The sequence below is a fragment of the Vibrio sp. THAF190c genome (genome assembly GCF_009363355.1).
GTDB classification, from domain to species: domain Bacteria; phylum Pseudomonadota; class Gammaproteobacteria; order Enterobacterales; family Vibrionaceae; genus Vibrio; species Vibrio fortis_A.
Genome location: NZ_CP045339.1, coordinates 1,441,291 through 1,498,961 on the forward strand (window position 1 = coordinate 1,441,291; position 57,671 = coordinate 1,498,961).

Here is a 57,671-nt window from a genome sequence, read left to right on the forward strand (position 1 = left end):
CATCCCGCTGTTTGTCGGCACACTTATGATCTCCGCTATCGCTATGTGTATAGCCGCGCCTGTTGGTTTGATGAGTGCAATCTATCTTGCGGAATATGCTTCACCAAAAGTACGAAGCGTTGCTAAGCCTATTCTTGAAGTCCTAGCGGGCATTCCAACCGTTGTTTATGGCTTCTTCGCTGCTTTAGTCGTCGCACCAATGATACGCGACACAGCCCACGCTATGGGTTTGACTTCAGCGTCGTCTGAAAGTGCATTAGCCGCAGGCTTAATTATGGGCATTATGATCATTCCGTTTGTATCTTCTCTTTCTGATGACGTGATCACTGCCGTACCGCAATCGCTACGTGATGGTTCTTTAAGCCTTGGGGCAACAGAATCTGAAACCATTAGAAATGTCGTTCTTCCAGCTGCGCTTCCGGGCATTGTAGGTGGCTTGTTGTTGGCCGTATCACGCGCCATTGGTGAAACCATGATTGTAGTGATGGCTGCGGGCTTGTCTGCAAACCTCACGGCAAATCCACTCGAATCTGTAACCACCATAACCGTTCAGATTGTCACCTTACTGGTTGGTGACCAGGAGTTTGACAGCCCGAAAACTCTAGCTGCATTTGCACTGGGACTGTCTCTGTTTGTGGTGACGCTGGTGCTGAACTTTGTTGCGTTACGCATCGTTAAGAAATATCGAGAACAATATGACTAGTGTCTTAAATGAAATATCAAAGACTAAGAAAGCCAAAGTAAAGGCAAGCTTAGCGAAAAGGAAATCGAAAGAAGGGCGCTTTCGTTGGTATGGTATTGTTTCTATCATCAGCGCGATCATGTTCCTTGTAGTCTTAATTTCGTCTATCACCTCTCAGGGTTACACCGCTTTCTACACCACGGAGATCAAGCTGCAGGTCAGTTTAGATCATGACACTCTGGGGCTTATCAATGAATCACCAGACGAAACGGAGCTGTTCAGCGCTAACTACATGAAAGCTCTGCGTAACGCGCTCAGAGAGGAAATTGAAGTCAACGGTCGAAAAGAGCGTAAAGCTCTGTATTCCTTCATTTCTAGAGGGGCAGAGTATGATCTGCGTGATCGGGTTGTAGAAAATCCCTCTTTGGTAGGTAGTGAAATTACCTACTGGGCATTGGCAGGCGATCTGTCGAATCAGTACAACAAAGGCAATGTCGATTCCTCCATCCCAGAAGATTCGCGAAAGTTTAAAGACAACCAGATTGCTTGGTTTGAGCAACTTGAAAGCCAAGGCAAAGTTAGAACGGTTTTTAACAAGAACTTCTTCACTAACGGTGACAGTCGAGATGCCGAACTGGCGGGGATTTGGGGAGCCATGGTTGGGTCGTTTTATACCTTACTTGTTTGTTTTTGTATCAGTTTCCCAATTGGGGTTGCAGCCGCTACTTACTTAGAAGAGTTCGCACCTAAGAACAAAATCACTGACATGATCGAGATTAACATCAACAACCTAGCGGCTGTTCCATCGATCGTGTTCGGTTTACTTGGTTTGGCGATTTTCTTAAATGTCGCGGAACTGCCTCGCTCGGCGCCAATTGTTGGTGGCTTAGTTTTGTCGTTGATGACACTGCCCACTATCATCATCTCTAGTCGCGCTGCCATTAAAGCGGTGCCTCCATCGATTAAGGACGCTGCGCTAGGAGTAGGGGCGTCGAAGATGCAATCGGTAACACATCATGTTTTGCCATTGGCGATGCCTGGGATGCTGACGGGGACAATTATCGGTATGGCACAAGCTCTGGGTGAGACGGCGCCTCTAATTATGATTGGAATGGTCGCTTTTATTGTCGATGTGCCACAAGGGCCGTTCGATGCCGCCAGTGCTTTGCCTGTACAAATCTATCTGTGGGCTGAAAACCCAGAAAAAGGCTTCGCGGAGAACACCTCTGGCGCAATCATGGTTTTACTTTTCTTCTTAGCCTTTATGAATTCATGCGCGGTACTACTGCGTAAACGTTTAGAACGCCGTTGGTAGGAGTGCTTCTCAAATGACTGAAAATATTCAAACTTTATCTGGCCAACTGCAAGTTGAAGTCCAAGCAGCAAATTCGGTTCATCATCGTGTAGATGAATCGAGAGAGACTGTCGGTTTGCCTTTTATTGACCAAGCGCGTATGTCAGCGCGCAATGTTGATGTGTTTTACGACCATGGACAAAAGCAAGCGATCAAAAATGTCAGCTTAGACATTGGCGAACGCGAAGTCTTATCTATGATTGGCCCGTCGGGCTGTGGCAAGTCGACCTTTCTTCGCTGTCTCAATCGCATGAATGATACCGTAGAAGGTTGCGTGATTAACGGCAGTATCACTTTAGATAACCAAGATATCTACGGTAAAGAGCAAGAGATTGTAGAACTTCGTTCTCAAGTGGGTATGGTGTTTCAAAGACCAAATCCATTCCCTAAATCCATCTACGACAACATTATCTACGGTCCTCGTTTACATGGTTTGGTAGAGAAGAAATCTGATATGGACTTAGTGGTTGAAGAATCGCTAACCAAAGCGGGTTTATGGGATGAAGTGAAAGACCGTCTTGACCACCCAGCGACGGGGCTTTCTGGCGGACAGCAACAACGCTTGTGTATTGCTCGTACGATAGCGATTAGTCCTGAAGTCATCTTAATGGATGAGCCGTGTTCGGCGCTTGACCCGATTGCGACAGAAGTCATTGAAGAGCTGATACATGATCTCAAAAAACAGTTCAGTATCGTGATTGTTACGCACTCTATGCAGCAGGCTTTGCGCGTTTCTGACCGCACCGCTTACTTCCACTTGGGTGACTTAATTGAAGTGAATGAGACCAAGGAAGTGTTTCATAATCCACAACACCGTTTGACTAGGGACTATATCAGTGGCCGCTTTGGGTAATACGATTGGACGAAGTAACAAACTGGATGGCAGAGTAAAACGCTCTGCCTTATCGGGCCGAACAACGGCACCTCTGAAACGTAAAAGAATTTTTGTGTTGGGGGATACCAGTAATGACCTTGCTCTTTTTGCAGCTCAGCAGCTGGATATCAAGTGCTATGGGCATTTTGATATTGTCTGCTATTCGATTCCAACCTCTGCCGTTGGAGAAAGGGCAAGCGTGCAGACTTTTGGGGGCCTTGAAAAAGTAGAGGGTGATTTTAGCGCTGGTCACTACGACCTATTAATCACAGTGAGCTTGAATGCCATCCAAATGGTTTCGCCGATGCCAACGTACGACAAATTGCTGTTTTGGGATGTGGAGAAAACAGAAGATGAGTATGATGCTGTTATTGAGAATGTAAACTTCTTTATGTCGCGCTACATGTACGGATAAGCTAAGGTTTTCTGTGACTTAGCGCTGTTATCTTGTCACGCTGTGACTTTCCACTTGTAACAAATTGTAGAGCCGGATCATGTATATACATCGAATATACGATTCGCATTGGCTCTCTGCTCTTGTGTGTCTTAGAATCGAACTAATCAAATCGAGTATCTAGGGTGCGCAGTGATGGCCACTAAGAAGAACAAAGCGAACGCTAAAGATAGCCAGTTGATCATCAGAATTAACAGTGAGTTAAAAGATAACTTTATTTCACTGTGTGATGACATGGATACCTCTGCTGCACGCGAGATTAGGCAGTTCATCAAACGTTTTGTAGCGGAGCATGAATCAGAAAATGAAAAGCCACAGTAGTTTTCGCCGCTTACTCAGGTCAAGCGTGATGCTCAACCGCGGTTTATCTCAATCCCACTATCTAGGCGTTCCTCCTGATAAGTCAGAATCTAGATATTGACTCGCAACCTCTAAAACAAGCTTCCATAAACATTCTTTTCCCTTTAGGTACTCAGAGCTTGGTTATGCCATGGTGAAAAGCGTGGCGACGATCACTAGTGCAACGATACTGATACGCTCTAACAGACCAAATACGGGTTGTTCATGGTTTTTAGTCAACAGTTTTAATTGTTTCATACCTACCTCTTCACTATGTATTATTGATGTATATACATTGTAGTACATACGTATATCTGTGCGTTAAATTTAAGCGATAATTAGTGGCTTTTTCCTTTCATGGTTCGTAGTGCGGCTTTTACGTTCTACCCTTTATGTGTCTGTTTGAGTTTACATCTCAAACGTTAAACTGAATTTCGTTTTATATGTTGAAATCTTCTCTATATTTCAATAGCTTAGTTGATGGCTATTGAATAAAAAGAATAAGGAAATCGAAATGTTGCTACCAAAACCTTTAAAGCGAGGCGACAAGATCGCGTTTTTCTCTCCGTCATCTCCAGCAACGGTGTTTGCACCGAAACGTTTTGAAAGAGCCAAACAGTTTCTTGAAAGCAAGGGATTTGAATTAGTGGCAGGTCAGCTCACGGGCAAGTCTGATGGGTATCGCTCTGGGTTAATTCAGGAGCGTGTAGAGGAGTTAAACGCGCTGATTCGAGATCCAAGTGTTCGCTGCATTATGTCTACCATTGGCGGCAACAACAGTAATGCATTGCTTCCTTATATTGATTATGAAGCGTTGAAAAATGATCCTAAGGTGATCATCGGTTACTCCGATGTCACTGCGCTACTACTCGGGATTCACGCCAAAACAGGCATACCGACCTTTTACGGTCCAGCTTTGGTGGCTTCGTTTGGAGAATTTGCGCCATTGGTTGAGGAAACCTTCGCATCGTTCCTCGAAATTCTATGCCAAGACCTTGATCAGCATACTTATAAAATGCCGGCGGTTTGGACAGATTTTAGAGCAGAATGGGAAACCCAAGATAAAGCAAAACCTGTCTATCAGAACGAATGGCAATTTTTAGGCTCGGGCGTTGTTGAAGGGCGCATTATCGGTGGCAACCTCAATACCATGGGGGCCATTTGGGGCAGTGAATACATGCCAGAGATTAAGCAGGGCGATATTTTGCTAGTTGAAGATTGCATGCTTGGAATTGAAACGGTAGAGCGCTCTTTCTCGCTACTTAAGGCATGTGGCATTTTCGACCGTGTGTCTGCAATTGTGCTCGGCAAGCATGAGCTGTTTAATGACAGAGGAACAGGCCGCACACCACTAGACGTATTGTTAGAGGTGCTAAATGGTCAAGCAGTGCCGATCTTATCGGGCTTCGATTGCTGTCATACCCATCCAATGTTCACTCTGCCATTAGGAGCGAATTGTACGATAGATTTCGAACAGCACTCTATTTCGATTTCAGGCGATTGGTTGAATCGCGATTAAGCCACTAGTTTTAACCCATCAACCCTTCCAATAAGCAAACCGTTATTGATTGATCTTCAAATACTGCACGCACAAGTCATGAAAGGCTTGTGCTTGCGGAGAAATCGTCCTATCTGACAGTCTGAAAATACCAATTTGGCGTTTTAACGGCGGATCGATCAACGGAATCCAAGTTAGACGAGTCTCGTTCGTTGGGAAAGCGAGTTTTGGCAGCGTTGTGACCCCAATCCCAAGCTCAAGTACCGAAAATAAGGATGTGATGTTCTCTACCGAGTAGAGTGCTTGTTCACTGAGCGTTCGCGCTGGAGTCGGGTCGAGTAGGGTACATGTACCATTTCTGATAAAGGGTTGTTGAAGCAACGTCTGCCACTCTATCCCTTCTGGCTGATTAGCGATTGGATTGTCTTTCAAACAAACGACACCGATCGGGTCTGAGATCAATGGAGTAAAATCGATAGTGTCTTCATCGAGGCTTGAGCTGTTGCCTAGCGCGACATCAACCTCCCCAGACAATAGTCTTGCTTCTACGCCAGCCGCATTATCGTCAATTAAACTCACTTCTACATTCGGGTATTGCTCACAGAAGGCGCCTAGAACACTCGGGATTAATTTTGCGGCTACAGAGGGAACGCTTGCAATCCTTACTCTTCCTTGTTGACCTGCCGCCGCGGCGCGTAAGTCATTATCTAGTGCTTTATAAACATTCAAAAACTGAATAATTTTAGGTAGACATATTTCGCCAAATGGCGTCAGAGTTGACTTGTTGCCTGTTTCAAACAGGGGTTGTCCGAGTATCTTCTCTAACTCTTTAATCGATGTTGATAGTGCTGCTTGAGAGCGGTTGGCACGGTTCGCTGCGGCTCTAAAACCCCCTTCCTCGACCACAAAAACGAAATGTTTTAACTGCTGCAGTTTGATACTCATCCGTTTGAATCCTCCTCAATCCCTTGTTTCACCTTACTTAGCGCATGGTGATAAGTTTTATTTATCAAATGCACGAAATTTACCGTTAGATTTATCAGGCGTCAAGGTGCAATATTTAACCATCTTGAAACAAAGTTGTTACAAAGTTGGATTGAAAAGTGAACGCACAAACTAAAAAGCAGCCAGTAAAAACGGAACTATTTGCCTCTAAAGCGCCTCTAGAGTGGGCAATTGTTAACAACGGTACTCTTTATACCGCTCAAATCCCAATTGATGATACGGGTGCGGTCGTTGAAGGTGGTATTGAAGCTCAAACGCGACAAACTTTTAACAATCTAAAACACACACTGGAGTGCGCAGGAGAATCATTGGACTCAGTGCTTCAGGTGCTGATCTACGTGACCGACCGTGAATACCTAAAAACAGTTAACGCAATCTATGCGGAGCATTTTGAAGCGCCATACCCAAACCGAGCAGCGATGGTTGTGGCAGGTCTCGCAAGAGAAGAGATGCTAGTGGAATTTGTCGTGTATGTGTCTGCTTCGCCACAGGCATAAGGAATAGCCCTGGGTAAATGAAACGAACACAACTTAATTATCGAATCAATACAGAGCGACCAGACTCAACAGTCGCAAAGACGTAACAAGGATAGAATGATGACTCAACTAAACAATGTTCAAGCAGAAAATGCACTCTATATTGGTGGTGAATGGCAAGCAGGCGTGAGTACTGTTTCGAACATCAACCCTTCCGATATTTCAGAAAACCTTGGAAATTTCGCGCAAGCAAGCTCTGAACAAGTACAACAGGCTATCTCAGCAGCAAAACACGCTCAACCTGAGTGGGAAAAAACACCAATTGAGCGTAAGCAAGCTGTTCTACAGGCGATCGGTGATGAGCTGATTGCGCGCTGTGATGAACTTGGAACGCTACTTTCTCGTGAAGAGGGTAAGCCGTTCGCTGAAGGTCGTGGCGAAATCTATCGTGCAGGTCAGTTCTTCCAGTACTTCGCTGCTGAAGTACTTCGTCAAATTGGTGATAACGCAGCTTCCGTCCGTCCAGGGGTCTCCGTTGAAGTGACTCGTGAAGCAGTAGGCGTTATCGCCATTATCTCTCCTTGGAATTTCCCGACTGCGACCGCAGCTTGGAAAATTGCCCCAGCACTGGCTTTTGGTAACAGCGTTATTTGGAAGCCAGCGAATTTAACGCCAGCGAGTGCGGTTGCATTAACTGAGATCATCCACCGCCAAGGCATTCCAGCGGGTACGTTCAACCTTGTATTGGGCAGCGGTTCAACAGTAGGCGACGCACTGATTCATTCGAAAGATGTAAACGGTGTGAGCTTCACCGGTTCAGTGGATACAGGCCGTAAAGTTGCTGCCGCGACAGCGCCAAACTTCGTCCGTTGCCAATTGGAAATGGGCTCAAAGAATGCGCTGGTTATCGCAGACGATGCCGATATCCAGACGGCGGTTGAAGCAACCATTGCTGGTTCATTCTCAGGTGCAGGTCAGAAATGTACGGCTTCTTCTCGTCTTGTGGTGATGGATAGCATCCACGATCAATACGTCGAAGCACTAATTAAACGCATGAGCGAACTCAAAGTAGGCCACGCACTTAAAGATGGCATTTTCATGGGCCCAGTGGTTGATGGAAAACAGCTGGAAGCGAACTTCGAGTGGATTGAAAAGGCATGTCAAAGTGGCGCGGAGTTGGCCTTCGGTGGAGAGCGCTTAAACCTAGAGCACGAAGGTTACTACATGTCGCCAACGCTTTTCTTGAACACGCAAAACAGCTGGGAGGTAAACCAGGAAGAGGTGTTTGCTCCGATGGCTAGCGTTATTCGCGTAGCAGATTTAGAAGAAGCGATCGCTACGACCAACGACACGCGCTTTGGCCTAACTGGCGGCATCATTACTCAAAGTCTACGCACAAGTGCGATGTTCAAAGAGCAAGCACAAACCGGGTGTGTGATGGTGAACCTACCAACAGCCGGCACGGATTACCACGTGCCATTTGGCGGACGCAAAGAGTCTAGCTTTGGTCCTCGTGAGCAGGGGCAGTATGCGAAAGAGTTTTACACCGTGGTTAAAACTGCGTATCAGCGCCCTTACTAACGCCTTTGTCACTGAACAAGGACGAAGCCCGAGTGTGGCTCGGGCTGAGTCAAACGTTCGATTTTGAGTTATTCAACAGGAGTGGTTATGTACCAGCAACGAATAGTTATCGATGGATTACAGTACTGCAATTGGGATCGAGAATATTTTCAAACATTGAAAGCCAGCGGCATTACTGCAGTACACGCAACGATTGTCTATCACGAGAACGCGCGTGAAACTCTGACTCGCTTTGCTGAATGGAACCTAAGGTTTGAACAAAACGCTGACCTTATTATGCCAATCCACTCAATGGCGGATGTTGAAAAAGCCAAACAGCTAGGCAAGGTTGGCATCTTCATGGGCGCACAGAACTGTTCACCAATCGATGATGAGATCGGTTTGATTGAAGTGATGCGCCAGCAAGGACTTTTAATCATGCAGCTCACTTACAACAACCAGAGTCTATTAGCGACCGGTTGTTATGAGCAGCACGATACAGGGGTTACTCGTTTCGGTAAGCAAGCGATCGAAGAGATGAACCGTGTCGGCATGATCATCGACATGTCACACAGCGCTGAACGCTCAACGCTTGAAGCGATCGACCTCTCTTCGCGTCCAATCTGTATTAGCCATGCTAATCCAACGTTTGCTCACGATGCATTGCGAAACAAATCCAATGAAGTGATCAAAGCGCTAACCGCACGCGGTGGCTTGATTGGCTTTAGCTTATACCCATTCCACTTACCAAACGGCAGCCAATGTTCGCTTGAAGATTTTTGTCAAATGATCGCGAAAACAGCAGACATGGTAGGCGTTGAGCACTTAGGTATCGGTAGCGACCTGTGTTTGAACCAGCCTCAATCGGTGCTGGAGTGGATGCGTAATGGTCGCTGGTCAAAGGCGATGGATTACGGAGAGGGCTCTGCTAGTAATTCTGGCTGGCCAGACGCACTGCCATGGTTCTGTGGAAGCACTGGCATGGAAAACATTTATAACGGTTTGATGAGTCACGGCTTTAGTGAAGCCGAGGCTGGAAAAATACTAGGTGAAAACTGGTTTAACTTCTTAAGTGACGGCTTAGAGCCGCTTGCTAAAGAGTAGGACGAAACAAAAGGAAACCTTATACCAGATAGGCCTAAACATGGACTAGCCTGCCCAAGACAACAATAACAGGGCAGGTGTTAAATACACCGCTTGCAGCCATCATTGTTATGAGAGCTGCAAAGAAACCTCTGGAGTCAGAGTATGTCTGATTTAACCAATAGCGTGAAACCGAATGGTCTGGAAGCTGCGAGCATAAACGCCTCGTCGAAGAAAGACAAACAGAAGTCAGATTCGAATACAGCGAACAATACGAAGGACGTAAACAACGACAAGTTGGGATTGAGCAATCCCGCTCTATGGTACAGCGGCGGGTTCATCGCATTGTTTGTTGCCCTAGCACTTTATGATGGAGAACTCTTATCTAGCCTCGTAAACAGCGGCTTTGCATGGTCAGTGAAAGTCTTTGGCCCATATTGGCAGCTGCTCCTTCTGCTTACTTTTCTTATTGGTCTTGGCTTGGCGGCAGGGCGAACAGGCAAGGTAGTTCTTGGTGGAACAGATAAGCCTGAGATGGACGGCTTCCGCTGGATGGCAATCATCTTTTGTACACTGCTTGCTGGTGGTGGCGTGTTCTGGGCAGCAGCAGAGCCTATCGCGCACTATGTAAGTCCACCGCCTTTGTATGGCGCGCAAGAGTCTGCACAGCAAGGCGCGGTTAATGCACTATCGCAATCCTTTATGCACTGGGGCTTCTTGGCATGGGCGATTGTCGGCAGTCTAACCTCGATTGTGGTGATGCATCTTCATTATGACAAAGGTTTGCCACTGAAACCACGCATCCTACTTTACCCGGTGCTGGGTGAGCGAGCACTAAAAGGGCATACAGGGGCACTGATTGACGCTTGTTGTATTGTTGCGGTTGCGGCGGGAACCATCGGTCCAATTGGCTTCTTAGGGCTACAAGTTAGCTACGCGTTGAATGCCTTGTTCGAGATACCTGACGGCTTTACAACCCAACTTATTATCATCCTGTTTGCTATTGCTTTGTATACGCTGTCTGCACTGAGTGGCCTAAACCGTGGTATGCAATTGCTGAGTCGTTACAACGTGATTCTTGCGATGGCACTGATGGTCTACATCCTACTGTTTGGTCCAACTAACTTTATCTTCAATGGCTACATCCAAGGCGTTGGTAGCATGCTGGACAACTTCATTCCAATGGCGACCTACCGTGGTGATGAAGGCTGGTTGAGCTGGTGGACGGTGTTCTTCTGGGGCTGGTTCTTAGGCTATGGTCCAATGATGGCAATCTTTATTGCCCGTATTTCACGCGGTAGAAACATCCGCCAAATTGTGACGACGATTAGTGTTGTAGCGCCATTGGTAACTTGCTTCTGGTTCACCATTGTAGGTGGCTCTGGTCTAGCGTTTGAGATTGCTGACCCAGGTAGCGTGAGTAAGGCATTCGAAGGATTTAACTTACCGGGAGCACTGCTGGCTGTAACGCAACAGCTACCAATGCCAATGTTGGTGTCAATCTTATTCCTAATTCTAACCACGATCTTCATCGTGACGACGGGTGACTCTATGACGTACACCATCAGTGTTGTGATCAGTGGTGAGACGGAGCCAAATGCCATCATTCGTACATTCTGGGGTGTGGCTATGGGTGTGACGGCATTGATCCTCATCTCATTAGGCTCTGGCGGAATATCTGCACTGCAATCTTTCATTGTCATTACTGCAGTACCAGTTTCGTTGATTCTTTTACCATCACTTTGGAATGCGCCACAAATCGCAATCAAGATGGCAAAAGAGCAAGGTCTATAAACAAAATAATAATAATTGGGGGCGAAAGGCTCGCTCCAATTCATTCAATAACGTGAAAACTAACCCTCGGCTGGGAACGGTTAGTGATACTAAATAACTATAAAGGTGGTGAGCAAAATGGATGCACATCGTTCAACCTACACTGAATCCGAACTACGTAACGCAGAGAGTGTTATGGCGCCAGAAAGGCTAGGCGCAATGCACCAAACTCGCATCAGCTTTGTAAGAACGCTGATTCGAAAAATGGCACAACAGCAATGGCAAGTAACTAAGCACGATTGGCAACTATGTCCGAGAGGCTTTGGTCATGTGATTTACAAATTGGCGACGCCAACGCATGTTTATCACTTGGTTGTCTTCTGTGATGAGATCGCAGATGAAGAGCGTAATGACCGAGTGATTGCTGAAAAGTGGGACGTCACGTTCGCACTGGTTATCGGTGACGTCGACCAAGCACTCCTTAAACGCCTTCGAGCAAATGTTCCACTGCAGGAAGCGGGCCGTAACCCGAATAATGTTTTGGTTCTAGCGCGTGCGAATAAGAGTGTTAGAGTGTTCGAGCATATTGTGAACCACCTTGCTCAAGGCAAACAGCCAACACCAGCTGAGTTGGCAGAAGTGGGTTACATACTGAGAACTACGGCCGTATACGGCAACGGCAAGTTCGGCATTGCGGACTTCAAAGTATTAGAAAACAACCCAGACTTTAATCAGTCGTTTAGCGCTCAAATGTGTGCGGTGTATTTACTGCGTGAGTTTAGCTTGGACTGGGTACATTACCTAGCACAGCAAACTGGTGGCGATGCTGCGGTGAAGCTCGACCGAGGCTTACAGAGATATCTTGGTGTTGGTAACGCGACCGGCTTAGGTATGGCGCCGTATTTGATTAATCACCCATGCATTGTTGATCAATGGATGACCACACGTGAACATGCGCTGGCTGATGTGTTGGCACAATCGGTATCACAAGACAAACTGTATCCACTTGCGCAACTAATAAATAAGGGGATTTGCCATTTGGAGCAGGTGATCACCATCAATGATCATCAACAAGGGTTAAACCAACAGGCCGTCACTGACCTAAAAGAGTTTAACGCGTCGTTGAGTGTAAGCCTTGCTAAATGCAGAACATGGCAGCAGCTCGTTGCTCAATCTCAAAGTATGAGTCTCGAAGCCCAAGAAATACTCATTTCCTGCTTAATGGAGCTCTATCCAGACTTAGTGGATGCCCATCAAGATGAGATGAACTGTAACGAGATGCTGTCACTCCCAAGCGGCAAAAAAGTTCAGGATATTTTGGTCCTTTTAGAGGCTAAATACCGCTGGGCGATTAATACAGATTTCATCAAAGCAGAAAACAACTACTGGTTCTGGTATCGCTCACAAGACAAAGAGGAGCCAAGACTCGGTGTACGTGGAGAAGAGCCGGGCGAGGAGCGTGAACTGCCATTGGATATCGGTCGTCAAGCCTACCGTCTGTATCATGCTTTATTGCAATTCCCACCGGAGTTGTCACTAGCTGAGTTCCTAGTACAGAACCCGCAATATCGAGCGATTTCAAGACGAGTTTGGTCACTAGGGCAGAGTGCGATGGGTGACATTCAAATGAACGTACTCCACAAATCGTCACTGCCGATGCACTTATTACGCTGTAAGTTAGCGATTTTTGGCGCGACTAAATTCGACCCTCGCTCAGACCGATGGGTTCGCGTGACCTTCTTCCAAGGCGCCCCACTATTAGATGAAATCCATGAAGATGAGTGGTTATTCCCACTGTTACCAGAGCAAGTATCTTCATCAATTCAGCACAATGTTGACGCCGCTAACCATACTGACTTTGAAGGGGATAAGTAATGATGATCGTTTCTCATAATGAACTTGTCGCGGCTGTGAACAAAGCCTTTCTTGGTATGCGCCGCTGTTGCGGTGAAGCGGATGTGGTTGCCAACATGGTGGCTGATTTGCAGATGGTGGGTTTAGACGGCGTGCGTCACTTCAACAACGCCAGTAATTACATAGGGCTTGAGTCTGACACGCCAGTGGCTATTTCGGTGACCAGTGATAATACGGTAGAGGTTGACCTGCAAAAAAGCAGCGTTGCATGCCATTTACCTGTGATCATGGATTACGCGATTGAAAAAATGGTCGGTAAAAAGGCGCTCAAAATTGAGCTTCTAAACTGTCACAATCGATGGTTGGCATATAGCGAGCTTGTAAAACTCGCTTCAAAGGGTATCGCTTGTACTGCGAGTTGGGCAAATGGATCGAATCCGAAGCGTACCTTATATGTTCTAAATCGAGGTTGTGTTGCACCGGAGCTGTTCCTGTCAGACGAAGTCTCACCTCATGCCGATGATTATCACAATATGGCCATTGAGCTGTCGATTCATGACTTTGATGTGGATGAGTTATCTCAAGGGTTTGAGCAACATGTAACGTCTTCTTCTCTCGCAGAAAGTCAGAGTAATGCATGGCAGAATGGTATCGAGATTGATGAAAAAGAGTGGGGCATGTTGAAAGAAACGGCTACAGCGATACTAGTTGAAAACAGCCAACGATCTGTACAAGGTGCTGGAGAGTTGGAGCCCGAAACCATTTAAAACCGCAAGCTACTTCCATTGTTTTCTAGGAACCAATTGGAAACTTAGTGACGCTGTCACTCATATGGGCGCAATTTATAATCAAAGAGCTTAATGTCCCCTCTCAGCATTAGGCTCTTTTTCTTTTCTAACAGTATTAAACCTTTCAGCTAAACATTTTTCTGATGAATGTATTGAGGCGTTAACCCCTCCTTAACCCTGCTTACTCTATCTTAGCCGCATCTAAGTGGGAGACAGCACCAATGACGTTTCGATATTCAGTGCTTGCGATAATGTTATCCGGTCTTATGGGTTGTGCGACAACCAGTGAAGCCGACTTTTTAACGCAGGCCACAGAGCAACAAAATGAGTCCATTCAACAGTTACTTGATCGAGTAGAAACAGCTGGTGAAGAGCAGACACAACAAACAACGAACTTAATTACCGATCTCGTTAATGTACCTGAGCTAGAGCAGTATCTGACGACTGCGTTTAGCGCGAACCCAAGCCTTCAGCAGAGCATTGTAGCTCTCAAGATCGCCTATGCCCAAGAGGGGTTGAGTTTTGCTGACCAATTGCCAACGGTTAATGCCAATTTTTCAGGTGAGAAAACAGAAGGTAATGACGAGAGCTACAACGCTGATGTCACTGTAAGTTGGGAACTAGATCTATGGCAACGCCTTGCTGATGTGAGCGCGGCATCTAGAAAAGATGTTGCAGCATCTCAGGCTAGCTTACAAAACGCGACCAATCTTCTTGCTGCAAACATTATGCGTGGCTGGCTAGAGATCAGTGTTAACCAACAGTTGCTGGATATTGAGCAGCGCCGTTTAGCGATTCTTGAAAATAACGAAACATTGGTATTAGACCGCTATCAAGTCGGCTTAGGGACACTTGAGGAGCTCGACAACGCTAAAACCAGCACAGCTTCCACCCGTGCAACTGTGGCTCAATATCAAGAGAGCCTAGCGAAAAGCAAGCGGAGCTTATTGCTGTTAACAGGTGAGTTGAATACTAAGGTTACTGACGTCAATGTCGCGCAAGCGTTTCCTGATGTTCTCAATCCACTTGAAAACATGTCGGTTCAAAACCTAGCAGGTCGTCCAGATCTTCAACAAGCCTTCTTCAATATTGAAGCCGAGAGTTTGAGAACTGATGCTGCCTATAAAGCGATTCTCCCATCGTTCAGTCTTTCTGCGAGCTTAAAAGACATGGCTGAAACACCAAGTGAAGCCTTGTTTGCCAACCCTTTGTGGAGTGCGTTAGGACAGGTATCTGCGCCGCTATTCCAAGGTGGTCGTCTGAAAACCAATGCCGAGATTGCTGAACTTACAACAGAGCAAAGTTACTGGGCTTACCAAGAAACCTTGTTAACCGCTGTTAACGAGGTGGAAAACGCAATTGGGCAAGAAGGCTCATTGGCGGAACAACAACAGCACCTCCAAGCGTCGCTATCGAGTGCTAAACGAAGTGTGGTGAGCTACGAAGAGAAATACCGTCAAGGGCTGGTGGATATCTTCGATTTATTGACTGTTCAGCAGCAAGCCTATGACGTCGAGTCTCAGCTCACCAATACCACATACCAACGTCTACTTAACCGAATTGATTTAGGCTTAGCACTGGGCCTAGGTGTCGAAAATCTAGGAAACAAAGCATGAAAAGCACATTAAAAAAGAATGCAATTACGTTCGCTATCACAGTCGTGGCTGCGGGCTCTATTTTTGCTGTAGTTGCGTACAACGGCAGCCAAATGGCTCAGGCCGCTCAAGCGCAACCACAAACTAAACTTGATATTGCTGGTGAACAACCGTTGGATACACGTTCACTTCCACAGGTTGCGGTTCAGCTAACGGAAGCAGCCAGCTATCGCGCTGAAGTGGTGGGTTATGGCGAAACAAAACCCCGCTACGAGCTTGCCTTTGCCAGTGAAGTGAGCGGTCGTGTTGAGTGGTTGTCTGGTAGTTTTGAAGCAGGCTCTACCGTGAAAGAAGGTGAGCTATTGGCTAAGATCGACACAACAAGCTATCAGCAAGCCCTGACGCAAGCGAAGTCAGATGTTGCTACTGCTACTCAGGAGTTATTGGAAGAGCAGAGACAAGGCGAACAAGCTCGCTCTGAATGGGAGCGATCTGGTTTAACTGGAGAACCGAGCTCTCCACTTGTGCTTCGCGAACCACAGCTAGCGAGTGCGCAAGCTAAACTAGCGAATGCTAAGCAAGCCTTGGTCAAAGCGCAGCAAGACTTATCGAATACCGAAGTTCGATCGCCATTCGATAGCGTTGTCGTCAGCCGCGATATTCAGCCAGGCAGTTATTTAAATGCGGGCAGCAGCGTTGCGACGCTATACAGCACCGACCGCATTGAAATCGAAATTCCTTTATCAGAACAACAGTGGGCGAACCTGCCAAAAGCAGCGAAAGAAGGCAACCAACAAGGCAATGTCACTTGGAACGCGACCATTACCGACAGCACTGGCGCTTTTGAATGGCAAGCCGAGGTTGAGCGTAGCTATCAATATGTTGCTCAGAACACACGTCAGCGTTCAGTTGTATTGGTTGTCGATAAGCCGCTTGAACAAACTCAGCCACTTTTCCCAGGTACCTTTGTTACTGCGACCATTTCGGGTGCTGAAGTAGATAACTTATGGCAACTGCCTGCCTCTGCATTGTCGCAGCAAGGTGACATTTGGACTGTTGATTCACAAGGTATGTTAACTAAGTCACCAGCCGCCACGTTGTTTGAGCGCAATGAACATATCTATGTTGAACCCGTTAATAGTGAAACCGCAGTGCAAGTGGTTATGCGTCCATTAAGCAATTTTAAAGTAGGTATGAAGGTCAATCCAACGGTTGCTGAAGAGAACAGTGGCATTCAAATGGTTGAACGCAAGTTAGATTCAGCCTCAGATCGCACGACGTCAGAGGAGGGCTAATATGAGTTCGTTACCTTTAACCGACCAGCAATCAGCGTATAAGCCTAAAGGGATCATCGCGTGGTTTGCCCAAAACTCAGTAGCGGCAAATCTACTGATGCTGGGCGTTATCATGGTTGGCTTATTCTCGGTTAATAGTTTACGTAAAGAGGCATTCCCAAGCTTAGAACCTGACATCGTCACGGTGTCTGTGACCTACGACAGTGGTGACCCCGTTCAAGCGGAAGAGGGGATTGCTATGAAGATCGAAGAGGCACTTGAGACGGTATCAGGCATTAAGCACATTACCTCGACTTCTGACTCCTCAGGCAGTCACGTTTCTATCGAGAAAGAGACTAACTACGATCTTGATACCTTGCTCGATGACGTGAAAACCAAGGTTGATGCGATCAATAACCTGCCAGCCGAAGCGGACAACCCAGTTATCGACAAAGCGCGAATGCAAGAACACGCGCTGTGGGTTCAGCTCTATGGTGATACAGACCGCGCTACCTTGCAGGACCTTGCAGAGCAGCTAAAAGCGGATTTACTGAGTCAAAGTCAGATTCGTGATTTAGAGGTTAAGGCTAAGATCGATCCGATGATCTCTGTTGAGGTTAATGAGGCAAAACTGCAGGCTTATAATCTAGCGCTGACGGATGTTTCGAACGCAATTAACGCAGAGTCATCAACCAGCATAGCGACGAGCTTACGCAATGGCGATAAAACGGTTCGTCTTAAAGTGTCAGATCAGGCGTATGAGCTGCAAGATTTTAGAGCGATCCCTATTTTGAACACCGCCAATGGTGGCCAGATCGTACTTGGCGATATTGCGACGGTCAGTGATGTGTTTGAAGAGGATACCTTCAGCCTGTCTCGTTACAACCAGCAGAACTCGATTGGCATTCAGATTGTAATGGATGAATACAGTGATGTCATTAGCATCGTTGAACAGGCCGAACAAGTCGTTGAAACGTGGAAATCGAGTAACTTACTGCCAGAGAACGTTGAAATTGAGAGTTGGTACGACAAAAGCACGCTGATTAAAGAACGACTGTCTCTACTAGCGAAAAATGCTCTAACCGGTATCGCCTTAGTATTCACTGTCTTGGCTCTGTTTCTTAACATCCGAGTTGCGTTCTGGGTAGCGGCGAGCCTGCCATTTGTATTCTGTGGCACTCTGTTTTTTATGACCGATTCGTTTATGGGGCTCACAATTAATGAGATGACCACATTTGGCTTCATCATGGCACTTGGAATTGTGGTCGATGATGCGGTAGTTGTGGGAGAAAGCATTTACTCGACCCGCAGAGCAGAAGGGGACTCATTAAAGAGTACAATTGTAGGTACACATAAAGTGGCAGCGCCAACCATATTTGGTGTACTCACTACTGTGGTCGCGTTTGTTTCGATTGCCATGGTTGAAGGCAAAATGGGGCAAATCTATGCTCAGTTTGCAACCGTTGTTGCCATCTGTTTAATGCTCTCTTTGGTCGAATCTAAACTGATCTTGCCATCTCACTTGGCGCACGTGAATACTCAACGTTCAGACAAAAAAGGGATTTGGAATCGAATTCAACAAGGCGCTGATAACGGTTTAGAGTGGGTGAATAACAAGGTTTACAAGCGATTGATTAAACAAGTATTGAACTTCCGATATGCGGTTGTTCTGGGCTTTATTTCGTTATTCATTCTGGTTATTGGGATGCCATTTACCGGTAGTGTGCGTGTTGCCTTCTTCCCGGATATTGCTGGCGATACTGTTACCGCTGAAATCAGCATGTATAACGATAGTAGCTTTGGTCAAACGCAAATCAACCTGCTGCAGTTAGAAGCAAATGCTTTGGAAGTGGACAGACAATTACGATCTATTCACGGTGGTGAGTCGGGCATCTCAAGCGTACAAGTGATCGCAGAGGAAGATAAGTCGGGCAAAGTGACGATTGAACTGGACGGCGAGGCGACCTATGACTCTAACGAATTTGCTGACGTGTGGTTGGCAAACTCTGAAAATATGGAAGGCGTTAAAAAGCTCAAAGTCCTATCAATGATGGAGATGGTAGATGCCTTCAAGGCTGAACTAAAAGCCAACGATGAAGAGTTATTGAAAGAGGCAGCGAATAAACTCAAAGCCGAGTTACAAACAGTGGCTGGAGTTAGTGGCATTGACGATAACTTGGACTTGGGTGAACCTCAGTATCGCTTTGAATTGACGGATCAAGGTCGAGCGTTAGGTATGGATACCGCAACGCTAGCGCAACAAGTGTTGCAATCATTTGGTGGCGATATTGTTCAGCGTTTTCAGCGCGGCAAAGACGAAGTGAAAGTCCGTGTTCGTTATCCAGAGGAAGATCGTCAAACTCTTGCTGATATTGGCGCGTCAAAAGTGAGAACGCCAGATGGTACGGTTGTTCCATTGACGACGGTTGCTAAGGTCTACTCGGACTACCAACAATCTGAAATTACCCGTATTGATAACCAGCGTGCGGTGTACATTACGGCAGTGGTCGACAAAGATCAGGTCGCATCGAACGAGCTTGTCGCTCAGCTGAAAAACAGCATAGTGAAAGAACTCAATGCAGACTATCCGACGGTGAAAATTGACTTTACTGGTGAAGCAGAGCAGCAACAAGAGTCGACGGATTCTATGCAATCGACCTTTGTTTTGGCGCTTATTATGATCTTTGCATTACTGGCTATTCCATTGAAATCGTACGTGCAGCCGTTGATCATCATGGTCGCGATTCCATTTGGTATTGTTGGTGCCATTTTAGGGCACTGGTTGAACGACCTGACGCTGAGTATCTTGTCGCTGAATGGTATCTTGGCATTGAGCGGTGTGGTGGTGAATGACAGCTTACTGTTGGTTTCACGATTCAATGAACTGATCAAAGATAAGTCATTGAGTGTCAAAGAAGCGATCCAACAGGCTTGCACAGGGCGTTTACGAGCAGTGTTGCTGACTTCGGTGACTACTTTCGCAGGTTTGGCGCCACTGTTGAGTGAAACTTCTATGCAGGCACAGTTTCTAATTCCAGCCGCAGCGGCTCTTGGTTACGGTATTTTGTTTGCGACTGTTATCACTTTGGTTTTAACACCGTCACTGCTGTTGATTCAAAATGATGCCAATACACTGATTAGCAAGGTAAAACAAAAGCTCTTTAAGAGTGAAAATCAGCTAGAGTTGGCGTAGTACGTTACAATGATATGATGCATGTATAGCCCCGCGATTAAGCTTGTGGGGCTATTCTTAGAATGACGGAGGGATGGGTGAACAATTTACAACTTCTATTGGTTGAAGATGATCTTGACTTGGCAAAAGCGGTCATCGATTACCTTGAACTTGAAGATATATCATGTGACCACGCAGCCAATGGTTTGTCCGGTTACAATCTCATCGAAACTAACCGCTACGATGCGGTCATCCTTGACCTCAACCTGCCTAAACTCAATGGGCTAGAGGTGTGCGAAAAGATACGTTCTCAAGGTATAGATGTTCCAATTCTAATGCTAACCGCCCGTGACACCCTCGACGATAAACTCACAGGATTTTCTAAAGGTGCAGACGACTACCTCGTAAAACCTTTTGCTATGGAAGAGTTAATCGTACGCACTCAAGTTTTATCTCGTCGTCGCAGTGGGCAAGTTAATAAGCTGCGCATCGAAGATGTTGAGTTGGATTTTCAAGATAAAAGCGCCACTCGCCAAGGAAAGGCGCTTAAAGTATCGCCAACCGGAATCAAACTTCTAGAATGCTTGATGCGAGAGAGTCCAAATGCTGTATCACGTGAAAAACTGATGCAAGCTGTTTGGGGAGATGAACAGCCAGACAGCAATAGTTTAAAGGTTCACATGTTTAATCTACGAAAAGCAGTTGATGGCAAAAGCGATACCAAGCTTATCCAAACCGTTCCTGGCTACGGTTTTGCGTTTAAGCTTAATGAGGAAGTTTAGATGAAGATCCGCCCAAGTATCAGGCTCTATTTTCTTGTCGCGATGCTATTTGTTGGCAGTGCTACCATTGGTGTGCTCACTATCACCGGCATTCACTACTTCTTTGCGGGTTTAGATACCGCTATGACGGAATTCATGCGTGCACAAGCTACGGAGCTTCCATTGGGTGAAAATGACACACCAGTCCAGTTTGATGACGTGACGCTAGCGGCTAAGTGGGAAGACTTACCGATAGAGATTCAGCAAAACCTGAATCCAGAAGAGTTGATCCCGAATGAACTTCTGAAACGGATAGATGGCGTACCCATCATATCTGAGCCTGAAGCCGGTTACTTCGCAATGAAAGTGGTCGTGGATGGAGAAACGCGTTATATCTCTTTGCTGCTCAAACAAATGGATATGAACGATAAGTTTGAAAATGAGCCGCCACCGTTTATCTATATTATTTTTATTGGGCTTGGCGCTATCGTCTTCTTTTTCATCGCATTGATTTTGGTTCAGCGAAAAATAGCCTCGCCAGTGGAAGAGTTAAAGGATTGGGCAAAAGCGCTGGATAAAGAGCAGCTCACTCAACCTGTTCCGAATTTTCACTACAGTGAATTGAATGCACTCGGGGAGTTGATCAAATCTAGCTTAAGCTCGGTACAAGAGAGCTTGGAGCGAGAACAACGTTTTCTTGGGTATGCCAGTCATGAGCTGCGAACACCGATTGCGGTTACGCGAACCAATTCTGAGCTGCTGCGCAAAATGATTACTAAGCAGCTTCCTACAGAGAAACAACTCGAAGTGCTCGACCGGATCGAACGCGCGGGCTTTACCATGACTGACCTTACCGAAACGCTACTCTGGTTGAATCGTCAGGAAGGGAAGTCGTTGCCTAGTTACCCAGTCTCGTTAGGAAAGAGTATCCAACAGATAGTCGGCGAGCTTGGTTATTTGCTACAAGGTAAATCAGTGGAAGTGACCACCACCGTTGACCAAACCACGTTGGAATTGCCCGAAGGTTTGTGTCGAATTGTCATTTCAAACCTGATTCGTAACGCTTTTCAGCACACAGAAAATGGCATTGTTGAGATTACCCAAGCAGGTGATACGTTATCTATTGTGAACCGCAATACAGAACCCAAAATAGGGCGAGATGATCTCGGTTTTGGCTTGGGGTTGGAACTGACGCAGCGACTTATCGCTCAATATGGGTGGACTTATCAAACCCAGCAATCGCCTGAAGGTTGGCGAGTTGATGTCACTTTCATGAGTTAACAGGCTGGCTGTAAAAGATTTTTACGAATATTGATGATTTACAGTTTCCTATAGGGTGACTTGCGAGTATCTTGAAGTCTTGAGCTAGGTTAGGCTCAAATTTAAATATAATGATAAATACTTAGCTACAGATAATTAATCAGTCACAGATAAAGGATACTTGCGTGCAGGCACAATTCATTGATGGAACGACGCTCTACCGTCAACATAACTTTCAGCTTCCACTCGACTACAAGAACCCACAAGGTCAACAAATTCAGGTGTTTGCGCGTGAATTGGTAGATCTTTCAAAAGACAATCAAGAACTACCTTGGCTTGTTTACTTTCAAGGTGGCCCGGGCTTTCCTTCCCCAAGAATGAGTGGCGAATCGGGCTGGGTAAAACGCGCTCTACAACAGTACCGCGTGCTCTTACTAGACCAGCGCGGCACAGGTAATAGCACGGTGATTAGCCATCAAACACTGGCTCACCTTAATCCAGAACAACAAGCTGATTACCTGTCACATTTCCGAGCTGACAACATTGTGCGTGACGCTGAGGCGATTCGTGAACAATTTGGTGTCAAACAGTGGGCGACAATCGGTCAGAGCTTTGGCGGCTTTTGCACGCTGACTTACCTTTCTCTGTTTCCTCAAAGCTTACTGCGTTGTTATGTTACGGGCGGTATTCCATCAATCGAGCGTGAGGCTGACGATGTTTATCGAGCGACTTACAAGCGCGTAGAAGATAAGAATAGAGCCTTCTTCGCTCAGTTCCCGCAAGCACAAACACTGTGTCGTGAGATTGCCGATCATCTATTGACTCATGAAGTGCGTCTACCGAATGGTCAGATTTTCACGGTTGAGCAGTTCCAGTTAATTGGCATTAACCTTGGTGGCGGGGAAGCGAATCTGCCAATGTACTTCACATTAGAAAACGCCTTTGTTGATGTGGCTGGAGAAAAGCAACTGAGCTACAGCTTCTTAAATCAGATGCAACAAGAGCAGGCTTATCTCACTAATCCTATTTATGCGATTTTGCATGAGTCGATCTACTGCCAAGGTACGGCATCGCAATGGTCAGCGCATCGTGTTCGCGATGAATATCCGCATTTTAACTATAAAACAGGTGATGCGTTCTGGTTTACAGGCGAAATGGTTTACCCTTGGATGTTTGACCAATTAGAGACCCTCAAACCGTTAAAGCAAGCTGCTGAACTATTAGCTGACAAGTCAGACTGGGTTCGCTTATATGAACCGAAACAGCTTAGCGAAAACAGAGTGCCGATGGCGTGTGCAGTGTATGCAGATGATATGTACGTTGAGCTTGATTACAGCCGCGAAACTCTGGCTAAGATCCCAAATTCAAAAGCGTGGATCACCAATGAATACGAACACAATGGTATCAGAGCAGACGGTGAACGCATTCTAGATAAGTTAATGGCAATGGTTGAGTCGATCGAGAACCTACCAAAGTAACTTGCAGCTGTTTAATGGCTTGTTAGTTGCTTAAAGATTTCTTCTCAGACAACGAAAAAACGCTGCTAAATTTAGCAGCGTTTTTTTAATTCCGTTAGGGGGAAAAGGGGGTTGGGGAAAGTCGGCGTTTGTTGTTCTTAATTTTAAATAGATTATTCGCCAAGTAACTGACAAGCCGACTGTACAGCGTTGTCGATGTCAGTTAATTTTCCGGCACCAGCAGGGCCTAAAACACGAGTATAAAGTGCAGTTTGTTGTTCGAACGTCAGACCTAATTGGTTGTAAAGATCTTGACGAATTTGAGCGAATTCTTGCGGCTCTGCATTCGATAGCCCTTCAAGGGTGTTGTAAATGAGAGTGGATTTATCCATAAACTGTCCTTAGTACATCTGTTAAAAATGAAAGCATTATGCACTCTGTGTAGTATTGTTTCTGGGATTCCGATCGCAATATGTGTTAATTAATCGTTATCTTTAGTGATTGATCTCTAATGAATAATGACTCAGTAATGTAAAAAAGAGACCTTGAGCAGGTCTCTTTTGCTAGATCATGTCCTTTTAAACCAACAAATATCGTTATTTGATGTGGATATTGTTGTCTCTCCGGTCATACATATCAGGGGTTGTGTGCAACCCGCCAGCGTATCCCGCCGCTTCTAAGGTCTCTCTCACTTCTCGAACGTATTCCGGTGTAACAGGGTCGTGTCTGTCTCCTAGGTTTTTACGTACAAAGGTGATGAGTTCTGCCAAACTCTGGTCTGAGAGTACCTCTTCAAAACTGGCCATTGGCATAAAGTTTCGATCTTTGTCTAGATAGGTTGGTTGTAGGCCTCGAACCGTTACTGCAACAGTGTTAAACGGATCGCTGTGCATGATGATCGCGTTGTTTAGCAGAGTAGGGGCAATAGGGTCTCGACCTTTACCATCATCACCGTGGCAAGCCCCACAAGTTTGACGGTAGGTCGTGTAGATATCAGACTGATACGCTGCTTCATCGAACCCTTTCGGCTGCAAAGGAACTGCGTCAGGTGAAATCATGTTATGGGTATCGCCTTGTAACAGGTAATACGACATTGATTCGATATCTTCCCGCGTCATTAAGCTCAAGCTATTTTTTACCACGTCAGCCATGCCAGCAAATGCGGTGCCTTTGTCTGAGTGGCCTGTGTGTAAGAAGTCCGTTAGTGTCTTTTCATCCCATCCATCGATATAGAGCTCGTTGGCAGTAATATCTGGTGCGTTCCAACCATCGATTAAGTTTCCTTGGAATATACGTTCAGGTATCAAAGCCTGAGCGATATTTCTCGGTGTGTGACACTCAGAGCAGTGTCCGAGCCCAGCCACCCAGTATTTGCCCTGTTGCCACTTCTCGACATCTTCCACACTCTCTTTAAGTTCTTGTGGCACTTGATAGTCGATTGGGTCGGTGTCCATAAAGACAATGTTCCAGCCTAACAGTCCCAGTCTGATGTTGGATGGGAATATCATGCTGTTATCGTCATTTCGACGAGAAACCGCAGGGATTGACTGCATATATTCCCAAAGGTCTATCATGTCTTGGTCAGTGAGGTATTGATAGGAAGTGTAGGGCATTGCTGGATAGAGGTAGCCCTCTTTACCTTTACCCTTGACCAATGCATCCCTAAAGTCATCAAAATCATATCGACCGATGCCTTCACTGGCGTGAGGAGTGATATTGGTCGAGTAAACAGTACCAAACGGAGTCACAAACGGTAGACCACCTGCAAAGGGTTCGCCACCTTCTGCACTATGACAAGCGACACAATCTCCGGCATGAGCAAGGTATTCACCACGTTCAACCGAGTCCGCTTTTAAGGCAGCAAGTCTTTCTACTTCCGTATCTTCTGAATGACGGATGTAAGCGCCAAGGGCAAGAATCTCGTTTGCTGTAAGTTGCCCTTCAAAGGCTGGCATCAAGTTGTTGAGGCCGTAATTGATTGTGTGTTGTATCTCTTCGATACTGCCGCCGTGCAGCCAAATACTGTCTGAGAGATCTGGTACACCAATATCAGGGTTAGCAACAGTGCCATCAGCATGACATGAAGCGCAGTTTTGTATGAAAAGGCTCTTGCCCAATTCGACTTTGACCTCTGGCACATCAGTGTGACGCTGATTGAGAGAGGCGAGATAGTAAGACATTTTAGATATCTCATCAGGTCTCAGAATCTCACTCCAACCCGGCATGGCGCCGTTTCTGCCTTTGGCGATAGAGTGGATAATGGCATCGTCGTCACCACCGTATAACCACTCTTGATCAATGAGATTGGGGAAATGTTTCTGACCTTGAGCATTGTCTCTGTGGCATGCTGCACAATGGGTTTGAAACAGAATTTGGCCACTGGCAATAATTTCAGGTACCAAAGCTAAGGTGTTGAGATCGGTTTGAGTCTGTATTGCTATTTGCTCGTCCAGCGAGGTAGACGGGGAGCTCAATCTGTCATCGCTCTGTTGCCAATCAACTAGACCTCTCCATTCTCCCATACCGGGGTACAGCACGAGGTAACCAGCAGAAATAACAAAAGCGATGGCGTAGCTTACAAATAACAACTTAGGTGGAGGCGCGTCTTTCTCTTCAATGTTATCAAAAGTACCGACGGTATGGTCTTGGTCGGCTTTATGGTTACTGCGCCAATATTTAACAACCACAGAAACCATTAAAACAAAGAAGACTAGGGTGCAAATGATCGCCCACCAGTTCCAGAATGTACTCATGGCGACACCTCCTGTGCTGTATCTTGTCCGAGGCTTTGTAAGTAACGAATGAGCGCTTCTGCTTTGGTTTTGCCTCTTACTTGTAGCCTCGCTTCGCTGATCTCGCTATCTGTGTATGGCACACCGAGAGTTCGCAGCGTTTTCATTTTGTCCCCAATGTCATCACCTGAAAGCGTTTGTTCAAACAACCAAGGGTATGCGGGCATGATTGAAGTGGGTACGACTTGTCTAGGGTTGATGAGATGGATGACGTGCCACTGGTCAGAGTATTTTCGACCTAGGTTAGTAAGATCTGGCCCAGTACGTTTTGAGCCCCAAAGGTTCGGGAATTCATAGATGTCGTCAGCTTCTTGATTCGCGCGACCGTTGCGCTTTACCTCGGGATCGAGTGGGCGAACCATCTGTGTATGACATACATGGCACCCTTCGCTGATGTAGATATCACGGCCAGCTAACTCCAGCGCAGTGAGGGGCTTAGCTAAGCTTCCTTCGGCTATATCAGCGGTACGCACTATGTTGGGAACGACCCATACCAACAATGAGAAGGAGGCGACGACGACCGTTGTGATAATCAGGATCCAAACCGATTGAGTGAAGTCTTTGCTCATAATCTATGCCTCCTTTGCTACAAGCGCGCTCGGCATGCGAACAGTTTTGTAGAGGTTGACGGCCATCAATAGCAGACCCAACACAAACAGAGCACCGCCAAAGAAACGCAGGAACAACCACGGAGCCTTGAAGTCCATAGCTTGTACGAAGCTATAAACTAATTCGCCGTTGTCGTTTTGTGTTAGCCACATGTAGCCTTCGCCGATACCTGCAACCCACAGTGCAATGGCGTAAAGAGCAACCCCAGCATGCGCGAGCCAAAAATGCCATTTAAGTAGCCTTGGTGACCACAGTTCAGTTTTATTCCACAGTCGAGGAATGAAGTAGTAGAAGACCGCAATGCCTGACATGCCAACCCAACCTAGTGCACCTGAGTGAACGTGCCCGATAACCCATTCGGTATTGTGAGCGAGCATGTTAAACCAGCGAATCGCGAGTAGAGGGCCTTCGAATGTCGCTAAGCAGTAGTAGAGAATCGCCGAGAAAAAGAACAACAGGATATAGTTGTTTTTTAGTTTCTCTTTGTTCTGAAGCAGTGTCATGGCGCTGTTGAACGCACCCGCCCACGAAGGAAGCCAAAGAATCAATGACATCACAATGCCGATGTTTTGTACCCACACAGGAACAGAGGAGTAAATCAAATGGTGGGTTCCTGCCCAAGTATAGAAACCGACTAAGCCCCAAAAGTGGATTACCGATAGACGGTATGAGTAAATCGGACGGTCAGCGGCTTTGGGGATGAAGTAGTAGTTCATACCGATGATGCCAGCTGTAAGCAGGAAGCCAACTGCATTATGGCCCCACCACCACTGGACGATAGCGTCTTGAGCGCCGGCAAATACCGAGTACGACTTCATGGCTGAAACAGGCATAGCGAGATTATTGATGATAAAGATCATCGCGATAACGATAATGAATGCCGCGAAGAACCAGTTAGCAACAAAAATATGCCCCACCTTACGTTTGGCTATCGTGCCGAAGAAGAGAACGGCGTAAAGAACCCAAACAAAAACGATTAACAAGTCGATTGGCCACTCTAGTTCAGCGTACTCTTTAGAAGTGGTGTAGCCCGCTGGGAGTGAAATCAAAGCAAGCAATAGTACGAGCTGCCATCCCCAGAACACCATCCACGCTAAGCTTTTGTTGAAGAGTTGGCAATGTCCGGTTCGCTGAGCAATGTAAAGTGAAGTCCCCATAAGGATATTCACGACGAATCCGTAGATGACGCCGGAGGTGTGAAGTGGGCGCAGGCGACCGAATTGAAAGTACTGAGAGTCGAAATTGAGGATGGGCCAGTAGAGTTGGGCAGCGAGAATCACCCCGATTAACATTCCTAAAATGGCCCAGATGAAAGATGCCAGAATGAAGTACTTAACCACCTTCACACTGTATTGCGTTGTCACGTTATCCATAACAAGCTCCTGTAAAGGTTACTTTTCGTTGCCGAGTTGCGAGTAGAAGTAGGAGATATCCTCAATATCTTGGTCGGAAAGAGCATCAGCTTGTTGCTGCATTAAAACGGCAAGTCCACTGGTACGCTCGCGAGTTTGATAGTCTTTAAGCGATGAAATTAGATACCCCATTTTTTGACCGCGTAGATTTGGGTAGGGCTCTTGAGTTGAGATGCCGTCTTCGCCATGGCAGGTCATGCATACCTTGGCTTTCTGTTTGCCTATCTCGAATTGCTCATCGTTGCTCACAGCATGTGCTGAGGAAAAGAGAGCAGTTGTGACGACCAGAGAGGTGAATAGTGTCTTCGGATTCCATCGTTCTTGAATTAAGCTCATCACTGTTTCCTTAGAAGTGTGAAGATACATCGCTAAGTGGCCAATTCTCAGCTGCCAAGCAGCACAATCGCGTTGTTATGTGCATTTAGGTCAGATAAATGCAATTTATAAAGGTTAAGCACAGTTGTGTAGAAGTGCTAATTGGAAAGGTTTTTCTTTTAGTTGTTTTAATAGTACGTAAAGGGTGTCTGTTTCGGATTAGTTCAACTGAAAGAAAAACAACAGAAAGCGAAGTTAGAATTGAGTTGCGGCTGGGTTCGTATTAAGTATGATCAGAACTTTGCTCTTTGAGAGCTCGTTATGAGTCAACCTATTTGTGAGCCTGACATGCCGCTAGAACACCAATCCTCGACCTTTGAAACGATTGTCAATACACGTCGTTCAGTTAGAAAATACGATGCGAACGCAGAGTTTAACCATGATGATGTTGCGACAGCACTAGAGTTAACGACTTTGGCACCAAATAGCAGCAATATGCAGATGTGGGAGTTTCACCGTGTTATCTCTTCCGACAAACGTGAAAAGCTTGCTGAATATTGCATGGGCCAGAACGCGGCTAAAACGGCGAATGAGCTTGTCGTGTTTGTCGCGACAACACACAACTGGAAAGAGCGTGCACAGCGCAACGCTCAAAAAGTACGTGAGGCATTTCAAGGTCGTGAAGACGCCGCAGCAAAGCGCGCTCTCAAATATTACGAAACCTTGATTCCAATGGTTTACAACAACGACGTGTTCGGGATTCGAGGTGTTTTCCGCAAGGCCTACAGCTGGTGGCTTGGTCGCAACAAACCTATGGTGAGAGAAGTCAGTAAAACCGATGTTCGAGTTTGTTTACATAAAAGTGTTTCCCTCGCTGCAATGACTTTTATGTATGCGATGCGTGAAAAAGGGTACGACACATGTCCAATGGAAGGCTTCGATTCTAAACGAGTGAGAGCGCTGCTCGGCTTACGTGACAGTGACCAGATCACTATGATTGTGAGTTGTGGTGTCCGAACGGATGAGGGCATCTACGGTGATCGTCAAAGAGTCGAGATGGACACTGTGATAAAAAGTCACTAACACTTCAATGATGAAAACCCTACCCTGTGTGGTAGGGTTTTTTCTATCGTGAGCTCTGGCTTTCATCCACCCCCGATTCTCAATTCCTTGTCGTGATTTTCCATTCCTTGTCTTATTACGGTTGACGTCACCGTAACAAACAGACACTCTTAATATGCTTATAATCCAGTTGCTTATCTAACGGTTCGAACCTAAGGAACGACTATGCCAAACCTGTTTTCAGAGATACCCAAAGACATTCCAAATGAGATATTTGAGGATATTGTCTCTACCGAGAGTATTCGCATTGAACGTATCGTTTCTAAAGGGCAAAGTTCACCAGAAACGGGTTGGTATGACCAAGATGAACATGAATGGGTATTGGTGTTGAGTGGACAAGGGGTTATCGGTTTTGAAGATGGTTCAGAAGTGACTTTGAACTCGGGTGATTACATCAACATCAAAGCACACCAGAAGCACAAGGTTGTGCGCACGGCCGCTGATGAAGCCACTGTTTGGCTCGCTGTTTTCTATCGCTAGGTGATGTGACTGAAATAAGATGGAGTAGAGGTAACAGTATGTTTATTAAATTTGATGTGTATGGGCAAAAAATGTCGGTACAGCGCAAGGACGACGAATGGCTGCTATTTAAAGAGTCTGATACTTCCATGCGAGCAAGAGTATACGATGTTGTGATTCCATCTGACCTTAAAGAGCAAGAGTTGAGAACTTATCTTGCTGATATTTACCATGAGTTCGCAAGATCAGAGTTCCCTGATGTTGTAGAGATTTAACCGAAACAAGTGTTCAGAAAAGGCATTCTGATGATTATTCGAGAGTATCAACCCGAAGATGCAACGCATTTGTGGGATCTGTTTTTTAATACCGTGAGAAACGTAAACATCCAACATTATATTCAGGCTCAGGTTGAAGCGTGGGCACCTTCTGAATTTTCAATGGAGGTTTGGCAAAACAAGATGGATAAGATCCGTCCCTTTGTTGTTGAACTGGAAGGCGTCGTTGTTGGGTATACAGACTTGCAAGAGAGCGGGTTGATAGACCATTTCTTTTGCCACCATGAATATCAAGGACGAGGCGTCGGCCGCCAACTCATGTCACACGTATTGAACTTGGCTAAACAACAGGGGTTGAAAAGGGTCTTTTCTGAAGTAAGCATCACGGCGCGTCCTTTTTACGAGCACTTTGGATTTTCTGTAGTGAATGAACAGACTATCGAAGTCCGTGGGCAAACCATGAATAACTTTGTGATGGAAAAGCTATTAGACTAGATATTTTCAGTCTGGAATTGACGCATTTTCAGTAAATCTACGGTTGTTGCTGACAGGTCAGCTTGATAATTTTCCGGTTAGCAAAACCATTAACTTAATGGAACCTTTGAGTAAGGATCATAATGGGTTTAGAAGCCTTGTCCTTTGCCGTCGATGTACTCATTACAACTTGTTGTATGTACATTGCTTCGAAAATGTCTTTCGTATCTGCGGATTTTAAGTCCTTAGCGCTGATTGCTTTTATCGTCTCAATCATTGCACTTATTCCAAGTGTTGGAGGCATATTGAGCTTAATCTCATTTGTCTTCTTACTGACTAAAGCAACTCATTCATCCGTTGGTGATTGTGTTTGGGTTGTACTCTTCACTAAGGTCATTTCATTGTTGTTTGTTCTGTTGATTGGTAGCGCGCTTTATTAGTGTTTTGGCACTTTTGTAGTATTGACTTCGCCGCTTCTCAGGAACCTACCATGATAGACGCTCACCTTTATGACCAGATTAAATGGCCGTGTGACCTCTCCAAGATTGTGATTGAAAAACTCAAGCAAATCGCTGTACTTAAGCAGGGGATTGATGCGCTAGAAATCACGAAACGTTATCAGAATGTTCCGGGGGTCTATTACATCTTAAGCGGCTCTGCTGGTCTCTGTTTTTCGACACAAAATATGCATCACATGTCTGGTGGGGTAATTGGTAGAGGGGATTGGATAGGGGCATTAGCTGTTTACAAGGAATACCAACTGTTCGCGGTTGCTGAGGAAGTCAATCCTCTCTCTATGGTCTTCTTTCCTCGAAAAAAGGTTCGTGATTTGGCGGAAAAAGTGCCTGAAGTCTACAAGTGGTTGCTACATTGTGCGACGCAAAGCTACTCGGTGTGGATGCAAGCGTACTTGACCTCGATTCATGAAAAGGAACAGAAAACCGTTTATGTGCTGTTAGAACTTGCGGCAAGACAAACCACGGACGTCAATGATGTGGCAAGAATTGATGTTTCCCAAAGCCAGCTGAGTTCGATTACTGGAATCTCTCGCCCACGCTTGAATGAAGTCTTAAAAAACCTAGAGAAAAAGAAAGGAATTAAGACGCATCGAGGCAGGGTGGTGATCTCTGATTTCGATGTTCTTTATCATTGCATTTCACCGATGAACCTGATGTTGAGAGACCCCTCTGACAGGTTAGTGCCACAATTATCCGGCGAATAACACATAATTAATTTTTATATCAGTAAATGCTGTTTTATGTTCTTTTGGGAACATACTAGCCATCAGATTTTCTATAACTTTAGAGCTGAATACAGGAAATTATAAATCAGTGATGAGTAATAGGAAGCTTAAATGAAGATGTCAGTATTGGAATACAAAATTTGTGGTATCGGTGTATGGATAAAGGCGACGGTGTCACAACGTTGCGCTTACATGCTTGCGTTAGAGTACGAACGATTGGGGTGGCCAACCAGAATTGATGGCGAAGCTAGAGATGTGTAGAAATGAGAAAAGCTGGTATCAAACCAGCTTTTTTTATTTTAAACCTTTTCTATTGTGAACCTTGGCTTAGTGCACTTTTGAGTATCTCACACTCGTAATGGCTACTTATTCACAAACTCTTTGAAGCGTTGCTTCGTCGCGTCATCGGCTTTTTCATACCAGAAATACAGCATCTCTTCTGCAGTATTGTCCGACGCTTTTACATTCGCTGGCAGTGTTACAGGCTGAACTGGGGTATTTGCCGCTGCCGCATTAATCGTTGCTGCTGAAGCAGTTGCGCTAGCTAATGCTGCGACACCACCTTGTTTATTGTAGTTCGCTGCTTCTGTTGGGTAGTTTCGCCCAATCTGCATGCCTTTTTTCACTAATGTGTCTTCTTTGGTCTCAACTGTTTTCTGGTCTGAGTCAACAAGGCTCCATTGAAGATCTTTCATACCTTCTTTTGCCGCACTGATATTGCGGTACTTAGGCATGTTGAATGTCAGTGTAGTGTTACTCGCATCAAATGTCGCGATGATGGTGTCACTGTCGATGAATTCACGGTCGTTACCTTGATCAAAGGCTACCTGATATTGGAATACAATTTGGTTCTGACCATCTGGCAGTGTCATGGTTTTATGAGATGAGAAAAGTCCGCCATCTAGGTCTGGTTTACTTTCGTTAACCGCTAAGATGTCCACACTTGAAGGGACTTTGATTTCAACGTCTGCAGAAGCGAAAGGTGCCGCTACCAATGCAGTGATTAAGGCAATCTTTTGTGTCGTTTTCATAATCGGGCAAGTTGTTTGGAAAGAAGGAATTACAATCTCACGCACGCGCGTCGAGTTCAAGCGATGTCTATGAAATTAAGGATATTTTGCGGAATCTTAACGTAACTGAAACAAACAGTGATGAGTGACCAAACAGCTAGTCACTCATTTTAACGATTATTCTAAATAGAAGTAACCGTTGTCCTTCTTACAAATCGGGATCTCCATGTTACCCACGAAGTCACCATCGACGTAACAAGGGACATACGGCGTCGCTAAGGAAGAAGCGAACGTCATGGCAGGTGCAAGTGCAAAGAGAGCAATAATTATGTATTTCATCTTGTGTCCTTAAGTCTGAAGTACAATTTGCGCTGAGGATTAGCCTCTGCATGAGCTTTAAAAATAGTACAAATGATATAATTGTCAATTTGTGATGCTGCTCTCTCATCATTTCCGAAATTTAGTCTACCTCTTTGTTATTTATGAGTTTTCTTACTGTCCAAGAACATATCGATATTCATAAAACATCAATACAACTCTGGCTTAGAGTTAACCCGTTTTTAATTGTTGTTGGTACTTATCGATGAGTCGTTTTGCTTGGTGACTATTAACCGTTAAACGGTTGATTATCTGTTGCAACAGCTCTGCCGGGGGCATTTTCTCGTCATTCAAATCAAGTTCCACATCTTCAATAAGCATTAAGATTTCGGACATATCGAACCGTAATGAAACCTCTTTGATCGTCTGAATGATGGGGCAAATTTCATCGGGTTGGGAATGCGTAAACACTTCGATAAGTGCATCAATCTGAACGTCAAATTCAGCTTTCAGTGATTGCAAATATTCAATTTTCTCTTGATGAGAAAGATGTTCAGGAGATAGCAGATTACTGGTAGAAAGTTCTTCTTCAGTCATCGGCAGCTTGTCTGTTGGATAGCGTGTTAACCGAGTGACGTTGCAGGGAACTCCAGTGTCACAATCTAGTGTGCGGATATATCGATTATCTTGAAATAGTTGTTCAAATTGCTCGATTGCGTTTTGTAGGCTGTTTTTCTGGAGAGGTTTAGTCAGTACAAAGTTAGCGCCACACTCAATAAACTCATCATGAGCTTCTTTAAATACATCGGCAGTGCAAGCAAAAATGGCAGTCTTTAGTTTGAGCTCTTGCCTAATGTTACGAATGGCTTCTATGCCACTCATGTGAGGCATATGATTGTCCATGATAATCAGGTCATATGATTGCTTCTTTAGCTTGTCTAGGGCTTGTAGTCCATCGTAGGCATTGTCTACCTTCAGGTCGAGTGACTCACAGAACTTCTTGATCACCATCGCGTTAATTTTATTGTCTTCAACAAGCAATACAGTGAAGTTGCTGAGAACAATATCATGTGACTCAACGACTTTTTGTTCAGTTTGTTGTTCTACCTGTTTGAGCTCAAATGGAATACTGACGACAAACTGCGTTCCGACGTTGAGTTGGCTAGATACTGAAATACTTCCACCCATCAGCTCGACCAACTGTTTCACAATAGATAGCCCAAGTCCCGTCCCACCAAATTTACGAGTTGTTGAGAGTTCAGCTTGCTCAAAAGCACTGAAGATTCCTTCTATCTTATCTTCAGCAATACCAATACCGGTATCTGTAACTCGCATTTGGACCGTTGCTGGTGATGTATCTTGTATATTGAATTCGAGTTCAACTTGGCCTTTTTCGGTAAACTTAACCGAATTACCTGCCAAGTTAAACAGTATCTGCCGAGTTCTCGCTTGGTCTCCAACCAATTGGATGTTTTGCGGCACGTTGTTTTTGATGATGAGTTTAATGCCTTTGTCTTCCGCGAGAGAGGTAAGTGTTTTGTCTAAGTGAACGGTGAGATCGGGAATTGAGAATGGGCTGCTTTCAAGCTCCATTTTGCCTTGCTCTACTTTAGAGAAGTCGAGAATGTCGTTCAAAATGGTGACCAGGTGTTGACCAGAGTCGATGATGACTTGCGCCTGTTTACGGGTGTTTTGTTCTTTCGAATCTTCACGAATGATTTGCGCGATGCCTAATACACCATTCATCGGAGTGCGTAACTCATGACTCATGGTTGCGAGGAATAGGGATTTGGCATTGTTGGCTTTCTCTGCGTTGTCTGCCGCTATTTGATAAGCGACCGCGTTCGTTTTCAGCTCATAGTAGCGCCATATCGCGATCGTAATGCAGAGTGCGAAGAGCAGTATAACAAGTGCTGTTGTGATGCTGGCAATGAGTCGATTAAGGTAATCTTGTAAGTCGATAAAGCCATGTTCGATCTGGTCGAGATAGGTAATATGCTCAGGAGACAATGCCTTTGAAATTAACTGCCTATGTTGTTGCTCAATCTCTCTAAACGTTATTGCAAGCCTTAGTGTTTCGTCGGTTATTAATGGGGAAGTCGTAGATTCCAATGCTTGTTGGTTTATATAACTAGAATCGTCATTAAGAGATTGCTCCAAAACAGAGATGTTCGAGAGTAATGTACCGTAGGTTTGGCTTTGTGAATCGCTTGTTGAGGAGCCAACCAGCAAATCAGTAAGAGATTGAAGAATGAACTGGCGGACCACTGTATGGCCAACAATATGGTCGAGGTGGTCGACGGTTTCTATCGAACGAAAGTAGAAGCTGTCCAGTAAAGCCTGGGTCTCCAGCTCTTTAAATAAGAATGAGTGTATCTCCGTGTTAGTGTATGTTTGGTGAAGTTGCTGCAGATCCTTTTCTAACTGCACTAGGCTCGCAGAGATTTCATAAGGATCGGAAATCCCATTTATCATACTGCCAGCGATGATGTCTCTTTTTGCTAGTACTTTATGGCCGAGCTCGCGGGTAGCCTCCCCATAATTGATGACTTTTCCGTATTCAGAGTACGCTAAAGTGATGTAACCGATTAGGCCTACAAACATAGACGCAAAGAAAAGCGAGAGTAGTTTGAATTTATTCATTTTCGAACACCTCTAAAATGTGAGGGCGTTGTCCGGTTAGGGTTTCTAAGAAGCTTTTTAATTGCGCTATGGTTTCATCTTCAAATGTTTTTCCAAGCTGGCTTTCCCCCATGATTTTAATCGCTTCTTCGAGTGAATCGGTTTGACCATCATGGAAGTAGGGAGCTGTGATAGCGACGTTTCGTAAGCTCGCAACTCGAAATAGGTGCCTATCAATCTCTTTACCAGTAAACATATATCGGCCTTGGTCGTGGCTTCGCTCTTGCCCTGTTTTGGTCAATCCAAAGTAACCAAATCGCATCACCATTCCGCCGCCGATGTTAGTGCCTTGATGACAACGAATACAGCCCTCGTCCTGAAAGGTCTGCCAACCTTGCTTTGCGCTTTCACCAATCGCATTTTCATCGCCTTTTAGGTATCTGTCGAAAGGGGAGTTAGGCGTTGTGAGGGCGTTCATGAACTCAACCAAACTTAATTTGATAGACTGTTCATTGATCTCTAAACCCAGTTCAGAGAACAGCAACTCATATTGCTCAGATTGAGACACGTAGTTTGTAATGAGGGCCCAGTTAGAGTCCATTTCTGCTGTGTTATGCACTGGACCATCAATTTGAGAGCTCAACGTGTTAACACGGCCATCCCAGAAGAATCGATAGTTGTATGCGGTGTTAAACACCGTTAGAGAGTTACGCATCCCAGCCCCGTTTACACCAATTGAAATGGGGATCACCTCAGCACCGTTGGTTTGAAGGTGGTGACAACTTTCACAACTAATACTGCGGTTTGAAGATAAGTTGCGATCTTTAAAAAGCATCCAGCCCACCTTGGCAAGCGGTTGGTTCACGATAAGATTCGTTGGTATAGGAGTGATTCTATGTTGTGAGAGAGCATTATTGTGCTCAATATTGGAAGATGAGTGATCGTCTTTAATTGTTAGTTGAGTTTTTTCTAGATGATGCTCATTGTGCTGATGTCCATCGTGAGAAATAGCGCTCGTATGGTTAGGTCGAATGAGTGCGTCGTAGACAAGAACGACGATCGACATAGTAACAATAACGCCGAGTCCAACGAGATACGGTATTTTCATAACATTAGTTCCATCTAATGAACGATAAATAACACGGCGTCGTTGTTGGGTAAATCAGCTGAGTAAGTGGTTTCGCTTAATTCGCTCGGCTTTTAAATGATCTCATCAAATAATCTCAACGTACAAGCCTTGTTAAATTCTTATAAATTTAGTTTCATATCGTAATGCTTGCAAGCTGGGTGATTCTCTCAGCGATTCAGACTGTGTTTCTAATCCAAGAATGCAAAAAACCGCGAGAACAGAGTCCTCACGGTTTTATTGCTGTTCACTCTACTTTGAGAGTAAAGCTTATTGTGCTTGCTTCGCCGCAGCTTCTAGCTGTTGTAATCGACCTTGTAGCGAGTACGCAGCTTGGTTGAAGTTGCCTGGGTTCAATACTTGGCTCTGCTGCATTGGGTAGTCAGGAAGAGTAGCCATGAACTCTTGAACTTGTCCGCCTACTGGTACGAATAGCCACATGTTGTCTGCCATCCAACGTAGGTACATACCAGACTCGTGAGGTGCTTTTTCGAACGGGTCAGCACGTAGGTGTACTACTTGAGGCCAGTTTGGTTGGAAACGCACTGCATCTGTGATGTTACCGTCCATTACCGCGAATGAGATCTTAAAGTCGTTCCAGCGAACAGCGTTAAGCTCACCGTTTGCAGAGAAGTACAGTAGGCTGTCACGTGGGCCTTGCTCTTCTTTACCTTCGAAGTAAGGCAGGAAGTTGTAGCCGTCTAGGTGAACGCGCCAGTTCTTACCGTTGTAACGAGCACCGTCGTCAGACGCCAATTTCTCTACAACTTTATCATCACCAGCTGCTGCTAGAAGCGTTGGGATCCAGTCTTGATGCGCCATGATGTCGTTGATCTTAGTACCCGGTTCAATCACACCAGGCCAGCGAACAAGTTGTGGTACACGCATACCGCCTTCGTAAGTTGTGCCTTTCTCACCGTGGAAGTAAGTTGCGCCGCCGTCAGGCCAAGATACTGTTTCTGCACCGTTATCTGTTGAGTAGATAACAATGGTGTTGTCTGCGATTTTCAGTTCGTCTAGCTTGTCTAGAAGCACACCAACGTGGTCATCGTGCTCTAACATACCGTCAGCGTAGATACTGATACCTGATTTACCTTGGTACTTCTCTTGTAGACGCGTCCAAACGTGCATACGTGTGGTGTTGTGCCAAATGAAGAATGGCTTGTCAGCTTTCACAGCTTTTTCCATAAATGCTAGAGATTCTTCTAGAAACTCTTCATCCGCATGCTCCATACGCTTACGCGTCATTGGGCCTGTGTCTTCGATCTTACCGTCAGCCGTAGACTTGATAACACCACGAGGGCCGAAGTTCTTACGGAACTCAGGATCTTTAGGGTAGTAGTATGTCTCTGGCTCTTCTTCTGCATTCAGGTGGTATAGGTTACCGAAGAACTGGTCAAAACCGTGGTTAGTAGGTAAGTGCTTGTCTTGGTCACCCATGTGGTTCTTACCGAACTGAGCTGTCATGTAGCCTTGTTCTTTCAGTAAGTCTGCAATCGTTGGAGCCCAGTCTGGAATACCGTGGTCAGAACCTGGCATACCGATAGTAAGCAGACCTGTACGGAACGGTTCTTGACCTGTTAAGAATGCAGCACGACCCGCAGTACACGATTGCTGACCGTAGTGGTCAGTAAACAGTGCACCTTCATTAGCGATACGGTCAATGTTTGGTGTTTCGTAACCCATCATGCCGTTGTTGTATGCACTGATGTTAAATACACCAATGTCATCACCCCAGATCGCAAGAATGTTAGGCTTCTCTGCAGCGGTCACTGCTGAAGAAGCTGCTAATAAGCCAACACCTAATGCTAGTTTATTAATTTTAGTACCCATAAGGACTCCGATTTACTTTTAAAAATAATGCGTTAAGTCAACACATCGATGAGCAAACATTAATCTCAAAAATCGGTTCTGTCCTTTTATAGTAGTTATAACCATTCGTTATGTGGCTTGTCTAAGTTTCTGATTTTAATGGGTTATGTTGTCTTTGTTTTAAGTTGGCTTACACAGGTTGTGTGATCTCTATCATGAAGTAGAACGTACAAAGGCAAGTTTTTTAACGGTGGTGTCGGATAAGAAATGACAAATTAATTAATAGCTTACCCAATCTCGCTATTGTTTAAATCTTGAACTATATGTTGAAGGGCAGGACGCAAACAACTAAAGAAGAGGTTTCTATGACAGCAAAATATGGTGTCAAACGTCGGCTAGCGATATTGGGTTCCGCAATGCTAGTTGCAACATCAACGATGGCGGCTGAAAAGCCCAACATTTTGGTTATTTGGGGTGATGATATTGGTCAATCCAATGTCAGTGCTTACACTTTTGGCTTAATGGGGTACCAAACTCCTAACATCGATAGCATCGCCAAAGAAGGTATGATGTTTACCGATTATTACGCAGAGCAGTCTTGTACGGCTGGCCGCTCTACCTTTATTACCGGACAAAGTGTTCTCCGAACAGGTTTGAGTAAAGTAGGTCTACCGGGGGCGGACATCGGTTTGCAAGCTGAAGACGCAACCATTGCAGAGCTACTCAAACCAATGGGCTACATGACTGGTCAATTTGGTAAAAACCACCTCGGTGATAAAGATGAATTTCTTCCTACGGCACACGGGTTTGACGAATTTTTTGGCAACCTTTACCACCTGAATGCTGAAGAAGAACCAGAAAATGAAGACTACCCAAAAGACCCAGAGTTTCGTAAGAAATTCGGCCCTCGTGGTGTAATTAAGTCCTTCGCAGATGGAAAAATTGAAGATACCGGTCCGTTGACGCGTAAGCGTATGGAAACTGTTGATGAAGAAACGTTAGATGCGGCACTCGACTTTATGGATCGCGCTGTCAAAGCTGATAAACCTTTCTTTGTTTGGTGGAATGCGACTCGCATGCACTTTAGAACGCACGTACAGCCAGACAGCAAAGGCGTGACTGGTATTAGTAATTATGCCGACGGTATGGTTGAGCATGACAGACATGTAGGCCAACTACTGAAACAAGTAGATGACTTAGGCATTAAAGACAACACCATCGTATTCTATTCGACAGACAATGGCCCTCACATGAATTCGTGGCCTGATGCGGGTACAACACCGTTCCGTGGTGAGAAAAACACCAATTGGGAAGGTGCATATCGAGTACCAGCTATGGTTCGATGGCCAGGTAAGATTGAGCCGGGAACCATCTCTAACGAAATTATGCATCATATGGACTGGATGCCCACATTCCTAGCTGCTGCAGGTGATGACCAAATTAAAGAGAAGCTACTTAAAGGACATACTGCGGGCGATAAAACGTTCAAAGTTCACCTTGATGGTTACAACTTCTTACCTTACCTAACCGGTGAAGAGGATAAAGGACGTCGTGCAGAGATCTTCTACTTCACTGATGATGGTGATTTAGCCGCGCTTCGTTACAACAACTGGAAAGCGGTGTTCATGGAGCAGCGAGCGACAGGTACGATGCAAATTTGGGCAGAACCGTTTGTGACATTGCGTCTACCTAAACTGTTCAACCTTCGTATGGACCCATATGAAAACGCAGATATCACTTCGAACACCTACTATGACTGGTTGTTAGATCACGCATACATGTTTGTTCCTGCGCAGGCATACGTCGGTAAGTTCTTGGAAACTTTTGCTGAGTATCCACCGAGACAAAAAGCAGCGAGCTTCAGCTTGGATCAGGTAATGGAAAAACTTCAGGAAAGCCACAACAAATAGTTTGGTATTAGTGAACCGAAAAAGAGCTCTTAGGGGCTCTTTTTTTCGTTTTCACTCAAGTCACAATATTTCATACGTTGCGAACTAAATAATTGTATTAACTTTATTTTTTCGTCTACCTTATTAAGCATAGGCGAGATTAAACAAGGAATGTTATGTCTGCGATGTTGTTATCAATGGTCAGTGGCGTCAAGCGCGCTTGTCAAACTGTTACCGTTGGGTTATTGCTTAGTTTGAGTAGTTATGTATCCGCACAACCAGCGAACTATGTTGGGTCTGAAGCTTGTATTGATTGCCATGCAGGTCAAGTTGAAGCTTGGCAAGGTTCACATCACGACATGGCAATGAAACATGCAGATAAAACGTCTGTTTTGGGCGACTTTGATGATGTTCGTGTCATGCATGAGGGAAAAGAAAATCGTTTTTTTCAAAAGGGGAAGGAATACTGGGTCAATATCGAAGGGCATGATGGTCAGTTTCATGATTATAAAATCAGCTACACCTTCGCTTTCGAGCCACTTCAGCAATACATGGTGGAGTTTGATGATGGTCGAGTGCAGTTGATCCCTTTCGCTTGGGATTCCCGAACTAGTGAAGCTGGGGGGCAACGCTGGTTCCATCTTTACCCTGATACCACTAATACCGATGAGTTTTACTGGACTAACAGCGGCCAGAATTGGAACTTTATGTGTGCCGATTGCCACTCAACCAACCTACAGAAAAACTACGACGCAGAACAGAATCGTTACCAAACCACTTGGTCAGAAATCAATGTCGGATGTGAGGCTTGTCATGGTCCTGCAAGTGATCATATTGACATGGCGAACAAATCAGAAAGTGGGGAAGCGCAATCAATCGGTGTTTCTTTTGATGCTGCCAGTCATTACGGTTTTGACCGGGATTTATCTAAAGCTGTAAAAGAGTGGGTATATCAAGAAGGGAATACGACACTTCAACCGAAAGACATTATTCATACCAATCAAGTGCAGACCTGCGCGCAGTGCCACAGCCGTCGCACACAACTCAATGAAACGGGAGACCATGTTAAGGGCTCTTTCTTTGATAAATACCGATTAAGCCTGATCTCACCTGAACTCTACTACCATGATGGCCAAATTTACGATGAAGACTACGTTTATGGCTCGTTCTTACAATCGGCAATGGCTGAGAAAGGCGTGACTTGTACCAACTGTCATGACCCTCATACAGCTCAATTAAAGATCGCCGAAGAAGCAGTATGTAGCCAGTGCCATATTGCCTCCGAGTACACCCCTGAAAAACATACTTTCCATCAAGCCGGTACTGAGGCGTCGAAATGTACGACCTGTCATATGCCAGAAACAACCTACATGCAGGTTGACCCACGACGCGACCATAGTTGGCATGTACCGCGCCCTGATATCAGCCAGCATATTGATACTCCGAACGTGTGTACAAGCTGTCACGAAGATAAAACCGACCAATGGGCAGATGCTCAGATCGGTAAATGGTTCCCAGAGTCCAAGTATCGTAACCAACAACATTTTGCCGTGGCTTTTTATGCCGATGCGATAGGGCATCGAGGTGCAGTGGATGCTCTAGCGTATTCATCGCAAGACTCCAGCCTAAGTAACATCATTCGCGCTTCGAGCCTTGAGCGTATGGCTGGCAATACGGGGCAAAATACGCTGATTTCATTAGCAAGAGCGATTAAGCATGACAACGAGATGATTCGATTGGGCGCTGTTGCGGGCTCTTCAGGTTATGAGTTCAGTGACCGTTGGCAGATACTTGAACCATTATTGACTGATTCAGTACTCTCGGTACGAAGTGAAGCTGCAGGTGCTTTAGTTCGTTATTGGCGAGAAATGAACCCGCTGCAAAAAGACATCATTAAACCCGCTTTGGCTGAGTACATAGAGATACAAGAATTTAATGCGGATAGAGGTTTTGGACGCACTAACTTGGGTAATGTTTATCGAGATCTTGGCCAGCACGATAAGGCGATTGAATACTACCAAGGAGCAATAAAAATAGAGCCTTATTTTGAGAACAGCTACGCCAACTTAGCGGATCTTTATCGTGCTATGGGGGATGAAACTAAAGCGATGGCGACGCTGAAGCAAGGTATTGAAGCACAGCCAAAATCGAGTGTATTGCCTTATAGCGCTGGGTTAGCTGCACTAAGAGGAAAGGACTACGTTCAGGCGAGAGCATACCTTAAGCAAGCGGCGGAAATGGCCGACACCAATCCGCAGTACTGGTATGTCTATGGTCTATCATTAGAGCAGGTTGATGTGCTCGCGAGTGCCAGAGCGTTACAGCGTGCTTACACAGCGAGTCGTAATCCACAGCACCTCTATGCACAATGTGAAATTCTGGCACGTAACTCGGCGAAATCGGGAGTGAAACCAGCGTTCAATCGTTGTGTTCAGCAGCTAGAGAAAATCGCACCGCCAGACGCCGTTAATCAACTGAAAAGAATGATCAAATGATAGCCTTCTAATGGAATAAGAAAGAACGACCATTGTGAGAAAAGTAGCTATTGCCTTTATAACCAATAGTTATAGCGCTTGTGAGTAGGATGTACACAGCATATCGAATTGATAAGGATGACCTATGAACCACGCACAGCAAGCGATAAATCGACTCATAGAACAAACTGAAAAAAGTGTTATCGGCCAGAGCCACGTAGTTAGAGCTCTGGTCATTGGTCTACTCACCAATGGACATGTTCTGTTGGAGGGTTTACCAGGAACAGCAAAAACACGTTCAGTGAAGTCACTCTCGAATTTACTTAACGCGAGCTTTGGTCGTATTCAATTTACACCTGATCTCCTGCCTTCGGATGTGACAGGTACAGAGGTCTACCAAGAGGTCGAAGGTAAACCTCAATTACATTTCCAAGCCGGTCCTATCTTTAATAGCATCGTTTTGGCAGACGAAGTGAACCGTGCGCCGGCGAAAGTACAAGCGGCGTTACTTGAAGCGATGGCAGAGGGTACGATTACCGTTGGTGGTCAAACTCATGTATTGCCTGAATTGTTCATGGTGTTAGCAACCCAAAACCCAGTAGAGCAAGAAGGCACATACCCGCTACCCGAAGCGCAAATGGACCGTTTCATTATGAAAGTCACGGTTGATTACCCAGAAGATGCTGCTGAGCGTGACATCATTCGATTAGTAAGAAGTGAAGAGCTAGGGAGTGAAACCAGTTCAGAATTGATTACGCCCCAGCATATTGAACCTGAACTTGTCATAGAAGCGCGCCGTCAATTACCAGATATCGCTGTCTCTGAACTTGTTGAAGATTATATCGTTGCTCTCGTTATGGCGACGCGAAAGCCTGAACGTTACAGCGAGTCGAATCTACCAAAATGGTTAGAGATTGGAGCAAGTCCGCGGGCTTCAATTGCTCTTGATAAATGCGCAAGAGCCTATGCATGGCTACAAGGGCGTGACCACGTCACAATTGATGATGTGCGAGCTATGGTTCCAACTGTGTTAGGGCATCGTTTTTCTCTCTCTTATGATGCGTTGGCCGATGGTGTTGACCACCAACGAGTGATCGAAGAGTTGCTTGACGCAGTAGAGATTGGTTAAACGGGAGGCGTTATGGCTAAGCCAACTCAAGCGCCACAGTCACAAGGGCTAGATCCTAGGCTGTACTGCGATTATGCAAAGCTCGTTCGGTTACAGGCTCAAGCCGAGTCGTTTACCTTATTGCCACACTTGAAGGCAGGCAGTGTGCTGTCTGGTCGTCATAACTCCTTGTTTCGTGGTCGCGGTCTTAACTTTGAAGAGTTAAGGCATTACCAATTAGGCGACGACATTCGAAATCTGGATTGGAAAGTAACGATGCGTACCGGTAAGCCACATGTGCGTAGCTATACCGAAGAGAAAGACCGTAATGTTATGATTTGTGTCGACCAACGCAGTTCAATGTTTTTTGCTTCTCAATCCGTTATGAAGTCCGTGGTTGCTGCGGAGCTTGCGGCAATCTGTGGTTGGCGAGTGCTTAAAGACGGTGACCGCGTTGGCTACCTGATCGCATCACATCAAGCGCTATTTCACAGTAAGGCGCAACGTTCCCAAAATGATCTGCTTTCCCAATTAAAGCATCTGGTTAAGGCTAACCAGAGTCTAGATGTGGCTTCACATGATAATAGCGATGTGACGTTCAGTCGTTGGATTGAGCGAATTAAACGCATGGGGCTTAAGCAATCTACGCTTATTTTCATTAGTGATTGGCGTGACTGTGAAGAGCATCATCTTGATCGTTTGCAACAGCTTCAACAGCACAATGACGTTCTAGCAATTATGGTTAGTGACCCACTTGAACAAGCTCTGCCACATACACTTGCAGACGCAAAGTGGGTGGTGGGTGATGGTCGATACCAACTCAACCTCGACAGCCAGAGTAAAGTGACGGCGGCCAGCGAAAGCTTGGCACAAAAAGCAGCGCTTCAGAAGCAGTCGTTAGCTAAGTTAATGGCGATTAAGCATCTGCCGTATATCGAAGTAGATACCTCGGGGCAACACGTGTCGCAATTCCAAAAGCTAGTGGGAGGTCGCTAATGTCAGTCGAACATACCCCACCTAGTACTTATATACTGCGTGATATTCAAGATGTCGCGGTACCTGACAGCGTCAGTTGGTTACCTCAAACGATGGGTTGGAAAGTTTTAGGTGTCGCACTAATCATGGCGCTTGCATACGCTACTTATCGCTACGCTTGTTATCGTTGGTATAACCGCTATCGTCAAGAAGCATTAGACGTGCTTGGCCAGTTAGATCCTTCGGATAAAGGCTCAGCTAAGCGTGCTTTTGAAGTGTTGAAATCGGTCCTTCGATATCTGAATGCTCGTAATGCGAGTATTCATGGTGAAGGTGCATTGGTTACGCTTGATGGCTACTTGCCGAAGAAAGCATCCACTATTTTTCAGGACAGCGCTTCTAAAATCTGGATAGATAGCTTAATTAATCCGAGCATTTATCTGACATTTGAGCAACGTGTGGAAATTATAGAGAAGGCGACCACATGGGTGAAAGTGCACCAATACAGAGGTTCCGAGAAACCTCAGGAGACGCCACGTGCTTGATCTAATTTCGCCTAGCTTTGAATTTGAACATCCATTTTGGTTAGTGATACTTCCACTACCGTTTCTTGTCTACTTTGCTGTTCCTGCTTATCGAACAAAGCAGATGGCGATTAAAGTCCCGTTCTTTCGAGACCTAGTTGATGCCATTGGTGAGACACCGTCTGAGGGCGCTAGTCAGTTAACACCTAGTTGGTGGCAGCGAGTAACCCTAATTGTTACCTGGATCTTGGTCGTTTGCGCGTTGGCGAAACCGACCATTCTTGGAGAGCCGCAAACTCGCGAACAGTTCGGTCGTGACGTTATGGTGGTTGTCGATCTATCTGGCTCTATGGCGGAGGAGGACTTTACCTCGAAAGCCGGAGAAAGAATCTCGCGTCTTGATGCAACCAAAGAGGTGCTATCCGACTTTGCGAAAACGCGAGAAGGCGACCGCCTAGGATTGATCTTGTTTGGTGATGCTGCGTTCGTTCAAACGCCATTTACTGCAGACCAAAGTGTGTGGCTAGAACTGCTTAACCAGACGGATGTTGCTATGGCAGGGCAGAGTACCCATTTGGGCGATGCGATTGGCCTTTCAATTAAAGTTTTCGAACAGAGCCACAATCAACGCGATGCTTTGAGTGACCAAATGTCTGATCAGGAGAGAGAAAAAGTGGTGATCGTGCTGACGGATGGCAATGACACTGGCAGTTTCGTTGAGCCGATTGATGCCGCTAAAGTGGCTAAAGCTAAAGGTGTGCGTATCCATGTCATCGCAATGGGCGACCCACAAACCGTTGGTGAAGTGGCACTAGATATGGAAACCATTCGTCGTATCGCCGAGGATTCGGGAGGAAGCGCATTTGAAGCGTTGAATCGAGACGAACTACAAAAGGCTTATGCGGAAATCGGTGAACTAGAACCTCAGCTCTATGAGAGCACGACTTATCGTCCGAAACAGACGATTCATCATCACCTAATGGCGATCGTGGTTGTTATGTATTTGACCGCCTTCAGCGCTGCGACTATTAGTCGTCGAAGTCTCTTAAGAAAAGCGAAACAACCTTTGGTTCAGGAGCAGAAACAAGGAGAACAGAATGCTTGATTCTCTCGTTTTGCAGCAAGTGTTTACTCAATTTCATTTTATTCGCCCATTGTGGCTGCTCGCCTTCATTCCAATGTTCTTCTTGCTTTGGCTGCGTTGGCGTGAAGAGACAAAACCTAGTTGGAAAGATGTGCTGCCTGAGCATCTGCGTAACGCTCTCACCATCGGAGAACGAGGCTGGCGTAAACAGTTACCACTGAAGCTATTAATGGTGATCGTCGCCATCGCGATATTGATTTGTGCAGGTCCAACATGGCAAAGAGAGGCTTCGCCTTTTGGTGAAGATAAAGCCTCTATGTTGGTTGTGTTAGATAACAGCGAGACCATGCTTCTCAAAGACCTGCCTCCTAGTCGTTTGGAGCGTTCAAAGCAGAAGATTCGTGATTTACTGGCCGCGCGTAATGGCGGTAATACTGGGTTAGTTGTTTACTCGGGCAGTGCACATGTTGCGATGCCAGTGACACAAGATAGTAAAGTATTCGAGCCCTTCTTGGCCGCGATTACGCCTGAGATTATGCCAGTCGCAGGAAAAATTGCCGAAACGGCTTTGCCTCTTATTGATCAACAATTAAACCGTGAACCAGGTTCTACAGTCTTGCTGGTAACTGATGGGGTCAATCCAGCAACGATTAAAGCTTACGAAACGTTTTTTAACGACAAACCTTATCAACTGTTGATTCTGGCGGCAGGAAACCGCGACATTGTGAGTGACAACCCAGTGGACATGAGCGCATTGAATGAGCTAGCAAGTGCGACGGGAGGGCGAGTTGTCGAAGTCACGGTCGATGACGCAGACATTCAAGCATTAAACCGTGCGGTTGAACGCAACATGCAGCTCAATGGTGAATCAGCCATGCCGTGGAAAGACATGGGCTATGGGTTATTGTTGCCTATCGCTCTCATCATGTTGTTATGGTTCCGAAAGGGTTGGTTAGTGCAATGGTGTGTGGTTGGTATATTTATGACAGGCTCTTTGTACTCTAACCCGACGATGGCTGAACCTGTTAAGTTAACGGCGGAAAAGCCAGTTCAAATTGAAGAAGTCACAGCTTGGGACAAAGCCTCTCAGTGGTGGTGGGATTTATGGTTAACTCCCGATCAGCAAGGACAACGTCTACTTAACCAGCAAGATTACCTTGAGGCGGCGAAGCATTTCCAAGATCCAATGCGAAAAGGTGTCGCTTATTACTATGCCCGTGAGTTCAAGCTTGCTCATAGCGCCTTCTTACAAACCAAGACCGATTTAGGTGTCTATTACTCAGCGACAGCGCTAGCGCGTCAGAGAGAATACTTAGCCGCTCGTGATTTATTGAAATCACTTTTGGAGAAACCAGATCTTGATAACGAGCTTTCCGAAAAGGTTGAGCACAACCTTGCGGTATTCAACGGTATTGTTGAAGAGGTGAATCGCATGAGTGAAAGCCAAGCAGGCACGACCGATGGTCCTGAAGAGTCATTTGAACTTGATGAAGATAAACCAAGGACCGGTGATGGTGCAGAAGAAGAGACGGTTGCAGAACTGATGCTCAAAGAGACCCTGAACGCCAACGAAATACTTGGTAGCCAAGAGTTGGCTGATAAATGGTTGAAAAGAGTCGAGGCGGATCCGAAGTACTTCCTAAAAGCGAAGTTTCAGATCCAGCTAAGAGAGCCAAAAATCGATGTAGAGCAGGAGAGCAATAATGAATAAACCTCTGCGTCATAAAATGAAAAGTGCCTTAAAAAACTGCCACAGTCTATTAGCTATTATCGCTGTTTTACTAGTTAGCATGACATCTCAATCGGTTTTAGCTAACGACATTAATGATTTGTACAAAGCAGGAAAGGTAGAGTTAATTGCTTGGGTAGGCGAGCAGCCAACAAGAGCCGACGAGAGCGAATCTAAGAAGGAGGTTCCAACTTTCAGTGTTAATGAGCAGGTTGTATTAACGATTGAGGTTGCGACGCCACGTTGGTTCACTGGCGGTACTCGTATTGGTAACGTAGAAATGGCGGATGTTATTGCGAAGCAAAGGAATACACTCGCCACTAACTACACGGCACGTAAAAATGGTGAAACGTGGTCAAGACAGCGTTGGGAAATCACTTTGTACCCGCAAAAGAGTGGAGACTATGTGATACCGCGTCTGCCAGTTCGTGTGCAAGTATCCGCGGACGATGGTGAGAAAGTGAGTGGAACCCTATATACCCAACCGATCAAATTCAAAACACAGTTGCCTTCGGGTTTACTCACCGATGACACTCCTTGGTTTAGTGCGACCAGTGTTGATGTTGAGCAGCAGTGGCAACAATCCAATGAGAATTTAAAGGTTGGTGATGCGATCACTCGAACCGTTACTATCAAGGCACAAGACAGCTTATCGGTACTGCTGCCTAACTTGTTAGAAAACGAATCTACAGCTCAATACCAGGCATACCCTCAACCGCATAAATTGGATGATACGCAAGAGCGTGGGGATTACAGCTCAGAGCGAATTGAAGAGTCGGTATATGTTATCCAACAAGGTGGCGATTTCACGTTACCTGAGTTGACCTTCCAGTGGTGGAATACTAAAGAGAAACGACTAGAAACGGTGGTACTGGAGTCTACGTCATTTAGCGCGAAACACACCCTGAAGTCATTTGTTAAAGCTTACTCAACAGCCATGATTGTCGCTGCTTTGTTTATCGCGATTGTAGTGATTATAGTGTTAGCGGGAAGACGTTATTATCAGACACGTCCGACTCCAAGGTGGTTAGCATTCCGCCGAGTTGTAAAAGCGGGCAATTGGCCGAAGATTCGCGGGTTTGTTTATCGAGAGCTCAGAAGTAAATCGTCACTGCTGGAGCTTGATAAGTGTGCGGATACTAAAGATTGGTCAGAGACAAATTTTGCATTTCAAAAAGGCAGCCAAGAGACTCACATTTTGCAGCGAGTTTGGAAGGTGGTGATTGAAACCCACAACCACAATGATCCGAACAGTAGCCAAAGCCCGCTACCTTGGTGGCGAAAATATTTTCCTAAAGCCTTACCTGATTTGAACCGTAAATCTCGATAGCGTGTGCCGTATCGCGGTGTTATGCCACTGAATCAACTAGGATTATAAAAGTACATTTGCAGACTCTTCATCATGGGGAGTCTGTTTAGCTATATTGGAGCTCTATGAAAAGCACTGAACTGAACCTGATTCCCATTTTTGTCGCGATTTACGAAGAACAGAACTTGTCTAAAGCGGCAGCGCGTATGGATATAAGCCAGCCGGCAGTGAGTAAGGCGCTAGCAAAGCTTAGAGATATTTACGACGAGCCTCTGTTCCATCGTACTACGTCGGGTGTTGAACCAACCGCCTTTGCATCGGACATCTATCCTGCAATGTCGGCCGCTTTGAAAAACTTTACCTCAACGCTCTCTGCATCACGAGATTTTGACCCTAAAACCTCCAATCGAATCTTCTCGATCGCTTGCGTATCAGCTGCGAGTTATGAGTTGATGCCTAAACTGATGAATCTCGTCAGTCAAACAGCCCCCAATATTGCCTTAGAAATTCACCCTCTGTTTACTGAAGATTATGAGTCGGACTTACGTTTGCAAAGACATGATCTTATTGTCGACATGACGCCGAGAGGGCGCACTATGTTGAAACACGAAACGATTTCAACAGAAGAGCTGGTGGTAGTGTGTCGTGAAGATCACCCCACGATTGGCGATAGCATGGATATTGAGGAGTTTCTGACCCATGACCATGTGGTTGTTTCTCGTTGGCATGCTCGCAAAAGCTTATTAAGCGCAGAGGATTCTCAAGAGTTGGAGAAGCGTCGTATTGTGTATCGTGCGGCTGGAGTCGTCGAAATGATGCCCGTCATTGAGAACTCCGATTACATCGGCATGTTGCCTATGTCGTCGGTTCGTTGTTTTGGTAATAAATACAAACTTAAGACCTTGCCACTGCCATTTGATCTAGAAGATTTAGATATGTGTATGATTTGGCACCCGAGCAGGACTAACGAGCCTAGTCATAAATGGCTGCGAGGCAAATTGAAAGCGGCTGCTAAAGAAGTTATGTCGCAATAAAATGATAGCCCCAGACGTGCGGGTCTGGGGTATAGCGCTTAAGGAACGAGAGGTTACGTTAGACTTGCTCTAACGAAACCTGCTTAGGAACCAGTTCTCGGTTTTGAAGGAAGTAAGTTAGCCAATCATCAACAGGCAGTGGGCGTGCAAAGAAGTAACCTTGCGCGTATTTACAGCCGATTTGGCGCAGTGTACGCACATGGCACTGTGTTTCTAAGCCTTCTGCAATTACCGAGAAATTCAGTATTTGCGCTAGTTTGAGAATGGCGCACGTAATTTCATAATCAACTTTCGACGAGTTGATGTCCTCAACAAAGCTTCGGTCGAGCTTAACGCAATCCGCAGATAGGTTTTTCAATACCGATAGCGATGAATATCCGGTACCAAAGTCATCAATGGCGATCTTGTAACCTTTGGAGTGCAGCAGCTCTATCGTTCTTGAACAGGTTTCGAAATCACGCATCATGTCACGCTCAGTTATTTCTAGTAACAACTGATGAGGCTTACAGTCCGTTTGATCAAGGATCTCTTGCAACTGTTCTGCAAGGTCTGTTCTATAGAACATTCTCGCAGAGAAGTTGATTGAGAAAGTGACACCTTCAAGGTCAATGCCGTCACGTTGCCATTCAGTAATCAGGCACGCTACTTTCTTGAACACCCATTTATCAATATCGATAATCAGGTCGCTCTTTTCGGCAACTTCTAGGAAATCAACCGGCGGAAGCAAACCAAGCTTCGGGTGCTGCCAACGAACCAATGCCTCGGCACCAATAATCTCTTGAGTATTAAGGTCGACTTTAGGTTGGAAGAATACTTCCAGTTCGTCATTAGCGATCGCATGGCGTAGACCCATATTGGTTTCGATAAGGTCGTGAGCTTCGTGGGTCATTTTATCTGCATAGACTCGGTATTGATCTCGACCATTTCGTTTCGCGTGATACATTGCAGTATCTGCGTTTCGAATTAGGGTTTCGCGATCAGCACCGTGAGTAGGGTACTCACACACACCAATACTTGCAGAAACGAAGATAGAGTTGCTACCGATGTAATATGGTCGTCTCAATGCATGATTGAGACGCTTAGCGATCGATTCGCTCTCTTCTAATCTCATGTTCGGATACACGACCAAGAACTCATCTCCGCCCATTCGAGCAACGAAGCCTTGATCGCCAACGATGTTGGTTAAAATGTCTGAAACACTCACTAATAAGTTGTCACCGGGTGCATGACCGAGTGAATCATTAATGGTTTTGAACTCATCGATATCAAGATAAAACAGCAAGAAAGGCGAATTGTTATCGATGGACTGCTGAATCTCTCTATCTAAAAGCTTGGTTGCCAACAAACGGTTTGCTAAGCAAGTTAGTGGATCGTGGTGTGCGAGAAAGTCGAAGTTCTTTTTCTCTTCTGTTAGGTCTAAATAAGCCTCTGACAGACGCAACGACATATCGTTGTAAGCTTTCTCAAGGTGTGACCATTCATCGGTACGCCCCAAGTTAATTGGCTTTCTGAGGCTTTCCGATTCAAGACGATCAAAGCCTTGTTTTAAGGCATTCAATGGTTGTCTGATGTGATGTCTGACAACGTAGTTTACCAATAACATGGATAGCAAGACCGCAAATAGACTGATGATAATCGCGTTGAACCTTGAATTTGCGATCTCTTTTTCTAACTTGTCGGTCAATGCTAAGGCTTGCCCTTGAACACGTGACTCCGTGTTTTCTACCATGTCTAGCAGATCACTTTGAGCTTCCAGTAGAGAAGCCATCACTATCCAGCGTTGCTCTAAGTTAGCTCTAATGCGTTTAAGAGCTGCGTTATACCGTTTTACGGTTTTGCTTATTTTCTCTTTTTCTGCGATGACAGCAGCTGTTTTGATATCAACGTTTTCTAAGTGAAGTAGAAAGATATCGAGCTCTTTTTCGACGGCAATGATCAGCACCTTTTCTGTTTCTGGCGTGATACGGCTATGGATGTCGCCAATCATTTTTCCTGATGTTAGAAAAGACTCTCTTAACATGTTGAACAGGTCGAGTTCATTGTCGTAGTTGATCAAGTTAGGTTGCTCTATGAGCCTAAGTCGACTGTCTGCTATCGCGAATTCGAGCTGATCAAGTTGCTCAGATAAAGTGACATCAATTTGATTGGTCTGTTTAAGGATTCTATTGAGCGCCAGCGAGCTGCCTAGAAAACGGTGAAAATTATCAATGAAAGCGTCAATTTTTTGAGAAAAGCCTTCATTGGTCGATAAATCTCTAAGCTTCTGTAGTTGTAAATCAACATTGAACGCCTCTTCTGAAAGCGTGCTTTCACTAAATAAAAAGGTCTGTTCGAGCAATTTCACTCTTGAAGTTAGCGCGAATACACGACGGCTTATTTCCGAGTTAACAATGAGCTCTGAAACATGCGTTGAAGTTTCTGTTTTCAATGTCGACTCAACGTAGTAGAGCGATCGAATCACAACGATCACCGCTAAACTTACAATCAGCAGCGATACAAGGTTGGACAAGATGAGTCTTTGAGTGATGTTTATCTGATGTAATTTCATTAACGCTTCCAAATCTTCAGATAGGCTTCACGGTAGCCGTTTTGAGGGTCGTAGACCCCTTTATCTTCTTGGCCGATAAGTTCGTCAACATTGTCTGGGGTGACGAGGTGCACTGGGGCTGAATACCCACTTGGTGGCATGCCATTGAATGCGCGATTTAGCTCATCAACTATCTGCCAACCCTGTAAATATAAAGGCTCAGGAACCGTGGCCAGTTGGAATTGACCACTGTTAATACGTTTGTATGCCGCTTTACTGCCATCACCAGCAGAAATGTTATTCGGGATGACTCTTAGTTGTTCGACGTTGGTCTCTAAAGAAGGGATCGCATAATCAATGTAAAGGTCATTAATTGCTAAAAGGTGAGTGATTTCTTGACCGTACTTCTTATCGAGAGTTTGTAGCGTAGCAGGCATCTGCTCCGCAATTTTGTCTAGCGGCAAATAGTGAAGTTCAAGAACATCACATGTTGTACAACGCTTAATTGTGTCGACCATCGCATTAGCTTTGATCATCGCAATCTCATAGTTAGGGTCGGTAAAGACCACTGTTTTAGCTTGGCCATTAGAATTGACTATCGCTAAAAGCGCAGCAACCTCTGCAACAGCAAGAGGATCGGTTGTGATGTTGGTATATAGACCGATTTCAGGGTTGCCACCGACAAATTCAGTCGCGTGCCATCCAATAACAACAATGCCTAGGTCCTCAGCTTGTTTGAGAATGTGTTTATGTCGAACTGCATCAATGCCACCTAATACAATCGCGTCGGGTTTGAAGCTGATAGCCTTTCTGATCGCAGCGCCTTGGCGCACTTTTGAGCCTAAGCCGTCAATGAACCTAAGATGCCAATTGATGTTCGAAATGGCTTCAGATATACCGCGACCAACACCATAAACGCCTCCGTTGCGAAGATCAGAGGCAACAAAGATGACATTCTTCTCGTGGCGAATCCTTGGGCCTTGAGTGGGTCCATCCCAATGTTGTTGGCTTGATACTGCTCGTATCACTTTTTCTTTCGCATATTCGAAGAATTGCTGTTCATTGTCTGCCAAACTGGGAGTCACCCAGGTACCAACAAGCAGCCAACTCACAAATATTAACATTTTATTCATGATGTATATAAAAGGCTTTAAACGATAACGGCTATATATTTATAATATTGTCAATAAACATTCAAACTTTTGGTAACATTTATGCCGGGTCAGATTTATAAAAACATTTTATCGGTCTTAATTATTGCTTGTTCTACGCTCTCTTTTTCCATTCAGGCTGACGGGGTTAGGTCTGAATCAGATGTTAAGAAACTTCATAAATTTCAAGAAACTGTCAGTGGAGAACCTGTTGCTTTAGCACCAATGACGCTGGAAAAACCGGTTCGAATTGCATTAATTTACCCAAGTGCGGATATTTCTGACTTTTGGATTCGAAACTACGTGGCATTGAAAGAGCGACTGGTTGCATTGGATCTGCCATTTGAAATCGAGCAATTCACTTCTAAACAGATTGAGCACTCGTTGCAAACTCAATACATCGAGCAAGTTCTGAGCTCTGATACGCCTTATGACTTTGTGATTTTTGGTCCGTCTGAACTAGGTTTTCAAGCCGAGAACATTCAAAAACTGTCTGCATCCGATGAATTCAAAACCTTTATTTGGGCATTCCACACACCAAATGAAAAATGGGAACACCAACCTGACAGTTGGTTCGACTTTTCAAGCGCAATGGGTGCGGAAGTGTTGTGCGATCATGTCGTGAAGGAGCTTGGAGAAGATGTGGAGTTTTCTGCGAATCGAGGAATACCGGGAATTACCGACACGCAGCGTTCTCAAGGTTTTATTGACTGCGTAGAAGAGAAGGGCAATTGGCTGACAGTTTACGAGCACTTTGGTCAATATCAGAAAATTGGTGGTGCCGATGGGATTCGATTAGTACTAGGAAACTTCCCAGAAGTGACCATGGTACATAATGCCAATACCGCAATGACAATCGGGGCGATTGATGCTCTGAATGAAGCTGGAAAATTGCCAAACATCTATCTAACGGGTTGGGGTGGAACAGCCAAAGAGATTGAGAAGATTCGTTCAGACGAGTTGGATGCCACGCCAATGCGTATGAGTGATGATCTCGGTGTTGCGACGGCTGAAGCAATAAAGTTTCACCTCGAAAAGCGTGAGTCAGAGGTGCCACTCATTTATCTAGGGCGTATCACTGTGGTACACAACAAGATGAATGATGACCAGTTAGATAAGTTGACGGAAGAAGCATTTCGCTATTCAGGTAAGCATTAATTCATGGTTGCCAAATAAGAGTTAAACAAAGAGTCGATTATCTATGTGACCTAAACGTCCGCAGATAATCGACTCTTACTTTTGGTTATCAAACTGAGTATTAGCCGTAATACCTACTACTCAGTAACTTCTCGGAGAACTTCTCCTACTGATCCACTCGGTTGAGTAATCCCAAGTTTGTTTGATAGTGTCGGAGCAATGTCGTATGGAGTGATACTACGCGATACTTTCTGACCTTCCACATCGTAACCTGCAAAGATCACCGGCACGTGAGTATCGTAGCGCCAAGGTGAGCCATGAGTAGACGCGATCTGTAACCCTTCCATATCGTTAATATAACTGCGAGGCGCAAACACAATATAGACATCACCAGAGCGTGCCGGGTGATAGTTGTTCTTTATCAGGTTCATGATGTGTGTATCTGGTACGCGATTGGCTGCAATATCAGTGCTCGATACGGCATAAGCCACACCTTCAACTTTCGATACCTCATCCGCTATTGCTGCTTGTACGGCGGCTAAATCTACTTTTTTCTCTTTTAAGAGTTCATGGTTTAGGTACACGTATGGTTGAGCATAGAGACGAATCGCATCTTTACTTAAACCGAACTCATCTTTAAGGCGTTTTTCAACACCCGCTGAAAGAAGAGAGTCTTTATTAAAATACTGCGCTTGGGTAAAGCCGAGTACGTTCGCTGCAGGTGAAGATTCCGGCACCCCGTGGTCTGCCGAGAGTACGATTAGGGTATTTTCCAATCCTACATGGTTATCGATGTTCTTAAATAGCTTCGCAAGCGTCTTGTCTAATCGAATCAGGTTATCCTCGGCTTCTAGACTCTCAGGGCCATAAAGGTGGATAACATAATCGTTTGATGAAAAGCTGACTGATAGGTAATCAGTAGATTTTCCTTGCCCCAGCTTCTCTTGCATCAATAGGGTACTGGCAAAGTTCTCAGTGATCTCATCACCAGCAGGACTGACGGTTAACATCGTGCTGTAGTACTTGTAACTAGCAGGTCCATAAGGATGCGGGAAGGTGCGTTGGAAACCTGCTAACTCTACTTTATGGTCTCGGTTATGCTCTTCTAGGGTGTAAGCCTCTCTAGGTAGCGATAACTCCCACTTCTGCTTGGAGTATTGGCTAGGGATGGCTTTTTCATTCCATCGTTCAACCCAAGCTGGGTACTCATCATAGTAATAATTACTGGTAACAAACTCAGATTGTGCCTTGGAAAACCAAAATGCTTTGCCACTATGGCCAGCGAGAGAAATCGCACCACGGTCTTTAACGGATACTGCAAATATCTTGGACTGACCACTGTTTGAAACAGTCAGCTCGTCACTGAAAGTTGTAGAGAGGATCGGCTCTGGAGAACGCCCATCACCACCTGCCGCTTTTTGCGTTGGGTCGATTTCTGTCGCTTTATCCACGCCAGCGCCAGAGGTCAACATGTTGTAGTTTGAGTCCTCAACGTTGTAGACCAAACGCTCTTGACTGCGGTCGTACCAAACGTTGCCGACCATGCCATGAACGCTAGGCGGAGCGCCTGTTGCTAAAGAGACGTGACCAACAATGGTCTCCGTATTGCCATGTTGGTAATGTGCGTTGGTGTAGTAGGTGCCATCTTCCATTAGGTAGCGAAAGCCACCTTCGCCAAAGTTGTGTTGGTATCTTTCTAGAAGATCCGCACGAAGACCATCTACGGTGATTTGAAGTACTAAATTGGGTTTGTTTTCAGAAGCTAGCGTAGGTAGAGAACAGACAAGCGCTAGGGCGAGTCCAGACAGTTTCGCGTATTGCATAGCATACCCTTGAGAATTGTTATTTTAACTGACGTTGTAAAGATGGTTAAAAGCAGCGG

At 45.4% G+C, this 57,671-nt stretch carries 48 protein-coding genes and 1 pseudogene (1 of these 49 running past the window's edge); 35 read left to right on the forward strand and 14 right to left on the reverse strand.

The features are described from left to right. The 6 genes from pstC to FIV04_RS21485 form a co-directional block, all read left to right on the forward strand. Nucleotides 1-703 carry the 3' portion of a phosphate ABC transporter permease subunit PstC gene (gene pstC / locus FIV04_RS21460; protein ID WP_152470467.1) on the forward strand. It extends 677 nt beyond the left edge of the window, so the window shows 703 of its 1,380 coding nt (coding positions 678-1,380); the start codon falls outside the window, past its left edge; the stop codon is at nt 701-703. Further along, nucleotides 696-1,997, forward strand: coding sequence for a phosphate ABC transporter permease PstA (pstA, locus tag FIV04_RS21465; RefSeq protein ID WP_152470468.1), 1,302 nt, complete (start codon nt 696-698; stop codon nt 1,995-1,997). Before pstC ends, pstA begins: the two co-directional genes overlap by 8 nt. A gap of 13 nt (nt 1,998-2,010) precedes the next feature. Then, on the forward strand, nt 2,011-2,889 hold the full coding sequence (gene pstB, locus FIV04_RS21470; protein ID WP_152470469.1) for a phosphate ABC transporter ATP-binding protein PstB: 879 nt from the start codon (nt 2,011-2,013) through the stop codon (nt 2,887-2,889). Next, entirely contained in the window at nt 2,873-3,325 is a 453-nt protein-coding gene (locus FIV04_RS21475; protein ID WP_150869447.1) for a hypothetical protein, read from the forward strand. The genes pstB and FIV04_RS21475 overlap by 17 nt, the downstream gene beginning before the upstream one ends. A 174-nt stretch (nt 3,326-3,499) precedes the next feature. Beyond that, a complete protein-coding gene (locus FIV04_RS21480; protein WP_172974301.1) occupies nt 3,500-3,685 on the forward strand; it encodes a hypothetical protein in 186 nt (61 codons plus the stop codon). A 532-nt stretch (nt 3,686-4,217) separates the two neighbouring features. Then, nucleotides 4,218-5,222 carry a S66 peptidase family protein gene (locus FIV04_RS21485; protein ID WP_152470470.1) on the forward strand — a complete coding sequence of 335 codons (1,005 nt, stop codon included), beginning with the start codon at nt 4,218-4,220 and terminating at the stop codon, nt 5,220-5,222. A gap of 42 nt (nt 5,223-5,264) precedes the next feature. Here FIV04_RS21485 and FIV04_RS21490 read toward each other — a convergent pair whose 3' ends face one another. Then, nucleotides 5,265-6,146: a LysR family transcriptional regulator gene (locus FIV04_RS21490; protein WP_152470471.1), complete on the reverse strand. Its 882-nt coding sequence runs from the start codon at nt 6,144-6,146 to the stop codon at nt 5,265-5,267. A 158-nt stretch (nt 6,147-6,304) separates the two neighbouring features. Here FIV04_RS21490 and FIV04_RS21495 point away from each other — a divergent pair, with 158 nt between their 5' ends. From FIV04_RS21495 to FIV04_RS21550, 12 genes and pseudogenes are all read left to right on the forward strand, one after another. Beyond that, nucleotides 6,305-6,703, forward strand: coding sequence for a RidA family protein (locus tag FIV04_RS21495; protein WP_152470472.1), 399 nt, complete (start codon nt 6,305-6,307; stop codon nt 6,701-6,703). Between the two features lie 99 nt (nt 6,704-6,802). After that, nucleotides 6,803-8,263: an aldehyde dehydrogenase family protein gene (locus tag FIV04_RS21500; protein ID WP_152470688.1), complete on the forward strand. Its 1,461-nt coding sequence runs from the start codon at nt 6,803-6,805 to the stop codon at nt 8,261-8,263. Between the two features lie 87 nt (nt 8,264-8,350). Beyond that, complete coding sequence (locus tag FIV04_RS21505) at nt 8,351-9,346, forward strand: membrane dipeptidase (RefSeq protein WP_152470473.1); 996 nt, start codon at nt 8,351-8,353, stop codon at nt 9,344-9,346. Nucleotides 9,347-9,490: 144 nt separating this feature from the next. Further along, on the forward strand, nt 9,491-11,119 hold the full coding sequence (locus FIV04_RS21510) for a BCCT family transporter (RefSeq protein WP_152470474.1): 1,629 nt from the start codon (nt 9,491-9,493) through the stop codon (nt 11,117-11,119). A gap of 83 nt (nt 11,120-11,202) precedes the next feature. Further along, nucleotides 11,203-12,901, forward strand: a pseudogene (locus FIV04_RS21515) (hypothetical protein); the annotation flags it as partial. A 74-nt stretch (nt 12,902-12,975) separates the two neighbouring features. Then, a complete protein-coding gene (locus FIV04_RS21520) occupies nt 12,976-13,719 on the forward strand; it encodes a DUF3726 domain-containing protein (protein ID WP_152470689.1) in 744 nt (247 codons plus the stop codon). A 242-nt stretch (nt 13,720-13,961) separates the two neighbouring features. Beyond that, nucleotides 13,962-15,356 (forward strand): TolC family protein, encoded by a 1,395-nt coding sequence (locus FIV04_RS21525; protein WP_152470475.1) that lies wholly within the window; start codon nt 13,962-13,964, stop codon nt 15,354-15,356. Further along, nucleotides 15,353-16,630, forward strand: coding sequence for an efflux RND transporter periplasmic adaptor subunit (locus FIV04_RS21530; RefSeq protein WP_152470476.1), 1,278 nt, complete (start codon nt 15,353-15,355; stop codon nt 16,628-16,630). The genes FIV04_RS21525 and FIV04_RS21530 overlap by 4 nt, the downstream gene beginning before the upstream one ends. A gap of 1 nt (nt 16,631) precedes the next feature. Continuing rightward, nucleotides 16,632-19,802 carry an efflux RND transporter permease subunit gene (locus FIV04_RS21535; protein WP_152470477.1) on the forward strand — a complete coding sequence of 1,057 codons (3,171 nt, stop codon included), beginning with the start codon at nt 16,632-16,634 and terminating at the stop codon, nt 19,800-19,802. Nucleotides 19,803-19,879: 77 nt separating this feature from the next. Next, a complete protein-coding gene (locus FIV04_RS21540) occupies nt 19,880-20,563 on the forward strand; it encodes a response regulator transcription factor (RefSeq protein ID WP_253895467.1) in 684 nt (227 codons plus the stop codon). Then, on the forward strand, nt 20,564-21,823 hold the full coding sequence (locus tag FIV04_RS21545; protein ID WP_152470479.1) for a HAMP domain-containing sensor histidine kinase: 1,260 nt from the start codon (nt 20,564-20,566) through the stop codon (nt 21,821-21,823). Between the two features lie 164 nt (nt 21,824-21,987). Beyond that, the gene (locus FIV04_RS21550; protein ID WP_152470480.1) at nt 21,988-23,280 is read left to right on the forward strand and encodes an alpha/beta fold hydrolase; all 1,293 of its coding nucleotides are present in this window, start codon (nt 21,988-21,990) and stop codon (nt 23,278-23,280) included. Nucleotides 23,281-23,432: 152 nt separating this feature from the next. Here FIV04_RS21550 and FIV04_RS21555 read toward each other — a convergent pair whose 3' ends face one another. The 5 genes from FIV04_RS21555 to FIV04_RS21575 all read right to left on the reverse strand — a co-directional run bounded on the left by FIV04_RS21555 (nt 23,433) and on the right by FIV04_RS21575 (nt 28,408). Then, nucleotides 23,433-23,651 (reverse strand): PAS factor family protein, encoded by a 219-nt coding sequence (locus FIV04_RS21555; RefSeq protein ID WP_032552405.1) that lies wholly within the window; start codon nt 23,649-23,651, stop codon nt 23,433-23,435. A 204-nt stretch (nt 23,652-23,855) separates the two neighbouring features. Further along, entirely contained in the window at nt 23,856-26,012 is a 2,157-nt protein-coding gene (locus tag FIV04_RS21560) for a c-type cytochrome (protein WP_152470481.1), read from the reverse strand. Continuing rightward, nucleotides 26,009-26,623: a cbb3-type cytochrome c oxidase subunit II gene (locus tag FIV04_RS21565; RefSeq protein ID WP_172974308.1), complete on the reverse strand. Its 615-nt coding sequence runs from the start codon at nt 26,621-26,623 to the stop codon at nt 26,009-26,011. The genes FIV04_RS21560 and FIV04_RS21565 overlap by 4 nt, the downstream gene beginning before the upstream one ends. After that, nucleotides 26,624-28,033 (reverse strand): cytochrome-c oxidase, cbb3-type subunit I, encoded by a 1,410-nt coding sequence (gene ccoN, locus FIV04_RS21570; RefSeq protein WP_152470483.1) that lies wholly within the window; start codon nt 28,031-28,033, stop codon nt 26,624-26,626. Between the two features lie 18 nt (nt 28,034-28,051). Then, nucleotides 28,052-28,408 carry a cytochrome c gene (locus tag FIV04_RS21575; RefSeq protein ID WP_152470484.1) on the reverse strand — a complete coding sequence of 119 codons (357 nt, stop codon included), beginning with the start codon at nt 28,406-28,408 and terminating at the stop codon, nt 28,052-28,054. A 327-nt stretch (nt 28,409-28,735) separates the two neighbouring features. Here FIV04_RS21575 and FIV04_RS21580 point away from each other — a divergent pair, with 327 nt between their 5' ends. From FIV04_RS21580 to FIV04_RS27020, 7 genes are all read left to right on the forward strand, one after another. Further along, on the forward strand, nt 28,736-29,470 hold the full coding sequence (locus FIV04_RS21580; protein WP_152470690.1) for a nitroreductase family protein: 735 nt from the start codon (nt 28,736-28,738) through the stop codon (nt 29,468-29,470). Between the two features lie 204 nt (nt 29,471-29,674). Then, on the forward strand, nt 29,675-29,989 hold the full coding sequence (locus tag FIV04_RS21585) for a cupin domain-containing protein (RefSeq protein ID WP_150896317.1): 315 nt from the start codon (nt 29,675-29,677) through the stop codon (nt 29,987-29,989). Between the two features lie 38 nt (nt 29,990-30,027). Next, on the forward strand, nt 30,028-30,243 hold the full coding sequence (locus FIV04_RS21590) for a hypothetical protein (RefSeq protein WP_152470485.1): 216 nt from the start codon (nt 30,028-30,030) through the stop codon (nt 30,241-30,243). Between the two features lie 30 nt (nt 30,244-30,273). After that, entirely contained in the window at nt 30,274-30,738 is a 465-nt protein-coding gene (locus FIV04_RS21595; protein ID WP_152470486.1) for a GNAT family N-acetyltransferase, read from the forward strand. Between the two features lie 122 nt (nt 30,739-30,860). Then, nucleotides 30,861-31,157: a hypothetical protein gene (locus FIV04_RS21600; protein WP_152470487.1), complete on the forward strand. Its 297-nt coding sequence runs from the start codon at nt 30,861-30,863 to the stop codon at nt 31,155-31,157. Nucleotides 31,158-31,207: 50 nt separating this feature from the next. After that, nucleotides 31,208-31,939 carry a Crp/Fnr family transcriptional regulator gene (locus FIV04_RS21605; protein WP_152470488.1) on the forward strand — a complete coding sequence of 244 codons (732 nt, stop codon included), beginning with the start codon at nt 31,208-31,210 and terminating at the stop codon, nt 31,937-31,939. Between the two features lie 132 nt (nt 31,940-32,071). After that, nucleotides 32,072-32,221 (forward strand): hypothetical protein, encoded by a 150-nt coding sequence (locus FIV04_RS27020; protein WP_172974302.1) that lies wholly within the window; start codon nt 32,072-32,074, stop codon nt 32,219-32,221. Between the two features lie 101 nt (nt 32,222-32,322). On the opposite strand, the gene FIV04_RS21610 is transcribed toward FIV04_RS27020, so the two are convergent. The 5 genes from FIV04_RS21610 to FIV04_RS21625 all read right to left on the reverse strand — a co-directional run bounded on the left by FIV04_RS21610 (nt 32,323) and on the right by FIV04_RS21625 (nt 38,869). Beyond that, a complete protein-coding gene (locus FIV04_RS21610) occupies nt 32,323-32,991 on the reverse strand; it encodes a DUF2057 family protein (RefSeq protein ID WP_152470489.1) in 669 nt (222 codons plus the stop codon). A gap of 156 nt (nt 32,992-33,147) precedes the next feature. Next, nucleotides 33,148-33,309 (reverse strand): hypothetical protein, encoded by a 162-nt coding sequence (locus FIV04_RS27025; protein WP_160168797.1) that lies wholly within the window; start codon nt 33,307-33,309, stop codon nt 33,148-33,150. Nucleotides 33,310-33,519: 210 nt separating this feature from the next. Continuing rightward, nucleotides 33,520-35,931 (reverse strand): ATP-binding protein, encoded by a 2,412-nt coding sequence (locus tag FIV04_RS21615; RefSeq protein WP_152470490.1) that lies wholly within the window; start codon nt 35,929-35,931, stop codon nt 33,520-33,522. Continuing rightward, nucleotides 35,924-37,018, reverse strand: coding sequence for a cytochrome-c peroxidase (locus FIV04_RS21620; protein WP_152470491.1), 1,095 nt, complete (start codon nt 37,016-37,018; stop codon nt 35,924-35,926). Before FIV04_RS21620 ends, FIV04_RS21615 begins: the two co-directional genes overlap by 8 nt. A gap of 288 nt (nt 37,019-37,306) precedes the next feature. Further along, nucleotides 37,307-38,869, reverse strand: a complete 1,563-nt coding sequence (locus FIV04_RS21625) for an arylsulfatase (protein WP_150869474.1) — start codon at nt 38,867-38,869, stop codon at nt 37,307-37,309. 344 nt (nt 38,870-39,213) lie between these two features. On the opposite strand from FIV04_RS21625, the gene FIV04_RS21630 reads away from it, so the two are divergent. The 9 genes from FIV04_RS21630 (at nt 39,214) to FIV04_RS21670 (ending at nt 50,974) form a co-directional block, all read left to right on the forward strand. Further along, nucleotides 39,214-40,758, forward strand: coding sequence for an arylsulfatase (locus FIV04_RS21630; RefSeq protein WP_152470492.1), 1,545 nt, complete (start codon nt 39,214-39,216; stop codon nt 40,756-40,758). A 155-nt stretch (nt 40,759-40,913) separates the two neighbouring features. Continuing rightward, a complete protein-coding gene (locus FIV04_RS21635) occupies nt 40,914-43,232 on the forward strand; it encodes a tetratricopeptide repeat protein (RefSeq protein ID WP_152470493.1) in 2,319 nt (772 codons plus the stop codon). 124 nt (nt 43,233-43,356) lie between these two features. Then, nucleotides 43,357-44,340 carry a MoxR family ATPase gene (locus FIV04_RS21640; protein ID WP_150896324.1) on the forward strand — a complete coding sequence of 328 codons (984 nt, stop codon included), beginning with the start codon at nt 43,357-43,359 and terminating at the stop codon, nt 44,338-44,340. Between the two features lie 12 nt (nt 44,341-44,352). Beyond that, nucleotides 44,353-45,315 (forward strand): DUF58 domain-containing protein, encoded by a 963-nt coding sequence (locus tag FIV04_RS21645; protein WP_152470494.1) that lies wholly within the window; start codon nt 44,353-44,355, stop codon nt 45,313-45,315. Next, on the forward strand, nt 45,315-45,839 hold the full coding sequence (locus FIV04_RS21650) for a DUF4381 domain-containing protein (protein ID WP_152470495.1): 525 nt from the start codon (nt 45,315-45,317) through the stop codon (nt 45,837-45,839). The genes FIV04_RS21645 and FIV04_RS21650 overlap by 1 nt, the downstream gene beginning before the upstream one ends. Next, nucleotides 45,832-46,923, forward strand: a complete 1,092-nt coding sequence (locus FIV04_RS21655; protein ID WP_152470496.1) for a VWA domain-containing protein — start codon at nt 45,832-45,834, stop codon at nt 46,921-46,923. The genes FIV04_RS21650 and FIV04_RS21655 overlap by 8 nt, the downstream gene beginning before the upstream one ends. Beyond that, nucleotides 46,916-48,613, forward strand: coding sequence for a VWA domain-containing protein (locus tag FIV04_RS21660; RefSeq protein ID WP_152470497.1), 1,698 nt, complete (start codon nt 46,916-46,918; stop codon nt 48,611-48,613). The genes FIV04_RS21655 and FIV04_RS21660 overlap by 8 nt, the downstream gene beginning before the upstream one ends. A 79-nt stretch (nt 48,614-48,692) precedes the next feature. Further along, nucleotides 48,693-49,961, forward strand: coding sequence for a BatD family protein (locus FIV04_RS21665; RefSeq protein ID WP_253895553.1), 1,269 nt, complete (start codon nt 48,693-48,695; stop codon nt 49,959-49,961). Nucleotides 49,962-50,065: 104 nt separating this feature from the next. Next, nucleotides 50,066-50,974, forward strand: coding sequence for a LysR family transcriptional regulator (locus FIV04_RS21670; protein ID WP_152470499.1), 909 nt, complete (start codon nt 50,066-50,068; stop codon nt 50,972-50,974). Between the two features lie 58 nt (nt 50,975-51,032). Here the strand turns inward: FIV04_RS21670 and FIV04_RS21675 are convergent, their stop codons facing one another. Both FIV04_RS21675 and FIV04_RS21680 read right to left on the reverse strand, forming a co-directional pair. Further along, the gene (locus FIV04_RS21675) at nt 51,033-53,522 is read right to left on the reverse strand and encodes a bifunctional diguanylate cyclase/phosphodiesterase (RefSeq protein WP_152470500.1); all 2,490 of its coding nucleotides are present in this window, start codon (nt 53,520-53,522) and stop codon (nt 51,033-51,035) included. Then, complete coding sequence (locus tag FIV04_RS21680; RefSeq protein WP_152470501.1) at nt 53,522-54,634, reverse strand: substrate-binding domain-containing protein; 1,113 nt, start codon at nt 54,632-54,634, stop codon at nt 53,522-53,524. The genes FIV04_RS21675 and FIV04_RS21680 overlap by 1 nt, the downstream gene beginning before the upstream one ends. An 81-nt stretch (nt 54,635-54,715) precedes the next feature. Between FIV04_RS21680 and FIV04_RS21685 the strand changes: the two genes are divergently transcribed. Then, the gene (locus tag FIV04_RS21685; RefSeq protein ID WP_152470502.1) at nt 54,716-55,810 is read left to right on the forward strand and encodes a substrate-binding domain-containing protein; all 1,095 of its coding nucleotides are present in this window, start codon (nt 54,716-54,718) and stop codon (nt 55,808-55,810) included. 116 nt (nt 55,811-55,926) lie between these two features. On the opposite strand, the gene FIV04_RS21690 is transcribed toward FIV04_RS21685, so the two are convergent. Further along, complete coding sequence (locus FIV04_RS21690) at nt 55,927-57,612, reverse strand: alkaline phosphatase family protein (RefSeq protein WP_152470503.1); 1,686 nt, start codon at nt 57,610-57,612, stop codon at nt 55,927-55,929. Nucleotides 57,613-57,671: the final 59 nt, after the last annotated feature.

Bases quoted from the DNA above. Each gene is read 5' to 3' on its own strand.
- FIV04_RS21490 (WP_152470471.1), bottom strand. From the start codon at position 6,146: ATGAGTATCAAACTGCAGCAGTTAAAACATTTCGTTTTTGTGGTCGAG.
- FIV04_RS21605 (WP_152470488.1), top strand. From the start codon at position 31,208: ATGATAGACGCTCACCTTTATGACCAGATTAAATGGCCGTGTGACCTC.
- ccoN (WP_152470483.1), bottom strand. From the start codon at position 28,033: ATGGATAACGTGACAACGCAATACAGTGTGAAGGTGGTTAAGTACTTC.
- FIV04_RS21665 (WP_253895553.1), top strand. From the start codon at position 48,693: ATGACATCTCAATCGGTTTTAGCTAACGACATTAATGATTTGTACAAA.
- FIV04_RS21640 (WP_150896324.1), top strand. From the start codon at position 43,357: ATGAACCACGCACAGCAAGCGATAAATCGACTCATAGAACAAACTGAA.
- FIV04_RS21595 (WP_152470486.1), top strand. From the start codon at position 30,274: ATGATTATTCGAGAGTATCAACCCGAAGATGCAACGCATTTGTGGGAT.
- pstA (WP_152470468.1), top strand. From the start codon at position 696: ATGACTAGTGTCTTAAATGAAATATCAAAGACTAAGAAAGCCAAAGTA.
- FIV04_RS21635 (WP_152470493.1), top strand. From the start codon at position 40,914: ATGTCTGCGATGTTGTTATCAATGGTCAGTGGCGTCAAGCGCGCTTGT.
- FIV04_RS21510 (WP_152470474.1), top strand. From the start codon at position 9,491: ATGTCTGATTTAACCAATAGCGTGAAACCGAATGGTCTGGAAGCTGCG.
- FIV04_RS21670 (WP_152470499.1), top strand. From the start codon at position 50,066: ATGAAAAGCACTGAACTGAACCTGATTCCCATTTTTGTCGCGATTTAC.
- FIV04_RS21580 (WP_152470690.1), top strand. From the start codon at position 28,736: ATGCCGCTAGAACACCAATCCTCGACCTTTGAAACGATTGTCAATACA.
- FIV04_RS21525 (WP_152470475.1), top strand. From the start codon at position 13,962: ATGACGTTTCGATATTCAGTGCTTGCGATAATGTTATCCGGTCTTATG.
- FIV04_RS21630 (WP_152470492.1), top strand. From the start codon at position 39,214: ATGACAGCAAAATATGGTGTCAAACGTCGGCTAGCGATATTGGGTTCC.
- FIV04_RS21520 (WP_152470689.1), top strand. From the start codon at position 12,976: ATGATCGTTTCTCATAATGAACTTGTCGCGGCTGTGAACAAAGCCTTT.
- FIV04_RS27025 (WP_160168797.1), bottom strand. From the start codon at position 33,309: ATGAAATACATAATTATTGCTCTCTTTGCACTTGCACCTGCCATGACG.
- FIV04_RS21660 (WP_152470497.1), top strand. From the start codon at position 46,916: ATGCTTGATTCTCTCGTTTTGCAGCAAGTGTTTACTCAATTTCATTTT.
- FIV04_RS21650 (WP_152470495.1), top strand. From the start codon at position 45,315: ATGTCAGTCGAACATACCCCACCTAGTACTTATATACTGCGTGATATT.
- FIV04_RS21585 (WP_150896317.1), top strand. From the start codon at position 29,675: ATGCCAAACCTGTTTTCAGAGATACCCAAAGACATTCCAAATGAGATA.
- FIV04_RS21480 (WP_172974301.1), top strand. From the start codon at position 3,500: ATGGCCACTAAGAAGAACAAAGCGAACGCTAAAGATAGCCAGTTGATC.
- FIV04_RS21615 (WP_152470490.1), bottom strand. From the start codon at position 35,931: ATGAATAAATTCAAACTACTCTCGCTTTTCTTTGCGTCTATGTTTGTA.
- FIV04_RS21600 (WP_152470487.1), top strand. From the start codon at position 30,861: ATGGGTTTAGAAGCCTTGTCCTTTGCCGTCGATGTACTCATTACAACT.
- FIV04_RS21675 (WP_152470500.1), bottom strand. From the start codon at position 53,522: ATGAAATTACATCAGATAAACATCACTCAAAGACTCATCTTGTCCAAC.
- pstB (WP_152470469.1), top strand. From the start codon at position 2,011: ATGACTGAAAATATTCAAACTTTATCTGGCCAACTGCAAGTTGAAGTC.
- FIV04_RS27020 (WP_172974302.1), top strand. From the start codon at position 32,072: ATGAAGATGTCAGTATTGGAATACAAAATTTGTGGTATCGGTGTATGG.
- FIV04_RS21560 (WP_152470481.1), bottom strand. From the start codon at position 26,012: ATGAGTACATTCTGGAACTGGTGGGCGATCATTTGCACCCTAGTCTTC.
- FIV04_RS21685 (WP_152470502.1), top strand. From the start codon at position 54,716: ATGCCGGGTCAGATTTATAAAAACATTTTATCGGTCTTAATTATTGCT.
- FIV04_RS21505 (WP_152470473.1), top strand. From the start codon at position 8,351: ATGTACCAGCAACGAATAGTTATCGATGGATTACAGTACTGCAATTGG.
- FIV04_RS21620 (WP_152470491.1), bottom strand. From the start codon at position 37,018: ATGAAAATACCGTATCTCGTTGGACTCGGCGTTATTGTTACTATGTCG.
- FIV04_RS21575 (WP_152470484.1), bottom strand. From the start codon at position 28,408: ATGAGCTTAATTCAAGAACGATGGAATCCGAAGACACTATTCACCTCT.
- FIV04_RS21500 (WP_152470688.1), top strand. From the start codon at position 6,803: ATGACTCAACTAAACAATGTTCAAGCAGAAAATGCACTCTATATTGGT.
- FIV04_RS21625 (WP_150869474.1), bottom strand. From the start codon at position 38,869: ATGGGTACTAAAATTAATAAACTAGCATTAGGTGTTGGCTTATTAGCA.
- FIV04_RS21535 (WP_152470477.1), top strand. From the start codon at position 16,632: ATGAGTTCGTTACCTTTAACCGACCAGCAATCAGCGTATAAGCCTAAA.
- FIV04_RS21590 (WP_152470485.1), top strand. From the start codon at position 30,028: ATGTTTATTAAATTTGATGTGTATGGGCAAAAAATGTCGGTACAGCGC.
- FIV04_RS21545 (WP_152470479.1), top strand. From the start codon at position 20,564: ATGAAGATCCGCCCAAGTATCAGGCTCTATTTTCTTGTCGCGATGCTA.
- FIV04_RS21645 (WP_152470494.1), top strand. From the start codon at position 44,353: ATGGCTAAGCCAACTCAAGCGCCACAGTCACAAGGGCTAGATCCTAGG.
- FIV04_RS21680 (WP_152470501.1), bottom strand. From the start codon at position 54,634: ATGAATAAAATGTTAATATTTGTGAGTTGGCTGCTTGTTGGTACCTGG.
- FIV04_RS21485 (WP_152470470.1), top strand. From the start codon at position 4,218: ATGTTGCTACCAAAACCTTTAAAGCGAGGCGACAAGATCGCGTTTTTC.
- FIV04_RS21555 (WP_032552405.1), bottom strand. From the start codon at position 23,651: ATGGATAAATCCACTCTCATTTACAACACCCTTGAAGGGCTATCGAAT.
- FIV04_RS21690 (WP_152470503.1), bottom strand. From the start codon at position 57,612: ATGCAATACGCGAAACTGTCTGGACTCGCCCTAGCGCTTGTCTGTTCT.
- FIV04_RS21610 (WP_152470489.1), bottom strand. From the start codon at position 32,991: ATGAAAACGACACAAAAGATTGCCTTAATCACTGCATTGGTAGCGGCA.
- FIV04_RS21530 (WP_152470476.1), top strand. From the start codon at position 15,353: ATGAAAAGCACATTAAAAAAGAATGCAATTACGTTCGCTATCACAGTC.